The sequence below is a fragment of the Streptomyces sp. NPDC002790 genome (genome assembly GCF_040295505.1).
Taxonomy (GTDB): domain Bacteria; phylum Actinomycetota; class Actinomycetes; order Streptomycetales; family Streptomycetaceae; genus Streptomyces.
The window spans coordinates 1-54,134 of the sequence record NZ_JBEOVM010000040.1 but is presented as its reverse complement, the minus strand read 5'-3'; the positions used below and the strand labels follow the sequence as shown (position 1 = coordinate 54,134).

Sequence of the window (54,134 nt, the reverse complement as noted above, 5' to 3'; positions counted from 1 at the left end):
AGGCCAAGGCGCGCTGACGCACGTCCACCGACAGCCACACCGTCACTCCACACCCACGCCGTTCTTTGGCCATGCCCGCTACCGCCTTTCACTCATCCCGGAAGCGCGGGTGCCGCGGCCGCCAGGGCGCCCGGCAGGTGCCGGTCCCGCGCCATCGCGAGCGTCGTCCGGGACACGCCCAGGATCAGCGCCAGCAGCGACCCGAGCGCCGCCACCGCGGCCCCCGCCCGCACCACCGGCACGAGGCCGTCGCCGCCCGCCTCCCGTACGGCGTCGGCCAGCGGGGCCGAGGCCCGCGCGAGCCCGTCCACGCCGAGCACGGCGACGGCGGCGGCGTACACGACCAGGGTGATCCCGAGCGCCATCGGGATCGCCCGCGGAATGGTCCGCGCCGGATCCCGCACCTCCTCGCCGAGCGTCGCCACGCGCGCGTACCCGGCGAAGGCGAAGAACAGCAGCCCGGCGCCGCTCAACACGCCGCCCACGCCCTCGGAGAGCCTCGGGCCGAGCCGCCCGCCCTCGGCGCTCCCCGAGCCCGCACACGCCACCACGACGGCCGCCAGGACGGCGAGCACGACCGCGACGGCGATCCGCGTCAGCCAGGCCGACTTCTCCACCCCGAAGCAGTTCACGGCGGTCAGCGCCACGACCGCGGTGACTCCCACCGCGTGCGCCTGCCCCGGCCACACGTACGTCCCCACGGTCAGCGCCATCGCCGCGCACGAGGCCGACTTGCCGACGACGAACGCCCAGCCCGCCAGATACCCCCAGAAGGGCCCCAGCCGCTCCCGCCCGTACACGTACGTGCCTCCGGAAAGGGATGCACGGCCGCGAGCCGCGCCGACGACATCGCGTTGCAGTAGGCCACCACGGCAGCCACCGCGAGTGCGTACAACACCCCTGTGCCGGCCGCCCGCGCCGCGGGCCCGAGCGCGGCGAAGACACCCGCCCCGATCATCGATCCGAGACCGACGACGACGGCGTCCCGCACACCCAGCGCCCTGCGAAGTGGAGTTCCCGGCTGTGTCATGTGCCGCACACTAAAGGGCTCGTGCAACCACACGATGCCTACCTGTCGTCCTTCTGGGCAGCAGGGAGCCAGGGCGTCGACGCACACGGCGACCCGGCAAGAATGACGTAACAAGGCGCTACGGCAAGGCAGTACGCGCCACAGCACTACAGAGGGGCAGAACGCGGCATGGGCATCATCGGCTGGATCATCCTTGGACTGCTGGCCGGTGCCATCGCCAAGTTCCTGTTGCCCGGCAAGGATCCGGGCGGCCTGGTCGGCACGACCCTCATCGGGGTCGCGGGCTCCTTCATCGGCGGCTGGATATCGTCCCGTTGGCTGGACCGCCCCATATCCACGGACTTCTACGACGGCGCGACCTGGGTCGCCGCGATCGGCGGCGCCCTCGTCCTCCTGGTCGCCTACCGCATCTTCTTCGGCAACTCGCGCAGTCGCCGCTGAGCTGCAGCCGGCAGCAAGGAGGGGCGGCACCCGTCGGGTGCCGCCCCTTCGCTTACGTAGGCCGCTACAAAGCTTCCCTGTAGGCGGTCCAGTCCTACCGGTAGTTCACGAACTGCAGCGCGAAGTCGAAGTCCTTGCCCTTGAGCAGCTGCTGTACGGACTGCAGGTCGTCACGGCTCTTGGAGCTGACGCGCAGTTCGTCGCCCTGAACCAGCGCCTTGACGCCCTTCGGGCCCTCGTCGCGGACGGTCTTCGCGACCTTCTTGGCGTTCTCCTGGGAGATGCCCTCCTCGATAGAGGCGAAGATCTTGTACTCCTTGCCGGACAGCTGCGGCTCACCGGCGTCCAGCGACTTCAGCGAGATCCCACGCTTGACCAGCTTGGTCTGGAAGATGTCGAGGATGGCCTTGACCCGCTCCTCGCCATTGGCCTCCATCAGGATCTTCTCGCCGGACCAGGAGATCGAGGCGCCCACGTTCTTGAAGTCGTAGCGCTGTGCGATCTCCTTGGCGGCCTGGTTGAGTGCGTTGTCGACCTCCTGCCGCTCGACCTTCGAGACGATGTCGAAACTGGAGTCGGCCATGTCCTGTGGCTCCTTGTATCGGGGGTGGATCGGGTACTGGTCGGGTTCTGCTCGGGTCCCGACCGGGTTCTGCTCGGGCTGCGCGCCGGGGACGTCGCACCCAGAGCAGCCTAGCCACCGTGCCGCGTCCGGCCGCCGATCAATCGGGTGGCGAAGCACCCCTGTGCATCAGGTATTGTTTACGTCGTTGCCAGCGAGCACCGCCGCAAAGCGGGGCCCGGGGCAGCGAACCCAAGGCGGTGTGCCCGAGCGGCCAAAGGGAGCAGACTGTAAATCTGCCGGCTCAGCCTTCCCAGGTTCGAATCCTGGCGCCGCCACACTTTGGGGGAAGCCCCCTCTGAACTGCGTTTACGCAGTTCAGAGGGGGCTTCGTCGTGTTCGGGCGGTGATCTTTCCGATGGAATCGAAACCCGGTGACCTGCATCACATTGCGCGGACGTGTGAGGGATCTATGTGGTCCGCCCGCACGCCCTTGTGCGGCGGATGGGGCGCTCATAGGGTGAGCCGGCTTGTGGTGGCAAGAAGAGGCGGGACGTCATGCGCGTTGGGCTGGTGACCATGCCCTGGCACGCGATCGACCTGCCCTCCCTTCAGGTGGGTCTGCTGCACCAACTGCTGCGCGAGGCCCGCCCGGCCGACGAGGTGCGCGAGTTCCACGGCTCGCTGCGCTGGGCGGAGCTGCTGCTCGAGCGCTCGGGCGGTCGCCTGAGCCCCAGCGACTACGAGGCGATCGGCAGCGACTCGATCTTCCATGGGATCGGCGACTGGGTGTTCTCCGGAGTCCTCTACGACGACGAGGGCTGGGGAGCCGCACAACTGCGGTCGTATGCGCGCGAGCGCGGTGTGCCCGGCGACACCCTGGACACGGCCTTCGAGATGCGCCGCCATGCCGCCGAGTACATCGAGCGCTGCGCGACCGAGGTGCTGGCGCACGAGCCCGACGTCGTCGGATTCACGAGCACGTTCATGCAGAACGTGGCGTCCCTCGCCCTCGCCAGGGAGCTCAAGCGCCGTCACCCGAAGTTGACCGTCGTCTTCGGCGGCAGCAACTGCGAGGGCCCCATGGGTCACGCACTGCACCGCAACCACCCCTACGTGGACCATGTCGTGCGCGGCGAAGGGGAGTACGCCTTCCCGGCCCTCCTCGCCCACCTGGACTCGGGCACGCCCCCCGAGGACGTCCCGGGCCTCTGCTGGTGGGACGGCGGCGTCTCCCGGGCCAACACCGACCCCCAGCGCACGGTGGCTCCGGCCCACATACCGTCGCCCGATTACGACCAGTGGCAGACGGACATCGAGGCGTCGACGGTCCTCGAATACGTGTACCCCAAGCTGGTTGTGGAGGGAGCCCGCGGCTGCTGGTGGGGCGAGAAGCACCACTGCACCTTCTGCGGCCTCAACGGCAGCACCATGGCGTTTCGCGCCAAGCCCGGCGAGCGGCTGTGGGACGAGATCGAACACCTCGTGCGCCGCCATCGCATCCTCGACATCGTCACCGTCGACAACATCATCGACATGGCGTACTTCAAGGACTTCCTGCCGCTCGCCGCCGACAGCGGCTGGGACCTGCGGATCCACTACGAAGTGAAGTCCAACCTCAACCGGGAGCAGATCGCCCAACTCGGCGCCGCCGGCGTCGTGCTGATCCAGCCCGGCATCGAGAGTCTCAGCAACCGCGTCCTCGACCTGATGGACAAGGGCGTCACCGGCGCTCGCAACATCCGCACGCTGCGCGAGTTCGACAACCACGAGGTCACCTGCACCTGGAACTACCTCTACGGGTTCCCTGGCGAGACCGTGCGCGACTACGCGCGCGTGCTCGACCAGATGCCCGCCCTCGTGCACCTCCAGCCGCCGAGCGGCGCCTTCCGCATCCAACTGGAGCGCTTCAGCCCGCACTTCACCGACCCCACCCTGGGCTTCGGCAAGCGGCGCCCCGCTGACATGTACCAGCACGTGTACGAGCTCCCGGAGTCCGAACTCGCCGATCTGGTCTACCTGTTCGACACCGAGGACGCCGGTATCGGCGGCGACACGGAGGGCCGGCTGTTGCGGGCCGTGGCGCAATGGCGCGCCCAGCACGCCTCGTCGACCCTCGTCATGGAGCAGGCGGGCGAGGACGAGAACACACTCCTCGTACGCGACCGCCGCGAGGGCTGGCCGCGCCGCACCTACTGGTTCAACGGCTGGGAGGCGGCCGCTCTGCGCATCCTGGAGGAGGGCGCCGGCGAACCCGCCCTGCAGCGCAAACTCGCCGACGCGGGCCACGACGTACCGGCCGAGGAACTGGGGGAGTGGGTCGCGCAGGCCGTCACGTTCGGCCTCCTCTTCCGCGACACCGGCACCTACGTGTCCCTGCCGACCCGCACCGCGCCGATCCGCATCGCGAACGAACCCTCCGGTCCGACCGCCCCGGCGGCCTCCGGATGACCGCGCTCCCCGCCCTCGTCCCGCATCGCGTCATCGGCACCCGCGTCCGCGTGAGCGAGCCGCTGCCCCTGCCGCTGCCACTGCCCTGCGACGGTCGCGCCACCACTCGGGCAGTCCAGTTCCTCCGCGAGTGCCAGGCTGCGGGGCTGAGCACCCACTGGGAGGCGGTCGGCGTCCCGCGTCATACGTATGACGGATCCGGGGCTCCTGAGGGCGCGGCAGGTGTTACGTATGACGGCGCCGCCCCCACGGACCGTGTTACGTATAACCTCCGCACGCTGCACCACCTTCCGCCTCCGACCCAACAGGCCGATGAGCCAGGCGAGTTGGCGGCCTGGCGCGCCGAGCACACCTACGGAATGCTCTACCACCGCCGCGGTCCGGGATTCGTCACGATCATGGACCGACGAGAGCGCCCCGCCTCGGCGCGGTTCACGCTCGACCACCCCGATCTGCTCGCCGCGTTCGACACGCTGAGCGACGCCACACGGCTCGACACGCTCGCCCCCGCCCACCAAGAGGCGGCCCGCCACCTGGCCGAGGAAGGGCTCGCACTGATCGTGGACGGATGGGCGGTGGCGCTGCCGCCACGTATGCGCCGCTGGCCCGTGCCGTGCATGGGGATCTGACGCCGCGTCGCACTGCAAGAAACCCCCTCAGGGCCGTTCCTGAGGGGGTTTCACCGTGTGCCCGCGGCGATCACGACGCAGACTGAACCCATGCCGACCACATCCCGCCGCCGACACTGCCCCGAATGCCGCCGTGAGATCGCGGTCGTGGCAGGCCGTTACGCCCGCCACGATCCGCCCGGCACCCGCGCCGCGGGAGAGCTGGTCTCCTGCCCCGGCTCCCGCCGCCCCGCCCAGCTGGGCGCCGTCCAGGACGCGCTCGACGGGTACGTGGTCCCGCACGTGCCAGGCCAGATGCCGCTGTTCTGAGGCCCGTACAGCAGCCTCGCGGGAGTACGCGACTCAGTTGCCCGCGACCGACTTCACCGCCACCGTGACCGGCGTGGAGCCGGAGATCAGCTCCAGCGTCAGCCCCGCCGTGGCGGCCGTGTCCACCAGCTCCGCCAGGACGGCCGCCACGTCGTCGCGCGGCACCGGCCCGCGCCCGGTCGAGGCCTCCAGACGGACGAGCCCGGTCCCCGCGTCGTTCGTCAGCTGACCGGGCCGCAGGATCGTCCAGTCGAGCCCGGTACGGCGCCGTACGTTGTCGTCTGCCGCACCCTTGGCCCGCAGGTACACGTCGAAGACGTCGTCGCCCTGGTGCGCGGCGTCCGCCGCCATCGCCGACACCACGATGTAGCGGCGCACCTTGGCCCGCTCCGCGGCATCCGCGAACAGCACGGCGGCGTCCCGGTCCACGGTGTCCTTTCGGCCGACACCGCTGCCCGGACCCGCGCCTGCCGCGAAAATGGCCGCGTCCGCACCCTGCAGATGCGCCGCGACCTCCTCCACGGACGCCGACTCCAGGTCGCACAGGACGGGTTCCGCGCCGGCGGACCGCAGGGCGTCACCCTGCTCCGGCCTGCGGATGATCCCCGCTACTTCGTCCCCGCGCGCGGAGAGCAACCGCTCGAGCCGCAGCGCGATCTGACCATGACCCCCAGCGATGACAATGCGCATGTCTTCGACGGTACGCCCGGGACGGACGGTTCACCGTGCAACCATGCGCGACCGGGCCCCGTACGGGTGTTCAAGCGGGGCTCCCACCGCCGTACTTGGCCGCCCGCCCCTGCCGCGGCAGATCCAGGGCGACCACGGCGGCCGAGTCGCAGTACTCCCGCACCGCGCTGGTCCGCGCCACGACGCGCCCCCGGTGCACGACGATCCGGCTGTACGCGAGGGAGAGCGCCCCCGAGAGCCGTTCGCCCCGCACCGCGAGCAGCTCTGCCGGGAATCCCGCCTCCACGCGTACCTCCGGCAGGCCGAGCGCCGCCCTGGCCGTCGAACTCACCGCTTCGTAAGCGTCCTCCGGCCGCATCCCGTAGCGCGATGCCAACAAGTAGGCGGCCTCCAGTGGGTCGCCGCGCCCCACAGGGTTCGAGACGTCGCGCAGCGCCCCGCTGCCCGCCGCGATCGGCACCCCGGCCGCCCGCAGCAGCCGCACCGGCGCGACGGCCCGCCCGTCGACCCCCGCGCACCCTCCCTGCGGCAGGCACGTCACCGTCACCCCGGCGGCCGCGAGCCGGTCCACGGCGGGCCGTGCCGCTTCCTCCGGCAACCGGGAGAGCCCGCCCAGCGGTCCGACCGTGACGCCCGTGCGCAGCCCGCCCACCGCCGCCGCGAGCCGCGCGAGCCGCACTGGATCGGCTCCGTCCGTGTGCAGGTCGACCGGACACCCGTGTTCGGCGGCGACTTCAAGCACCGCCTCTACGTAGCCCGTTGGGTCGGGGTCCAGGTCGGGGCAACCGCCTACTACGGAGGCGCCCATTTTGACGGCGTCCCGCAACATGGCGAGACCGTCGGCCCCGGCGAGCCCGGTCAGCAGCCGGGGCATCGCCACCGTTCGCAGATCCGCGAGCCCCACCAGCGAACGCCGCGCCTGGAGCACCGCCTCCATGGAACCGAGCCCCTCCATGCCGCCGATCCGCACATGGGAGCGCAGGGCGGTGGCCCCGTGGCCGAGCTGCAGCAGGGTGCCCTCGGTGGCCCGGCGCTGGACGTCCTCGGGGGCGTACGGGACGGGGCCCTCGCAGTCGGCCGAAAGGGCCGTGTCGGCGTGCGCGTGCGGTTCGACGGGGGCGGGGAGCAGTAGGCAGCCGGTGAGGTCCAGGCGCGAGCCGCGCGCGGTGAGGCTGCCGGCCGTGCCGACCGCGTCGATGTGCCCGCCGTCGAGCCGCACGTCCACGGTCCGGCCGTCGGTGAGCCGGGCGCCGCTCAGCAACAGTCCGGAGCCCTCGGGCGCGCCGGGTGACGGTGGCTGTTGGGAGGGGCTGTCGGGCATCGCGCTCCTGGGGTTCGGCGAGGACGCGTGTCGCGTCACAAGATCACGCAAGGTGGGTCGAGCCTAGAACTGCGACAGAGGCGCTCCGAGGACCGCCGAAATAGTCGTACTGGTGGGGCCCGAGGGGCTCATGTGCCTGGCACGGAAACGCGGCATCGTTCCCGGCGGGTGGGGGCGTGAAACGGATTTGGGCGATCGGCGCGCGACCGTGTAATGTCTTCCTCGCTCGCCCCAATAGCTCAGTCGGTAGAGCGTCTCCATGGTAAGGAGAAGGTCTGCGGTTCGATTCCGCATTGGGGCTCTGGTGTACGCGTCCAACGCAGCGCATGCATCGCAGCGGTGTAGCTCAGTCGGTAGAGCAAGCGGCTCATAATCGCTGTGTCACCGGTTCAAGTCCGGTCACCGCTACTAACGGTAGCCGATTGCGGGGTCGGTCCTTCGATCGGCTACTCTTTTATGCGTTAAACCATCCGTCCCGTCCGTCAAGGAGCACTCACGTGGCTGCCACCGACGTCCGCCCGAAGATCACGCTGGCCTGCGTGGAGTGCAAGGAGCGGAACTACATCACCAAGAAGAACCGGCGTAACAACCCGGACCGTCTTGAGATGAACAAGCACTGCCCGCGTTGCAACGCGCACACCGCGCACCGCGAAACGCGATAAAACAGGCTCGTACACGAGGCCGTCCCCACTACGGGGGCGGCCTCGTGTCGTTTTGTGGATCAGGCAGATCGAGAACACATCCAGGAGGTGCCGAGCCGATGGCGCTCGACCAGTCCTTCGTGGGGCGGACCTATCCGCCCACCGACCCGTACGAGGTCGGCCGGGAGAAGATCCGTGAGTTCGCGGAGGCGGTGGGGGACACGAACCCCGCGTACGTCGACCGTGCCGCCGCCGAGGAACTCGGTCACCCCGATGTGATCGCCCCGCCGACCTTTGTGTTCGCGATCACTTTCAAGGCCGCGGGCGAGGTCATCCACGACCCGGAGCTGGGGCTCGACTACAGCCGCGTCGTGCACGGCGACCAGAAGTTCGCCTACACGCGCCCGGTGCGGGCCGGCGACAGGCTGACGATCACCTCGACCATCGAGGGCATCAAGTCGCTCGCGGGCAACGACATCATCGACGTACGGGGTGAGGTGCACGACGAGGCCGGTGAGCACGTCGTGACCGCCTGGACCAAGCTCGTCTCGCGCGCCGCTGAGGAGGCCTGATCGCCATGGCGACGAACATCAAGTACGCCGATGTCGAGGTCGGCACCGAGCTGCCCGCACAGTCCTTCCCTGTGACACGTGCCACGCTCGTGCAGTACGCGGGCGCCTCCGGCGACTTCAACCCGATCCACTGGAACGAGAAGTTCGCGGTCGCGGTCGGCCTGCCGGACGTGATCGCGCACGGCATGTTCACGATGGCCGAGGCGATCCGTGTCGTGACCGACTGGGCCGGCGACCCGGCCGCCGTCGTCGAGTACGGCGTCCGCTTCACCAAGCCGGTCGTGGTGCCGAACGACGACAAGGGTGCCGAGATCGAGGTCAGCGCCAAGGTCGCGGCCAAGCTCGACGACAACCGCGTACGGGTCGACCTGACCGCCATGAGCGCGGGGCAGAAGGTGCTCGGGATGTCGCGGGCGGTCGTTCAGCTCGCCTGATCGCCGTCTACGTAGCTGTGAGTAAGGGGCGTCTTCATGGGGAGGCGCCCCTTACGTGTGCCGGCTGCCCGCGCCGGTTGCGTGCGCCGGTCCACTGAGGGATTGACGTAGATAGTGATTGGCCACTAACTTGGCCGCATGGTCAGGATGAGTGCGGAAGAGCGGCGCGAGAGCGTCATCCGTGCGGCGATCACCGAGTTCTCGCGGGGTGGCTACAACGGCACCTCGACCGAGACGATCGCCAAACGGGTCGGCGTCTCCCAGCCGTACCTCTTCCGCCTCTTCCCGGGGAAGCAGGCCATCTTCTTCGCGGCTGCCCGGCGCTGCTGCCAGGACGTCACCGACGTGTTCCGCAAGGCGTACGACGGGGCGGCGGCCGAGGGGGAGGAGTCGATGCAGTGCATGGGTGAGGCGTACCAGTCGCTCATCTCGGACGACCCCGAAAAGCTGCACATGCAGATGCAGATGTACGTGGCCGTCTCCGCTGCCGAGGCGGCGGGTGACCACGAGTTCGGCGAGGCCCTGCGCGTCGAGTGGATGAAGATGTGGGACGTGGTCAGCGAGGCCACGGGTGCGGACGTGGGGGAGACGACCGGATTCCTCGCCTACGGAATGCTGATCAACGTCCTTGTCTCGATGGGCTTCCAGCCCGATCACCGGGTCTGGGCCGGATTCGACACCTCGGCGCAGCCGGGGCGGTAAGCCATCACCTGTGTCACGGGGGTGCGCACTTTTATGCCCGTGAAAGTTAGTAATCAATAACTAACCTAGGGATTCCAAGGGGAAGCAATGTCACAGCAGCCGGCCGAACAGAATCGCGGAGGGGCCGTGTGGGCCCTCCTCATCACCAGCGTCGCCGGATTCATGGCGGCCCTCGACAACCTCGTCGTCACCACGGCCCTGCCGTCCATCCGCGAGGATCTCGGCGGGGCCCTCGACGACCTGGAGTGGACGGTCAGCGCCTACACGCTGACCTTCGCCGTTCTACTGATGTTCGGCGCGGCGCTGGGGGACCGCTTCGGGCGCAGGCGGCTCTTCCTGGTCGGGCTCACGGTCTTCACCGTGGCCTCCGCCGCCGCGGCCATGGCACCCGGCATCGACTCGCTGATCGCGGCCCGCGCCGTGCAGGGCGTCGGCGCCGCGATCATGATGCCGCTCACCCTGACCCTGCTCACCGCGGCCGTCCCGGTGGCCAAGCGCGGTCTGGCGTACGGGATCTGGGGCGCGGTCAACGGGCTCGCGGTCGCCTCCGGTCCGCTCATCGGCGGCAGCCTCACCGAACACATCTCCTGGCACTGGATCTTCTGGCTGAACGTTCCGCTGGGCCTCGCCCTGCTGCCGCTCGCCCGGCTGCGCCTGAAGGAGTCCTACGGCTCCGGCTCCCGGCTCGACCTCCTGGGCACCCTGCTCGCCAGCGGCGGTCTGTTCGGCATCGTGTACGGCCTGGTGCGCGCGCCCGTCGTCGGATGGACCGACACCCTCGTGCTGACCGGCCTGTTCGCGGGGACGGCGCTGCTCGCCGGGTTCGTGCGCCACGGGATCCGCAATGAGAACTCCATGCTGCCCATGCGGCTCTTCCGCTCCCGGGCCTTCGCGGGGATCAACGCCGCGAGCCTGCTGATGTTCCTCGGGATGTTCGGCTCGATCTTCCTGCTCAGCCAGTTCCTGCAGGGCGTGCTCGGCTACTCGCCGACCGAGGCGGGCCTGCGGATGCTGCCCTGGACCGGCATGCCGATGCTCGTCGCACCGATCGCCGGGATCCTCTCGGACCGGATAGGCGGCCGTCCCGTCGTCGCGACGGGGCTGTTCCTCCAGGCCGTCGGGCTCGGCTGGTTCGCCGCCGTGGTCTCCGCCGACGTCTCGTACGCCGCCCAGCTGCCGGCCCTGATCGTCAGTGGCATCGGCATGGCTCTCTACTTCGCCCCGGCCGCCAACCTGGTCATGTCCAGCGTCCTGCCGCAGGAGCAGGGCATCGCCTCCGGCGCCAACAACGCGCTGCGCGAGGTCGGCGGTGCGCTCGGCATCGCGGTCATGTCGTCGGTCTTCTCGGCTCAGGGCGGCTACGACTCCGCACAGCACTTCGTGGACGGGATCGAGCCCGCGCTGTGGGTCGGCGCCGGGATCGTGGCCGTGGCCGGTGTCGCCGCCCTGTTCATCCCGCGAGCGGGGCGCGCCAAGCCCGTCGCGCAGGATCCTGAGCCTGCTCCGGCCCTGGAAAACGCCTGATCACTGGAGATCCAACCGGGAGGAACGCCATGCCGACCCTGCCCTGGACCACCCCGAACACCCCACCCGCGCGCGTGGAGGCCCATGTCTTCGCCTCCCGCTTCGAGACCCGGACCCTGTGGGGCTCCCTGAAGTTCTTCGCCCGTACGCCCACCATCTGGCGACAGGTGGGGCGGGCACCGGGCGTCTACGGAGCGACCCTGAAGGCGGCGCCCTTACGGCGCACCTTCTGGACCCTGTCCGTATGGGAGTCGCCCAAGGCCCTGCGGGACTTCGCGGTCACCGAGCCGCACGCGGCGATCTCCGCGGGACTGCGGGGGCAGATGAAGGATTCGACCTTCCTCACCTGGAAGGCGTCGACCGACGAGCTGCCGCTCCACTGGAAGGACGTCCTGTCGCGCTTCCAGTGAGCCCGGCCACGGCAGCGGCGGCCCCGTCGGAGCGGCGGGGCCGTTCTCGTACCCTTGAGCGCGTGCAGGAACTCCACGACGCCCCTCTCGCCCCCCTGACCACCTTCCGGCTCGGCGGGCCCGCCACCCGGCTGCTCACCGCGACCACCGACGCCGAGGTGGTCGACGCGGTGCGCGAGGCCGACGCCACCGGCACGCCGCTGCTGATCATCGGCGGCGGCAGCAACCTCGTCATCGGCGACAAGGGCTTCGCGGGCACCGCCCTGCGCATCGCCACCAAGGGCTTCGAACTCGACGGCACGCGGCTGGAACTGGCGGCCGGTGAGGTCTGGACCGACGCCGTAGAGCGGACCGTCGAAGCCGGACTCGCGGGTGTCGAGTGCCTCGCCGGGATCCCCGGCTCCGCGGGCGCGACGCCGATCCAGAACGTGGGGGCGTACGGCCAGGAGGTCTCCGCCACGATCACCGAGGTGATCGCCTACGACCGCACGACCGGCGAGACCGTCACGATCCCCAACGCCGAGTGCGCCTTCTCCTACCGGCACAGCCGCTTCAAGGCCGAACCCGACCGCTACGTAGTGCTGCGTGTGCGATTCGAGCTGGAGGACGCGGGCGGCCTCAGCGCTCCCCTGAAGTACCCGGAGACCGCGCGCACCCTCGGCGTCGAGGCGGGCGACCGGGTGTCGGCCGTCCTCGCGCGCGAGACCGTCCTGAAGCTGCGCGGCGGCAAGGGCATGGTGCTCGACCCGGAGGACCACGACACATGGTCGGCGGGCTCGTTCTTCACCAACCCGATCCTTACGGATACGGAGTTCGCGGCCTTCCACGCGCGCGTGGTCGAGCGTCTGGGGGCGAACGCGAAGGCCCCCGCGTTCCCCGCGGGGGAGGGTCTCACCAAGACATCGGCGGCCTGGCTCATCGACAAGGCGGGCTTCACCAAGGGCTACGGCACAGGACCGGCCCGCATCTCCACCAAGCACACGCTCGCCCTGACCAACCGCGGCGAGGCCACCACGGAGGACCTGCTCGCGCTCGCCCGCGAGGTCGTCGCCGGGGTCAGGGACGTCTTCGGCGTGACGCTGGTCAACGAGCCGGTGGCGGTCGGCGTCAGCCTCTGACGACGGCCGCCCCGGTCAGTACGCGACCCCGACCCCCTGCTTCACCGTGGCAGGGTCGTCCACCATCGCCAGCATCGCGTGCGCGACGTCCGCGCGGCCGGCGAAGCGACCCGCGCGCGGGAAGCCGCCGACGACCGTGCGGTACGAACCGGTGACCGGCTTGTCCTGGAGGCGGGGCGGCCGCACCGAGGTCCAGTCCGTGGCGCTGCGCGCCAACTCGCCCTCCATATTGGCCAGGTCCACGTAGACGGGCTTCAGGAGCCGGCCGATCATGCCGATCATCGCGCGGTCGACGAGCGGCGAGTCGGCGGGCTGCGGCCCCACCGGACCCGCGCTGACCACCACCAGCCGGCGCACCCCCTCCGCCTCCATCGCCTTCAGGACCGACCGTGTGAGCTCGGTGGCGATGCCCGCGTCCGCGCGCCTGCGGGCGCCCAGGCCGGACAGCACGGCGTCCCGGCCCGCGACCGCCGGACGCAGCGACTCGGGGTCCTTCAGGTCGGCGCGCACCACCTCCAGGCGCTCACCGGTCACCGTGAACCGCGCCGGATCGCGGACCACCGCCGTGACCTCGTGCCCGGCCTCCAGGGCCTGCCTGACGATCTCCTGTCCGATGCCGCCCGTCGCGCCGAAAACCGTGAGCTTCATGGCGTGCCTCCAGGTGTGCTCGCGTAGTGGGTGAGTGTTCACTCACCGCGATTCACCTTTAGAGTGAGTGAGTACTCACCCCGCGTCAAGCTTGGTTGGAGCCTGCATGGACCAGAAGCCGGCCCGTGTCCGCATCGTCGACGCGGCCCACGAACTCATGCTGAGCATCGGTCTCGCCCGGACGACCACCAAGGAGATCGCCAAAGCGGCGGGCTGCTCCGAAGCGGCGCTCTACAAGTATTTCGCCAACAAGGAGGAGCTCTTCGTGACGGTGCTGGGCGAGCGCCTCCCGAAGCTCGGTTCCCTGCTCGGCAGGCTCCTCAAGGAGGGGGCGGGGGACCCCGATCGCACGGTCGAGCAGAACCTCACCGACATCGCCCACGAAGCGGCGCTCTTCTACGAGCAGACGTTTCCGATGGCGGCGTCCCTGTACGCGGAGCCCAAGCTCAAGCGCCGCCACGAAGAGGTGATGCGGGAACTGGGCACAGGGCCGCACAAGCCGATCCAGGGACTGGACGCCTACTTGCGGGCCGAACGGAAGTCCGGACGCATCAGCGCCGCGGCCGATACGTACGCGGCCGCCTCGCTCCTGCTGGGCGCATGCTCACAGCGCGCCTTCGCCTACGACATGGCCCCGGACCGCAAGCCGCCGCAGCCGGTGGACGAGTTCGCGGCCCACATCGCGCGCACGCTCCTCAACGGGATCGCCTGAGCCCAGCGCCCGTCAGGCGGCCAGCCACTCCTCAATGCCACCCAGAAGCTTCTCCTTGACGTCGTACGGCGCCGCGGAGCCGCGCACCGACTGCCGGGCAAGGTCGGCCAGTTCGGCGTCGGAGAAGCCGTGGTGGCGGCGCACGATGTCGTACTGGGCGGCGAGCCGCGAGCCGAACAGGAGCGGGTCGTCCGCGCCCAGCGCCATCGGCACCCCCGCCTCGTACAGCGTGCGCAGCGGCACGTCCTCGGGCTTCTCGTAGACGCCGAGGGCGACGTTCGAGGCCGGGCACACCTCGCAGGTGACGCCCCGGTCCGCGAGCCGCTTCAGCAGCCGCGGATCCTCGGCGGCCCGCACGCCGTGGCCGACCCGCGTCGCGTCCAGGTCGTCGAGGCAGTCGCGCACGGACGAGGGCCCGGACAGCTCGCCCCCGTGCGGCGCGCTCAGCAGCCCGCCCTCCCGCGCGATGTTGAAGGCCCGGTCGAAGTCCCGCGCCATGCCCCGCCGTTCGTCGTTGGAGAGCCCGAAGCCGACGATGCCCCGGTCCGCGTACCGCACCGCGAGGCGCGCCAGCGTACGGGCGTCCAACGGATGCTTCATACGGTTCGCGGCGACCAGGACGCGCATCCCGAGCCCGGTCTCCCGCGCGGCGCTGTCCACGGCGTCGAGGATGATCTCCAGAGCCGGGATCAGGCCGCCGAGACGCGGCGCGTACGACGTCGGGTCGACCTGGATCTCCAGCCACCCGGACCCGTCCGCGATGTCCTCCTCCGCGGCCTCCCGCACGAGACGCTGAATGTCCTCGGGGGCCCGCAGGCAGGAACGCGCCGCATCGTAGAGCCGCTGGAAGCGGAACCAGCCGCGCTCGTCCGTCGCCCGCAGCTTCGGCGGCTCGGCCCCGGTCAGCGCCTCGGGGAGCCGCACTCCGTACTTGTCGGCGAGTTCCAGCAGGGTCGTGGGCCGCATCGACCCGGTGAAGTGCAGATGCAGGTGGGCCTTCGGCAACTGACGTACATCACGTCCTACACGCTCCATCCCAAGATCCTGCCGTACACACCGGTCGTACCGATAGCGCCTTTCCACCTTCGGGGGCTCGTCCGAACGAACAAGCGGGCCGCCTCCGTAGGGAGACGGCCCGCTTGCACACGCTTACGTAGAAGCTCAGTCGCGCGCCTCGGCGAGCAGCTTCTGGATGCGCGAGACGCCCTCGACGAGGTCCTCGTCACCGAGCGCGTACGAGAGCCGCAGGTAGCCCGGTGTACCGAAGGCCTCGCCCGGCACCACCGCGACCTCGGCCTCCTCCAGGATGAGCGCCGCCAGCTCGACGGAGCTCTGCGGACGCTTGCCGCGGATCTCCTTGCCGAGCAGCCCCTTCACCGACGGGTACGCGTAGAACGCGCCCTCGGGCTCCGGGCAGACGAAGCCGTCGATCTCGTTGAGCATCCGCACGATCGTCTTGCGACGACGGTCGAAGGCCTCACGCATCTTCTCCACGGCCGTCAGGTCGCCGGACACGGCGGCGAGCGCGGCCGCCTGCGCCACGTTGGAGACGTTCGACGTGGCGTGCGACTGAAGGTTCGTCGCGGCCTTCACGACGTCCTTCGGGCCGACGATCCACCCGACGCGCCAGCCGGTCATCGCGTACGTCTTCGCCACGCCGTTGACCACGATGCACTTGTCGCGCAGTTCCGGAAGCAGCGCGGGCAGCGACGTGAACTTCGCGTCTCCGTAGACGAGGTGCTCGTAGATCTCGTCCGTCATCACCCACAGGCCGTGCTCCACGGCCCAGCGGCCGATGGCCTCGGCGTCGGCCTCGCTGTACACGGCGCCCGTCGGGTTCGAGGGCGATACGAACAGGACGACCTTGGTGCGCTCGGTGCGCGCGGCCTCCAGCTGCTCCACGGAGACGCGGTAGCCGGTCGTCTCGTCGGCGACGACCTCCACCGGCACACCGCCCGCGAGGCGGATCGACTCCGGGTACGTGGTCCAGTACGGGGCCGGGACGATGACCTCGTCGCCCGGGTCGAGGATCGCGGCGAACGCCTCGTAGATGGCCTGCTTGCCGCCGTTCGTCACCAGGATCTGCGAGGCGTCGACCTCGTAGCCGGAGTCGCGCAGCGTCTTCGCGGCGATCGCGGCCTTCAGCTCGGGCAGACCGCCGGCCGGGGTGTAGCGGTGGAACTTCGGGTTCTTGCAGGCCTCGATGGCCGCCTCGACCACGTAGTCCGGCGTCGGGAAGTCGGGTTCACCGGCGCCGAAGCCGATCACCGGACGCCCGGCGGCCTTGAGGGCCTTGGCCTTGGCGTCGACGGCGAGGGTCGCGGACTCGGAGATCGAGCCGACCCGGGCCGACACCCGACGCTCGGTGGGAGAGGAACCTGCGGACGGAGAAGGAGTTGCAGCGCTCATGGCCCCATCGTTCCAGACCGGAATGGCGCGGGGCACACGGGTTTCGAAGAGCGGGAAACCACTCTTGATCCACTTGCGGATGTTGCTCGTTCGACGGGGGGCTCCGGAACACGTACACTCACTGCTCGTTGGCCTTCACCGGCCGCGCCTTCCGACTGCACTCCGTGCGTCCGGGCGGATGCGGTACGTTGGGGGAGACAAAGGGTCGTAGCTCAATTGGTAGAGCACTGGTCTCCAAAACCAGCGGTTGGGGGTTCAAGTCCCTCCGGCCCTGCTACACACTCCTTCGCCAGGATGTGTGCGCATGTACGTACTGCATTGCACCGCCGTGCGGCTCCACCGGGCGCGGCACGGCCACGACCCGGAATCAGGTGAGGACGAGTGACGGACGCCGTGGGCTCCATCGACAAACCTGATGCCCAGGACGAATCGCTGGGGTCCAAGAAGGCCCGCAAGGGCGGCAAGCGCGGAAAGAAGGGCCCCTTCGGCCGTCTCGCGCTCTTCTACCGCCAGATCGTCGCGGAACTCCGCAAGGTCGTCTGGCCGACTCGCAATCAGCTCTCGACGTACACCACAGTGGTGATTGTGTTCGTCGTCATCATGATCGGTCTTGTCACCGTGATTGACTATGGCTTCAACCACCTTGTCAAGTACGTATTCGGCTGAGCCGAAAAGCGGAGGGCGCCGAGTCCGGCGCCCCTTTCGCGCGTTCCACCCCTATGTATCCAGGAAGAAGCAGCCACAGTGTCTGACCCGAACCTGAACGAGGCGATCGAGCCGGTCGAGTCCGCTGAGGACGAGCTCGACATCGTCGAGGCGGCGGACGCCGAGGACCCGGACCAGGCAGAGGCTGCCGACATCGCCGCCGGCGAGCCCGCCGAGGAAGCCGCGGTCGAGACCGTGGTGGACACCGAGGCCGAGGCCGCCGAGGAAGCCCGGACGGAGGAGGCCCCGGCCGAGGCCGAGGACGCCGTCGAGGCTGAGGTCGAGGTCGTCGAGGAAGAGCCGGTCGACCCGGTCACCGCGCTCCGCGACGAGCTGCGTGGCCTGCCCGGCGAGTGGTACGTGATCCACACCTACGCGGGCTACGAGAAGCGCGTGAAGGCCAACCTGGAGCAGCGCGCCGTCTCGCTGAACGTCGAGGAGTTCATCTACCAGGCCGAGGTGCCCGAGGAAGAGATCGTCCAGATCAAGAACGGCGAGCGCAAGAACGTCCGGCAGAACAAGCTGCCCGGCTACGTGCTCGTCCGCATGGATCTGACGAACGAGTCCTGGGGCGTCGTCCGCAACACGCCTGGTGTCACCGGCTTCGTGGGCAACGCCTACGACCCGTACCCGCTGACCCTGGACGAGATCGTCAAGATGCTCGCCCCGGAGGCCGAGGAGAAGGCCGCCCGCGAGGCGGCCGAGTCCGAGGGCAAGCCGGCGCCGCAGCGCAAGGTCGAGGTTCAGGTCCTGGACTTCGAGGTCGGCGACTCGGTCACCGTCACCGACGGCCCGTTCGCGACGCTGCAGGCGACGATCAACGAGATCAACGCCGACTCGAAGAAGGTCAAGGGCCTTGTCGAGATCTTCGGTCGCGAGACCCCGGTCGAGCTGAGCTTCGACCAGATCCAGAAGAACTAGCCCTTTCGGCGCCTTCTGGGCACACGCTTCCGAACAGGTCAGATGGGCTGCAAAGCCTGTCTGACCTGCTCGGTTTTTAGCCGCGCATGGATACCCGTTATCGTTGTGCGGTATGCCTCCATCCGGATGATCTGGACGATCATCGATCAGCCTTGATCAGGATGGCGGCTGAACACTCTCACTAAGACCCGGAGAGAGAGCACATGCCTCCCAAGAAGAAGAAGGTCACGGGGCTCATCAAGCTCCAGATCCAGGCCGGCGCCGCCAACCCGGCCCCGCCTGTCGGCCCCGCGCTGGGCCAGCACGGCGTGAACATCATGGAGTTCTGCAAGGCCTACAACGCCGCGACCGAGTCGCAGCGCGGTTGGGTCATCCCGGTGGAGATCACGGTCTACGAAGACCGTTCGTTCACCTTCATCACCAAGACCCCGCCGGCCGCGAAGATGATCCTCAAGGCCGCTGGTGTCGAGAAGGGCTCCGGCGAGCCGCACAAGACCAAGGTCGCCAAGATCACCGAGGCGCAGGTCCGCGAGATCGCCACCACCAAGATGCCCGACCTCAACGCCAATGACATGGACGCCGCGTCCAAGATCATTGCCGGCACCGCCCGCTCCATGGGCGTCACGGTCGAGGGCTGACCTCCACCTCGCAGATCCATCCGTGGCAGGGCCTGCTCGGCCCGCACCACGCCTCCTCTAGAACTCAGGAGAAGCAAGTGAGCAAGCGCAGCAAGTCTCTCCGCGCTGCGGACGCCAAGATCGACGGGGCCAAGTCCTACGCCCCGCTCGAGGCCGTCCGTCTCGCCAAGGAGACCTCCACGTCGAAGTTCGACGGCACCGTCGAGGTCGCCTTCCGCCTGGGCGTTGACCCGCGCAAGGCCGACCAGATGGTCCGTGGCACCGTGAACCTCCCGCACGGCACCGGTAAGACCGCCCGGGTCCTGGTCTTCGCGACCGGTGACCGTGCTGCGGCCGCGGAAGCCGCCGGCGCCGACATCGTCGGCTCCGACGAACTGATCGCCGAGATCGCCAAGGGCAACCGCCTGAACGAGTTCGACGCCGTCGTCGCCACCCCGGACCTCATGGGCAAGGTCGGCCGTCTCGGCCGCGTGCTCGGCCCGCGTGGCCTCATGCCGAACCCGAAGACCGGCACGGTGACCCCGGACGTGGTCAAGGCCGTGAACGAGATCAAGGGCGGCAAGATCGAGTTCCGCGTCGACAAGCACGCGAACCTGCACTTCATCATCGGCAAGGTGTCCTTCGACGACACCAAGCTGGTGGAGAACTACGGCGCGGCCCTGGACGAGATCCTTCGTCTGAAGCCGTCCGCCGCCAAGGGTCGCTACATCAAGCGGGCCGCCATCAGCACCACGATGGGCCCCGGCATTCAGCTCGACTCCAACCGCACCCGGAACCTCCTCGTCGAGGAGGACCCGGCCGCGGTCTGAGCCCTTCAAGGCTCGCTGTAGTCGCTACGGGCCCCGCACCTTTCGAGGTGCGGGGCCCGTTCCGCTTTTCCGGTCCGCCGGGTGCCGTGGCTGCGCTAGCTTCGCGGTGACCGACTCTGGGGGAGTGGATGCTGCGGTACGCGCGCGTGGTGGCCCTGGCCGCCGTGGGCACCCTGCTGACCGCCTGCGGCGGGGCACAGGAGCACGGGGCCGGCGAGACGCGCGCGGCGCGCGAGGCGCTGCGCGCGGCCCGGCAGCAGGTCGCCGCGGCGGGCTCGGCGCGCGTCGACGCGACGATGACCACCGGCAAGCGGCTGACCTCGCGCAGCACGGGCGCGCTCGGCTGGGCGGACGGCGTCGAGGGCACCCTGACCGTACGGGTCACGGGAGGCGAACTGGCCGCCTCCACGCGCGCGTTGGGCGGTGACCCGTCCCAGACGCGCTTCCTTCCGGACGCCCAGTACACGCGCATGAGCGACCGGTTCGCCGAACTCAAGGGCGGCCGGCACTGGATCCGCCGCCCGTACGACACCCGCGGTGACCTCACCCCGGCCGACACGCTCAAGGCCCTCACCGGCGCCGCGGACGTCCACAGGGTCGGGCAGGAGGCCGTACGCGGCACACGGGCCACCCATTACCGGGGGACCGCGGGCCGCCGGCACATCGACGTATGGCTCGATGCCCGGCATCGCCTGGTGCGGCGTACCCAGCACGTGGGCGATGTCATGGTGACCGTCCACTACCGCGACTACGGGGCCCCGGCCGCGGCCGAACGCCCGGCCGCACACGACACCGTCGACTTCGCCGACGTCACGGGCGCCGGATGAAGCTGTGGCCGAGCTGTCCGAGGCGTCCGCTATCGTGCGGGCAGATCAAGACGCACCAAGGGGTGGGATTCAAGATGACTGTTTCCGTACGACGTGTGGTCGGCGCGGCCGCCGCCACCGCGCTGCTGTGTTCGGCCGTCGCCGCCTGTGGTGGCGGGGACGACAAGGGCAGCGAGAAGAAGGCCTCCGGGACGGGTTCCCAGTCGGTCGCGCAGGCCGTCACGGCCGCGTACAAGAAGACCTCCGCGGCCAAGTCCGCCAAGGTCGACATGACCATGAAGATGCCGGCGGCGGCCCAGGGCGGCGGCGACATGAAGATGTCCGGCACCATGGGCTGGGACCCGACCGTCATGGATATGACGATGTCGGGCTCCGCGTTCGCGGCCGGCGGCGCCGACGCGCCCAAGAACATCCGCATGCTCATGAAGGACAACGTGATGTACATGGACATGGGCGCGGCCGCGGCCAAGTCCATGGACGGCAAGCGCTGGATGAAGATGGACCTCGCCGCCGTGGCGAAGGAGTCCGGCGACGAGAAGCTGGCGAGCCAGATGACCGGCAGCCTGGACAACATGAACCAGGACCCGGCCAAGCAGATCGCGGTCCTGCTCGACTCGCCGAACCTGAAGCACCTCGGCTCGGCCACGGTGGACGGCGCCGAGACGGAGCACTACAAGGGCAAGCTGACGGTCGACGAGATGCTGGGGAAGAACGACTCGCTGAAGGTTCTCAGCAAGTCCGAGCGCGACCAGCTGCTCAAGAGCGTCAAGAAGGCCGGTATCAAGAACTACGACACCGAGCTGTGGATCAACAAGGACGACCTGCCGGTCCGGCTCGACGTCACGATGGACAGCTCGCAGGGCGCCGTCCAGATGTCGGAGAAGTTCTCCGACTACGGCGCCGCGGTGAAGGCCTCCACGCCGCCCGCGAGCCAGACCTTCGACATGATGCAGATGCTCAAGGAGCTCGGCGGCGCGTCCGGCGCCGGCGGCGCCACCGGGTCTGCTTCCCCGGGTGTTGACAGCGGCGTCTGAGCGGATTTGCTCGACACGCCCCGCTTCACGTAATCTTCCACAGAAGCCAAAGACCGCTGGTCGTTGCCGTCCGCTCATAAGAGGGGGCGGTGGCCGAAGGATCCGCTGAAACTGCGGACGACCCGCGCAGGTGTTCGTGGAAGTGCTCCCTCATGGATTCGTCCGTGATGGTCGAGCTCACGCCCCGTGCGCCTGCGCCGGGGCGTTTCGCTTTCCCAGCCTCCTTGCGAGCGGTCCTCATCACCCGGAAGGAGGCCGACGCTCTATGCCGACGCCCGACAAGGCTGCCGCGGTAGCCGAGCTCACGGACAAGTTCCGCAGCTCGAACGCCGCTGTGCTGACCGAGTACCGGGGTCTCACCGTGGCCCAGCTCAAGCAGCTGCGCCGTTCGCTCGGTGAGAACTCCGAGTACGCCGTGGTGAAGAACACGCTGACCAAGATCGCGGCCAACGAGGCCGGGATCAACGCGCTGGACGACCTCTTCGCGGGTCCGACGGCGGTTGCCTTCGTCACCGGTGACCCGGTGGAGTCGGCGAAGGGTCTTCGTGACTTCGCCAAGGACAACCCGAACCTCGTCATCAAGGGCGGTGTCCTTGACGGCAAGGTGCTGTCCGCCGACGAGATCAAGAAGCTTGCGGACCTCGAGTCCCGCGAGGTTCTGCTCTCCAAGCTGGCCGGTGCCTTCAAGGCGAAGCAGTCGCAGGCTGCCTCCGTCTTCAACGCGCTGCCGACGAAGCTCGTCCGCACCGTGGACGCGCTCCGTGCCAAGCAGGACGAGCAGGGCGGTGCCGAGTAATTCGGCTCGCTTTCTGATCCCCGCCGCCTGAGACGGCGGCAGGGATCGCAGCGGGCCGAACTTCTACGAAGTGATGCCGAAAGGCATACGCCCGCCTCACCCAGTACATCCGGCACCTGCCGATTTAGTGGAAGGACCGCCATCATGGCGAAGCTCACCCAGGACGAGCTGCTTGCGCAGTTCGAGGAGATGACCCTCATCGAGCTCTCCGAGTTCGTGAAGGCCTTCGAGGACAAGTTCGACGTCGAGGCTGCCGCTGCCGCCCCCGTCGTCGTCGCCGGTGCCGCTGGTGGCGCCGCCGCCGAGGCCGTCGAGGAGCAGGACGAGTTCGACGTCATCCTCACCGGCGCCGGTGACAAGAAGATCCAGGTCATCAAGGTCGTGCGCGAGCTGACCTCCCTGGGCCTCAAGGAGGCCAAGGACCTCGTCGACGGCACCCCGAAGCCGGTCCTCGAGAAGGTCGCCAAGGACGCCGCGGCGAAGGCCAAGGAGCAGCTCGAGGCTGCCGGCGCGGCCGTCGAGGTCAAGTAAGACCTCTTCGAGTCTGTCGACTCCTCTCCGGTGAAACTGCTCCCTTGGGAGCTGTAACGCCGAGGTACCGAAGGGCGATCACCCAACTGGGTGGTCGCCCTTCGGCGTTGTCCGGATCGCAGGCCGAGGGTGCCTTGCGCTGTCGGACGCGCAGAGTATGGTGATCTTCGTTGTGCCTGACGCCACCCTTGTTCGGTCAAGAGGGGGCCTTGACGAACAGCACGCAGCGCGCAATTCTCAGGACGCGTCGTCACAACGATCCGGATCCGAGGCATGGATCGACGGCGAAGAGGGCAGTAAGAATGTGCGCTCAGCGCACAGGGAACGCCGCAGACGGTGAACGGTTGAGGACAACGAGGGTCTCAAAAAACCCGCACTGGACATCAGTGGGCCTTCTGGCTACACTGTCCCTTTGCGCTGCCTGTTAGCTGCTCCCTGCCCGTCACCAGGGGCATGCCCTCGCCTCAGCACTGTGGATTGAACCGGCTCTGATCTGGCCATACGCCAGGTCAGGGGCTCTGTCCCGTTGTATGGCTTGGGACCGGTACGCGCGTAGTGAGTCCGAGCCCTCGGAAGGACCCCCTCTTGGCCGCCTCGCGCAACGCCTCGATCGCGAATACGAACAACGGCGCCAGCACCGCCCCGCTGCGCATCTCCTTTGCAAAGATCAAGGAGCCTCTCGAGGTTCCGAACCTGCTCGCGCTGCAGACCGAGAGCTTTGACTGGCTGCTCGGCAATTCTGCTTGGCAGACTCGGGTCGAGGAGGCTCTGGAGTCGGGTCGCGACGTCCCCACGAAGTCCGGTCTGGAGGAGATCTTCGAGGAGATCTCCCCGATCGAGGACTTCTCCGGGTCGATGTCGCTGACCTTCCGCGACCACCGCTTCGAACCGCCGAAGAACTCGATCGACGAGTGCAAGGACCGCGACTTCACGTACGCCGCCCCGCTCTTCGTCACCGCCGAGTTCACCAACAACGAGACCGGCGAGATCAAGTCCCAGACGGTCTTCATGGGCGACTTCCCGCTCATGACCGACAAGGGCACCTTCGTCATCAACGGCACAGAGCGTGTCGTTGTCTCCCAGCTGGTCCGCTCGCCGGGTGTCTACTTCGACTCCTCCATCGACAAGACGTCCGACAAGGACATCTTCTCCACCAAGATCATCCCTTCCCGGGGTGCCTGGCTGGAGATGGAGATCGACAAGCGCGACATGGTCGGTGTGCGCATCGACCGCAAGCGCAAGCAGTCCGTCACCGTTCTCCTGAAGGCTCTCGGTTGGACGACCGAGCAGATCCTCGAGGAGTTCGGCGAGTACGAGTCCATGCGCGCCACCCTGGAGAAGGACCACACCCAGGGCCAGGACGACGCACTGCTCGACATCTACCGCAAGCTCCGTCCGGGCGAGCCGCCCACGCGTGAGGCCGCGCAGACGCTGCTCGAGAACCTCTACTTCAACCCGAAGCGCTACGACCTCGCGAAGGTCGGCCGCTACAAGGTGAACAAGAAGCTCGGTGCCGAGGAGCCGCTGAACGCCGGCGTGCTCACGACCGACGACATCATCGCCTCCATCAAGTACCTCGTGAAGCTCCACGCGGGCGAGACCGAGACGGTGGGCGAGTCGGGCCGGGAGATCGTCGTCGAGACCGACGACATCGACCACTTCGGCAACCGCCGTATCCGTAACGTCGGAGAGCTGATCCAGAACCAGGTCCGTACGGGTCTCGCCCGTATGGAGCGCGTCGTGCGCGAGCGCATGACGACCCAGGACGTCGAGGCGATCACGCCGCAGACCCTGATCAACATTCGCCCGGTCGTGGCGTCGATCAAGGAGTTCTTCGGTACCTCGCAGCTGTCCCAGTTCATGGACCAGAACAACCCGCTGTCGGGGCTGACGCACAAGCGTCGTCTGAACGCCCTCGGCCCGGGTGGTCTGTCCCGTGAGCGGGCGGGCTTCGAGGTCCGAGACGTGCACCCGTCCCACTACGGCCGCATGTGCCCCATCGAGACCCCTGAAGGCCCGAACATCGGCCTGATCGGTTCGCTCGCCTCGTACGGACGGATCAACCCGTTCGGTTTCATCGAGACGCCGTACCGCAAGGTCACCGAGGGTGTCGTCGGCGACGACGTCGACTACCTGACGGCCGACGAGGAGGACCGCTTCGTCATCGCGCAGGCCAACGCGCCGCTGACGGAGGAGCTCACCTTCGCCGAGGCCCGCGTCCTGGTCCGCCGTCGTGGCGGAGAGGTCGACTACGTCCCCGGTGACGAGGTCGACTACATGGACGTCTCGCCGCGCCAGATGGTGTCGGTCGCGACCGCGATGATCCCGTTCCTCGAGCACGACGACGCCAACCGTGCCCTCATGGGCGCGAACATGATGCGTCAGGCCGTGCCGCTCATCAAGTCCGAGGCGCCGCTCGTCGGCACCGGCATGGAGTACCGCTGCGCCACCGACGCCGGCGACGTGCTCAAGGCCGACAAGGACGGTGTGGTCCAGGAGGTCTCCGCGGACTACATCACCACCGCCAACGACGACGGCACGTACAGCACGTACCGCCTGCACAAGTTCTCCCGCTCGAACCAGGGCACTTCTGTCAACCAGAAGGTCGTCGTGGACGAGGGCGCGCGGATCGTCACCGGCCAGGTCCTGGCCGACGGTCCCGCGACCGAAGAGGGCGAGATGGCCCTCGGTAAGAACCTGCTCGTGGCGTTCATGCCGTGGGAGGGTCACAACTACGAGGACGCGATCATCCTGTCGCAGCGCCTCGTGCAGGACGACGTCCTCTCCTCGATCCACATCGAGGAGCACGAGGTCGACGCCCGTGACACCAAGCTCGGCCCGGAGGAGATCACCCGGGACATCCCGAACGTCTCCGAGGAGGTCCTCGCCGACCTCGACGAGCGCGGCATCATCCGGATCGGTGCCGAGGTCGTCGCCGGCGACATCCTCGTCGGCAAGGTCACGCCCAAGGGCGAGACCGAGCTGACGCCGGAGGAGCGCCTGCTCCGCGCGATCTTCGGTGAGAAGGCGCGCGAAGTGCGCGACACCTCGCTGAAGGTGCCGCACGGTGAGATCGGCAAGGTCATCGGCGTCCGCGTCTTCGACCGTGAAGAGGGCGACGAGCTGCCGCCGGGCGTGAACCAGCTGGTTCGTGTCTACGTGGCCCAGAAGCGCAAGATCACCGATGGTGACAAGCTCGCCGGCCGTCACGGCAACAAGGGCGTCATCTCGAAGATCAACCCGATCGAGGACATGCCGTTCCTGGAGGACGGCACCCCGGTCGACATCATCCTGAACCCCCTGGGTGTGCCGTCCCGAATGAACCCGGGTCAGGTCCTGGAGATCCACCTCGGCTGGCTCGCCAGCCAGGGCTGGGATGTCTCCGGTCTGAGCGACCAGTGGGCCCAGAGCCTGCAGGCGATCGGCGCCGACCAGGTCGAGCCGCGTACGAACGTCGCGACCCCGGTCTTCGACGGCGCGCGTGAGGACGAGCTCGCGGGTCTGCTCGAGAACGCCCGGCCGAACCGCGACGGCGACCGCATGGTCCTTCCGTCCGGCAAGGCGCGGCTGTTCGACGGCCGCTCCGGCGAGCCGTTCCCGGACCCGGTCTCGGTCGGGTACATGTACATCCTCAAGCTGCACCACCTGGTCGACGACAAGCTGCACGCCCGGTCGACCGGCCCGTACTCGATGATCACCCAGCAGCCGCTGGGCGGTAAGGCTCAGTTCGGTGGCCAGCGCTTCGGTGAGATGGAGGTGTGGGCGCTGGAGGCATATGGCGCCGCTTACGCCCTCCAGGAGCTGCTGACGATCAAGTCCGACGACGTCACCGGCCGCGTGAAGGTCTACGAGGCCATCGTCAAGGGCGAGAACATCCCCGAGCCCGGCATTCCCGAGTCCTTCAAGGTGCTCATCAAGGAAATGCAATCTCTGTGCCTCAACGTGGAGGTGCTGTCCTCGGACGGCATGTCCATCGAGATGCGCGACACCGACGAGGACGTCTTCCGCGCAGCGGAGGAGCTCGGCATCGACCTGTCCCGGCGCGAGCCGAGCAGCGTCGAAGAGGTCTGACGGGAGTCCGGTAGGGGCCCGTTTCCGGGCCCCTACCGACCCCTCGACCCCCGTTTCAGACCACAGACTTACAACCCTGAGAGGGATTGACGCATAGTGCTCGACGTCAACTTCTTCGATGAGCTCCGGATCGGTCTGGCCACCGCTGACGACATCCGTCAGTGGAGCCACGGCGAGGTCAAGAAGCCCGAGACCATCAACTACCGCACGCTCAAGCCGGAAAAGGACGGGCTCTTCTGCGAGAAGATCTTCGGTCCGACCCGGGACTGGGAGTGCTACTGCGGTAAGTACAAGCGCGTCCGCTTCAAGGGCATCATCTGCGAGCGCTGCGGCGTGGAGGTCACGCGCGCCAAGGTGCGTCGTGAGCGGATGGGGCACATCGAGCTGGCCGCTCCTGTCACCCACATCTGGTACTTCAAGGGCGTCCCGTCGCGCCTTGGCTACCTGCTCGACCTCGCCCCGAAGGACCTCGAGAAGGTCATCTACTTCGCGGCGTACATGATCACGTTCGTCGACGAAGAGCGCCGTACCCGCGACCTGCCCTCCCTCGAGGCGCACGTCCAGGTCGAGCGTCAGCAGATCGAGAACCGTCGCGACTCCGACCTGGAGACCCGCGCCAAGAAGCTCGAGACCGACCTGGCCGAGCTCGAGGCCGAGGGTGCCAAGGCCGACGTGCGCCGCAAGGTGCGCGAGGGTGCCGAGCGCGAGATGAAGCAGCTGCGCGACCGTGCGCAGCGCGAGATCGACCGTCTGGACGAGGTCTGGTCGCGCTTCAAGAACCTCAAGGTCCAGGACCTCGAGGGCGACGAGCTGCTCTACCGCGAGCTGCGTGACCGCTTCGGCACGTACTTCGACGGTTCGATGGGTGCCGCGGCGCTGCAGAAGCGCCTCGAGACCTTCGACCTCGAGGAGGAGGCCGAGCGTCTCCGCGAGATCATCCGTACCGGCAAGGGCCAGAAGAAGACCCGTGCGCTCAAGCGCCTCAAGGTCGTCTCCGCGTTCCTGCAGACGAGCAACAGCCCCAAGGGCATGGTGCTCGACTGCGTGCCGGTCATCCCGCCGGACCTGCGTCCGATGGTGCAGCTGGACGGTGGCCGCTTCGCGACCTCCGACCTGAACGACCTGTACCGCCGCGTCATCAACCGCAACAACCGCCTGAAGCGCCTTCTCGACCTCGGTGCGCCCGAGATCATCGTGAACAACGAGAAGCGCATGCTCCAGGAGGCCGTGGACGCCCTCTTCGACAACGGTCGTCGTGGTCGCCCGGTGACCGGTCCCGGTAACCGCCCGCTGAAGTCCCTGAGCGACATGCTCAAGGGCAAGCAGGGTCGTTTCCGTCAGAACCTTCTCGGTAAGCGTGTGGACTACTCCGCGCGTTCCGTGATCGTCGTCGGTCCGCAGCTGAAGCTGCACCAGTGTGGTCTTCCGAAGGCCATGGCGCTGGAGCTCTTCAAGCCGTTCGTGATGAAGCGTCTGGTCGACCTGAACCACGCGCAGAACATCAAGTCGGCGAAGCGCATGGTCGAGCGCGGTCGCACGGTCGTGTACGACGTCCTGGAAGAGGTCATCGCCGAGCACCCGGTTCTCCTGAACCGTGCGCCGACGCTGCACCGCCTCGGCATCCAGGCCTTCGAGCCGCAGCTGGTCGAGGGCAAGGCCATTCAGATCCACCCGCTCGTCTGCACCGCGTTCAACGCGGACTTCGACGGTGACCAGATGGCCGTGCACCTGCCGCTCTCCGCGGAGGCGCAGGCCGAGGCCCGCATCCTCATGCTGTCCTCGAACAACATCCTGAAGCCCGCCGACGGCCGTCCGGTGACGATGCCGACCCAGGACATGGTCCTCGGTCTGTTCTTCCTCACCACCGACGGTGAGCTCCGTGACGTCAAGGGCGAGGGCCGCGCGTTCGGCTCCACGGCCGAGGCGACCATGGCGTTCGACGCCGGCGAGCTTGCGCTCCAGTCGGCCGTGGACATCCGCTTCCCGGTGGGCACCATGCCGCCGCGCGGCTGGACCCCGCCGCCCGTCGAGGATGGCGAGCCCGAGTACCAGCCGGGCGACAGCTTCCGGCTGCGGACGACCCTGGGCCGCGCGCTCTTCAACGAGCTGCTGCCCGAGGACTACCCGTTCGTCGACTACTCGGTGGGCAAGAAGCAGCTCGGCGAGATCGTCAACGATCTGGCGGAGCGCTACCCCAAGGTCATCGTGGCGGCGACGCTCGACAACCTGAAGGCGGCCGGCTTCTTCTGGGGCACCCGCTCCGGCGTCACCGTGGCCATCTCCGACGTCGTCGTTCCCGAGGCGAAGAAGGAGATCGTCAAGGGCTACGAGGCGCAGGACGAGAAGGTCCAGAAGCAGTACGAGCGCGGTCTCATCACGAAGGAAGAGCGCACTCAGGAGCTCATCGCGATCTGGACCAAGGCGACCAATGAGGTCTCCGAGGCGATGAACGCGAACTTCCCGAAGACCAACCCCATCTTCATGATGGTCGACTCGGGTGCCCGAGGAAACATGATGCAGATGCGTCAGATCGCGGGTATGCGTGGTCTGGTGTCGAACGCCAAGAACGAGACGATCCCGCGTCCGATCAAGGCCTCCTTCCGTGAGGGCCTGTCGGTGCTGGAGTACTTCATCTCGACTCACGGTGCTCGTAAGGGTCTGGCGGACACCGCCCTGCGTACCGCCGACTCGGGTTACCTGACCCGTCGTCTGGTGGACGTCTCGCAGGACGTCATCATTCGCGAGGAGGACTGCGGCACCGACCGCGGCCTCAAGCTCCAGATCGCGGAGCGTGGCGCCGATGGTGTGCTGCGCAAGACCGAGGACGTCGAGACCAGCGTCTATGCCCGCATGCTCGCCGAGGACATCGTCGTCGACGGCAAGGTCATCGCGCCGGCCAACGTCGACCTGGGTGACGTGCTCATCGACGCCCTCGTCGCCCACGGCGTCGAGATCGTCAAGACCCGCTCGGTGCTCACCTGTGAGTCCGCGGTCGGCACCTGTGCCTTCTGCTACGGCCGCTCGCTGGCCACTGGCAAGCTGGTCGACATCGGTGAGGCGGTCGGCATCATCGCCGCCCAGTCCATCGGTGAGCCCGGTACCCAGCTGACGATGCGTACCTTCCACACCGGTGGTGTGGCCGGTGACGACATCACCCAGGGTCTGCCCCGTGTCGTCGAGCTCTTCGAGGCTCGTACGCCGAAGGGTGTCGCCCCGATCTCGGAGTCCGCAGGCCGGGTCCGGATCGAGGAGACCGAGAAGACCAAGAAGCTCGTGGTCACGCCGGACGACGGCAGCGACGAGATCCCCTTCCCGATCTCCAAGCGCGCCCGTCTGCTGGTGGGCGAGGGCGATCACGTCGAGGTGGGCCAGAAGCTCACCGTGGGTGCCACCAACCCGCACGACGTGCTCCGGATCCTCGGTCAGCGTGCGGTCCAGGTGCACCTGGTCGGCGAGGTCCAGAAGGTCTACAACTCGCAGGGTGTGTCGATCCACGACAAGCACATCGAGATCATCATCCGGCAGATGCTGCGCCGCGTGACGATCATCGAGTCCGGCGACGCCGAGCTGCTGCCCGGCGAGCTGGTCGAGCGCTCGAAGTTCGAGGGCGAGAACCGTCGTGTGGTCACCGAGGGCGGTCACCCCGCCTCCGGCCGTCCGCAGCTGATGGGTATCACCAAGGCCTCGCTGGCGACGGAATCCTGGCTGTCGGCCGCCTCCTTCCAGGAGACGACCCGAGTCCTGACGGATGCGGCGATCAACGCCAAGTCCGACAGCCTCATCGGTCTCAAGGAGAACGTCATCATCGGTAAGCTCATCCCGGCCGGTACGGGTCTGTCCCGCTACCGCAACATCCGGGTGGAGCCCACCGAGGAGGCCAAGGCCGCGATGTACTCGGCCGTCGGCTACGACGACATCGACTACTCGCCGTTCGGCACCGGCTCCGGCCAGGCCGTTCCGCTGGAGGACTACGACTACGGTCCGTACAACCAGTAGGCGAGCAGCTGCTCGAAACCGCAGGGCGGTCACCCCGGGAAGAACCGGGGTGGCCGCCCTGCGGCGTATTGGCGCATGATGGGCATCACAACATGTTCGGGTCCCGGGGGAGTGGTCTCGTGTCGAATCCGTCCTGGCAGCCGGTCCCGTGGCCGGGCCAGCAGGGTCATCAGCCGTCGATGCTGGCCGCGCACGCGGACCGGGAGCGCGCCGTCGATGTGCTGCGCGCGGGGTTCGCGGAGGGGCGGCTGCAGCAGAGCGAGTACGAGCGGCGGATCGAGCGGGCCTATCAGGCGCGCACCGTGGGGGAGCTGACCACGCTCGTCGCCGATCTGCCGCAGGGGCCGGCGCCCCAGCAACAGCAGCAGATGATGGTGGGCGTGCCCCGGACGTTCCTGCCGCCGCCGATGCTGCCCCCGCCGACCAACGGCAAGGCGATCGGGGCGCTGGTCTGCGGTGTGGGCACGTTCTTCAGTGCGGGCGTCTCGGCGGTTCCCGCGGTGATCCTGGGCCACATGGCGCGCAAGGAGATCCGGGAGCGGGGCGAGTCCGGCGACGGGATGGCGGTCGGCGGGCTGGTGCTTGGGTGGCTCGCCGTGGCGTTCTGGGCCCTGCTCATCGTGGCGATCGTCGTCTCCGCGGCCTAGCTGCGGATCGTAGGACGTCCGGCGTGTCCTGGCTCCGGGGTATTTGTTTTGACCACAGCGTATGAGATAGGTACGCTCAGACCTTGTGCCTGGGGTGTGCCTGGGCTCGCGTGCGTGTCATCAGCCGCACGGCGAGTCCGATCAAGGCCACCGCAATCTGCCGTTTTCCCACTTTCGTGGGGGTCTGCAGTATTCGACACACCCGACCGCGTGGGTCGGGAAAGTTCCAGGTTAGCTTTACTACTCGGCACACAGAAACCGGAGAAGTAGTGCCTACGATCCAGCAGCTGGTCCGGAAGGGCCGGCAGGACAAGGTCGAGAAGAACAAGACGCCCGCGCTTGAGGGTTCGCCCCAGCGCCGTGGCGTCTGCACGCGTGTGTTCACGACCACCCCGAAGAAGCCGAACTCGGCCCTCCGTAAGGTCGCGCGTGTGCGCCTGACCAGCGGCATTGAGGTCACGGCCTACATTCCGGGTGAGGGACACAACCTGCAGGAGCACTCCATCGTGCTCGTGCGCGGCGGCCGTGTGAAGGACCTGCCCGGTGTTCGTTACAAGATCATCCGCGGTTCGCTTGACACCCAGGGTGTCAAGAACCGCAAGCAGGCCCGCAGCCGCTACGGCGCCAAGAAGGAGAAGTAGAAATGCCTCGTAAGGGCCCCGCCCCGAAGCGCCCGGTCATCATCGACCCGGTCTACGGTTCTCCTCTGGTGACCTCCCTCATCAACAAGGTGCTGATGAACGGCAAGCGCTCCACCGCCGAGCGCATCGTGTACGGCGCCATGGAGGGCCTGCGCGAGAAGACCAGCAACGACCCGGTCATCACCCTGAAGCGCGCGCTTGAGAACATCAAGCCGACCCTCGAGGTCAAGTCCCGCCGTGTCGGTGGCGCGACCTACCAGGTGCCGATCGAGGTCAAGCCCGGCCGCGCCAACACCCTCGCGCTCCGCTGGCTCGTCGGCTACTCGCGCGCCCGTCGCGAGAAGACGATGACCGAGCGTCTGACGAACGAGCTGCTCGACGCCTCGAACGGCCTCGGTGCTGCCGTCAAGAAGCGCGAGGACACGCACAAGATGGCCGAGTCCAACAAGGCCTTCGCGCACTACCGCTGGTAGTCGCAACCCACATCGAGACCGAGAGAAGACTGAAGCCTTATGGCTACCACTTCACTTGACCTGGCCAAGGTCCGGAACATCGGCATCATGGCCCACATCGACGCGGGCAAGACGACCACCACCGAGCGGATCCTCTTCTACACCGGCGTCTCGTACAAGATCGGTGAGGTCCACGACGGCGCTGCCACGATGGACTGGATGGAGCAGGAGCAGGAGCGTGGCATCACGATCACGTCCGCTGCCACCACCTGTCACTGGCCGCTCGAGGACAACGACTACACGATCAACATCATCGACACCCCGGGGCACGTCGACTTCACCGTTGAGGTGGAGCGCTCCCTGCGTGTGCTCGATGGTGCCGTGACGGTGTTCGACGGTGTCGCCGGTGTCGAGCCGCAGTCCGAGACGGTGTGGCGTCAGGCCGACCGTTACGGCGTGCCGCGCATCTGCTTCGTCAACAAGCTGGACCGTACCGGCGCCGAGTTCCACCGCTGCGTGGACATGATCTCGGACCGCCTGGGCGCCCAGCCGATCGTCATGCAGCTCCCCATCGGGGCCGAGGCCGACTTCCAGGGTGTTGTCGACCTCGTCACGATGAAGGGGTTCGTCTGGTCGGCCGAGGCCGCCAAGGGCGAGGCCTACGACATCGTCGAGATCCCCGACACGCACAAGGAGGCTGCGGACGAGTACCGCGGCAAGCTCCTTGAGGCCGTCGCGGAGAACGACGAAGAGATCATGGAGCTGTACCTGGAGGGCCAGGAGCCGTCCGAGGAGCAGCTGTACGCCGCGATCCGTCGTATCACCATCGCGTCCGGCAAGTCCGACGGAACCACGGTCACCCCGGTGTTCTGTGGCACCGCGTTCAAGAACAAGGGCGTTCAGCCCCTGCTCGACGCGGTCGTGCGTTACCTGCCGACTCCCCTTGACGTCGACTCCATCGAGGGTCACGACGTGAAGGACCCGGAGAAGGTCATCACGCGCAAGCCGTCCGAGGACGAGCCGCTGTCGGCCCTCGCGTTCAAGATCGCGAGCGACCCGCACCTGGGCAAGCTCACCTTCATCCGGGTTTACTCGGGTCGCCTGGAGGCCGGCACCGCGGTGCTGAACTCCGTCAAGGGCAAGAAGGAGCGCATCGGCAAGATCTACCGCATGCACGCGAACAAGCGTGAGGAGATCGCGTCGGTGGGCGCCGGTGACATCGTCGCCGTCATGGGCCTGAAGCAGACCACCACCGGTGAGACGCTGTCCGACGACAAGAACCCGGTCATCCTGGAGTCCATGGACTTCCCGGCGCCGGTCATTCAGGTCGCCATCGAGCCCAAGTCCAAGGGTGACCAGGAGAAGCTGGGTGTTGCCATCCAGCGTCTCGCGGAGGAGGACCCCTCCTTCCAGGTGCACTCGGACGAGGAGACCGGCCAGACCATCATCGGTGGTATGGGCGAGCTCCACCTGGACGTCCTCGTCGACCGTATGCGTCGCGAGTTCCGGGTCGAGGCCAACGTCGGCAAGCCGCAGGTCGCCTACCGCGAGACCATTCGCAAGTCGGTCGACAAGGTCGACTTCACGCACAAGAAGCAGACTGGTGGTACCGGCCAGTTCGCCAAGGTGCAGATCTCGATCGAGCCGATCGAGGGTGGCGACGCGAGCTACGAGTTCGTGAACAAGGTCACCGGTGGTCGTATCCCGAAGGAGTACATCCCTTCGGTCGACGCCGGCTGCCAGGAGGCCATGCAGTTCGGCATCCTCGCCGGTTACGAGATGACCGGTGTCCGCATCACGCTGCTCGACGGCGCCTTCCACGAGGTCGACTCCTCCGAGCTCGCCTTCAAGATCGCCGGTTCGCAGGCGTTCAAGGAGGCCGCGCGCAGGGCCGGTCCTTGCCTTCTCGAGCCGATGATGGCCGTCGAGGTCATCACGCCCGAGGACTACATGGGCGATGTCATCGGTGACGTCAACTCCCGCCGTGGCCAGATCCAGGCCATGGAGGAGCGGATGGGCGCCCGCGTCGTCAAGGGCCTGGTACCGCTGTCGGAGATGTTCGGCTACGTCGGCGACCTCCGCAGCAAGACGTCGGGTCGCGCGAGCTACTCGATGCAGTTCGACTCCTACGCCGAGGTTCCGCGGAACGTCGCCGAGGAGATCATCGCGAAGGCCAAGGGCGAGTAACTCACTCGAGTTCACGCTTTAGGCTTGACTCCGGAGCTCTTGGGGCATTTCCCGGCAACAGCCACGAAATGCCCCGGGGCCCTGGCTTTCCAGCAAAGATCACCTGGCGCCGATGAAGCAAGGCGTACAGAACCACTCCGCAGGAGGATTCAGTGGCGAAGGCAAAGTTCGAGCGGACTAAGCCGCACGTCAACATCGGCACCATCGGTCACATTGACCACGGTAAGACGACCCTCACGGCCGCCATTACCAAGGTGCTGCACGACGCGTACCCGGAACTGAACGAGGCCTCGGCCTTCGACCAGATCGACAAGGCTCCCGAGGAGCGCCAGCGCGGTATCACGATCTCGATCGCGCACGTCGAGTACCAGACCGAGGCGCGTCACTACGCCCACGTCGACTGCCCGGGTCACGCGGACTACATCAAGAACATGATCACGGGTGCCGCGCAGATGGACGGCGCCATCCTCGTGGTCGCCGCCACCGACGGCCCGATGCCGCAGACCAAGGAGCACGTGCTCCTGGCCCGCCAGGTCGGCGTTCCGTACATCGTCGTCGCCCTGAACAAGGCCGACATGGTGGACGACGAGGAGATCCTGGAGCTCGTCGAGCTCGAGGTCCGTGAGCTCCTCTCCGAGTACGAGTTCCCGGGCGACGACCTGCCGGTCGTCAAGGTCTCGGCGCTCAAGGCGCTCGAGGGCGACAAGGAGTGGGGTGAGTCCGTCCTCAACCTGATGAAGGCCGTCGACGAGTCCATCCCCGCCCCCGAGCGTGACGTCGACAAGCCGTTCCTGATGCCGATCGAGGACGTCTTCACGATCACCGGTCGTGGCACCGTCGTCACCGGTCGTATCGAGCGTGGCATCCTCAAGGTCAACGAGACCGTCGACATCATCGGCATCAAGCAGGACAAGACCACCACCACGGTCACCGGCATCGAGATGTTCCGCAAGCTGCTCGACGAGGGCCAGGCCGGTGAGAACGTCGGTCTGCTCCTCCGTGGCATCAAGCGCGAGGACGTCGAGCGCGGCCAGGTCATCATCAAGCCCGGTTCGGTCACGCCGCACACCGAGTTCGAGGCCCAGGCCTACATCCTGTCCAAGGACGAGGGTGGCCGCCACACGCCGTTCTTCAACAACTACCGTCCGCAGTTCTACTTCCGTACGACGGACGTGACGGGCGTTGTGACCCTCCCCGAGGGCACCGAGATGGTCATGCCGGGCGACAACACCGAGATGTCCGTCTCGCTGATCCAGCCCGTGGCCATGGAAGAGGGCCTGAAGTTCGCCATCCGTGAGGGTGGCCGGACCGTGGGCGCCGGCCAGGTCACCAAGATCAACAAGTAAGTCTCACTTACCTGTTGGGCTTGATGCCTGGTAGCTGATAGAGCACCTGAGAGGGCCCGTACGACTTCGGTCGTACGGGCCCTTTCTGCTGTCCGGCCCCGTTCTCCGTCGGTCAGGCGCGCGCCTGCGTCGGCCGCCACAGCCAGGGCCGGGCATCGGGGGAGAGGCCCGCGGCGGCCGGCCCGAGGGAGGTCAGGGCCAGGGCCGGGCCGTCCAGGGTGGCCGGCGCCGCGCTCGGGCGGATGATGCGGCCCGCGTGGTGCAGCCGGACGTTGCCTTCGGTGTCACGGCCGAGGAGGTACGCGCCCGCCGCCGCCACCGGCCCGTAGCCGGGGAAGTCGACGCGCGGGCCGCCCGTGGCCAGCAGCTCGGCGGACGCGGGCGGACGGTAGTAGAGCCGGTCGCCGGACGCGGCGACGGCGTCGGCGGGGGCGGAGGTGGGCAGGCCGGACAGCGGCGCGGGGCCCCGGGTCGTCCAGTGGTGGACGGTGTCACGGCCAGCGGCGTAGACGTGCACCTCGCCGTCCTCGCCGTCCTCGCCGACGACCGCCGTGAGCCCGTCCTGGACCGGGCCGCCGCCGAGCTCGCGCCAGGGGGACCAGGCCCCGGACCTGTCGCGCACGCGGGTGCTGATGCCCTGCCCCGCATCGCGTACGAAGAGGTGGACGCGGCCGTCCGGAGCGGCGACGGCCACCGGGACGCCGATGCGGCGGCCGCGGTCGGGATCGCTCTCCGGGTTGCCGAGGCCCTTCCACGCCCGCCGTTCCAGAGCCACGATCTCGCGTACGTCGGAGCCGTCCCGGACGGACGCGAGGCGCAGGCCGAGGACGAGGTGGCCGCCGCCGGGGAGCGCGACCGCCGTGAGGGCCGGGGCGAGCGGGCCGCCGCCGAGGTCGGCCGGATCCCCGAATTCGCCGTCCTTCTCGGTGTACCGGACGGCGCGCAGCCCCAGCACGCCGTACGCGGTGAGCCGCCCGTCGGTGTTCGGGGCGAGGGCGAGCCGGGGCCCCGGGTAGCGGTAGTGGGTGGCGCGGACCCAGCCCTTGCGGTTGGTGAGGGGGCGGTCACCGCCGACGTTGTAGTCGCCGCAGCCGGAAGGGTTGCCGCAGTTCCAGTCGGGGGCGGCGCCGTACGGGACGAGCTGGGCGGCCTTCTCCTTCAGGACCCGCGGCGGCAGGTTCTTCGGCCAGTGGTTGTTGTAGTAGCCGCGGAACGCGGTCGCGGCGAAGGCGGGCGGCCCGCCCTTGGCGCGCTGCGCCCAGCGGATCAGCGCGGCCCAGCTGAAGCAGGCGACGGCCGTGTGGTCGGCGTGGTCGGAGTAGCCGGGCTGCTCACTGTCGCGTATCCGCGTGAGCCGGTCGCTGTGCTGGATGTCGGGGTCCGGGTCCAGGGTGTGCACGAGGGTGGGGCGGTACCGCTCGAAGAGCGCCACGAGCACGTCGGTCAGGGACTCGCGGTCGTACGTCTGGACGGCGTGCAGCGGGGAGCCGGCGGGGACCAGGGTGCGCAGGATCAGGCCCGGTTCGCGCCAGAGCGCGGGGACGCCCATATGGCCCTCCGGGGTGTGCATCGCGAGGTTGAGGTGCACCAACTCGACGCTGTGGCCCCGGTGTTGGAGCGAGTCGACCTCGACCTGGAAGCCGCCGGGAAGCTGGACGGAGGTCGTGGTCCAGCGGGTGAAGACGGGCAGGCCGAGCTGGGTCGCGTACGCCTGGCGCAGGCCCTGGTGGCGGGCCGAGGAGTATGCCGCCTTGTCGGGGGCCGGGTCGCGGTCGGCCGGCGTCTTGTTGCGGCCGTCGGCCTCGCCCGCAGTGACGTACACGCAGACGACCGGGGTGCCCGCGTCGAGGGCGTGCCGGGTGTCCGGGTTCATGAAGTACAGGTCGTCGTCGGGGTGGGCGAGGACCTGGAGCAGCAGGGCGCGCTCGGACTGTGCGGCGGCGCGGCCGGTGGCGGGGGAGGGGACGGTGCTGCCGGGCGGCGGCGCGGGGGCGGCGCGGGAGCAGGCGGCGAGGGCGCCCGCGGCGGCGAGCGCGGCGGCGCCGGCGAGGGTGCTCCGGCGGCCGGGGCCGCGCCCAACGGGTATGTGGGGATGGGGAGTTGCAGGTCTTTCCTGCACGGTGGCGCTCACTCCGTTCGCTGCCGAGGCAGCGTTCGGGGGTGGTGCGCTCGCCTCTGTTCAGGTGGTTCACCTCAACAGAGGGGCAACGGGACGCAAGGGTTCCGGTGATCTCGGTCTCCGGGCGAGGAGACCTTGGGTGCGGGACACGGGCACCCCTGGTTTGACCTTCGTCACCGAGGGGGTACTCTCTTGGGCTCGATTGGCCCTGGACATGCCCTGTGTGGCAGACTGTCGGGGTTGCTCGGTTGAGTGCCGATGCTGCGCGCCTCCCGTCGGGAGGACCGGAAGCGAGTCCCAGCGTACTCGTCGGCTGTATCTACCCCTCGGGGTAGCAATCGGCCGGACGTACGGGAATCTTTCGGGAAGCGTCAGTGCGGTTCCTCGACCAGGCGCTCGGTGGGTTTCTTCCCCCGTGTACGTGCGGTCTCGGCCGCAGACCCCTTAGCAGGGAAATCCTTCGGAGATTTCTGTGAGCGGGACTGCGACACGCCCGACCGCGTGGGGCGGAGGCAGTGTGAAACAGGACCCCCGGGTTCCAGGGCGTTACGAGAGACAGGACTACTAAGTAGCCATGGCGGGACAGAAGATCCGCATCCGGCTCAAGGCCTACGACCACGAGGTCATCGACTCCTCGGCGAAGAAGATCGTCGAGACGGTGACACGCACTGGTGCGTCGGTCGCGGGCCCGGTGCCGCTGCCTACCGAGAAGAACGTGTACTGCGTCATCAAGTCGCCGCACAAGTACAAGGATTCTCGCGAGCACTTCGAGATGCGCACGCACAAGCGCCTCATCGACATCCTCGACCCGACTCCGAAGACCGTTGACTCCCTGATGCGACTCGACCTTCCGGCCGGCGTCGACATCGAGATCAAGCTCTGAGGGCCGGTGATCTGAAGATGACTAAGCAGATCAAGGGCATCCTGGGCGAGAAGCTCGGCATGACGCAGGTGTGGGACGAGAACAACCGTGTTGTTCCGGTCACCGTCGTCAAGGCCGGTCCGAACGTGATCACCCAGGTTCGCACCAACGACGTCGACGGTTACGACTCCGTCCAGCTCGCCTTCGGCGAGATTGACCCGCGCAAGGTGAACAAGCCCCTCAAGGGCCACTTCGCCAAGGCCGATGTCACCCCCCGTCGCCACCTCGTCGAGATCCGTACCGCTGATTCCAGCGAGTACACCCTCGGCCAGGAGATCACCGCTGAGGTGTTCGATGGTGGCGTCAAGGTCGACGTGACCGGCCAGAGCAAGGGCAAGGGCTTCGCCGGCGGCATGAAGCGCCACAACTTCCGTGGTGGCAAGGCATCGCACGGTGCCCACCGCGTGCACCGCAAGCCGGGTTCCATCGGCGGCTGCGCCACCCCCGGCCGTGTGTTCAAGGGCACCCGCATGGCGGGCCGCATGGGCAACGAGCGGGTCACCACCCAGAACCTGACCGTCCACGCCGTTGACGCGGAGAAGGGTCTGCTGCTCATCAAGGGCGCGGTTCCTGGTCCGAACGGCGGCCTCGTCCTGGTCCGTACCGCGACCAAGGGGGCCTGAGGTAACGATGAGCACTGTTGACATCCTTTCGCCGGCGGGCGACAAGGCCGGGACCGTCGAGCTCCCTTCGGAGATCTTCGACGTTGAGAAGATCAGCATTCCGCTGATCCACCAGGTCGTCGTCGCACAGCTGGCCGCTGCCCGTCAGGGCACGCACAAGACCAAGCGCCGCGGTGAAGTCCGCGGTGGTGGCAAGAAGCCGTACCGCCAGAAGGGCACCGGCCGCGCCCGCCAGGGTTCGACCCGTGCGCCGCAGTTCGCCGGCGGTGGCATCGTCCACGGCCCGCAGCCGCGTGACTACTCGCAGCGGACCCCGAAGAAGATGAAGGCCGCGGCCCTGCGCCACGCCCTCACCGACCGGGCCCGCAACGCTCGCATCCACGTCGTCTCCGGCGTGGTCGAGGGCGAGGCCTCCACGAAGGCCGCCAAGACGCTGTTCGGCAAGATCTCGGAGCGCAAGCACGTGCTCCTGGTCGTCGACCGCGCCGACGAGGCCGCGTGGCTCTCCGCCCGCAACCTGCCCCAGGTCCACATCCTGGAGCCGGGCCAGCTGAACACGTACGACGTTCTCGTCTCGGACGACGTGGTCTTCACCAAGGCCGCTTTCGAGTCCTTCGTGTCTGGCCCCAAGGCCGCTGACACCGAAGGGAGCGAGGCCTGATGGCTACGCGTCACCCGAGCATTGCCTCCAAGGCTGCGAAGGCCGCCAAGGCCGCGCGCGTCGCCAAGGCGAAGCGCATCGCGACCGAGGGCAAGGTCGCCGTTGAGCCCACCCCGCTGAGCAAGTCCTTCTCGGACCCGCGCGACGTCCTCGTCAAGCCGGTTGTCTCCGAGAAGTCGTACGCGCTTCTCGACGAGGGCAAGTACACGTTCGTCGTGGCCCCCGGCGCCAACAAGACCCAGATCAAGCAGGCCGTCGAGGCGGTCTTCTCGGTCAAGGTCACCGGCGTCAACACGATCAACCGTCAGGGCAAGCGGAAGCGTACGCGCAGCGGGTTCGGCAAGCGTGCCGACACCAAGCGCGCCATCGTGACCCTCGCTGAGGGCGACCGTATCGACATCTTCGGCCAGGCCTCCTAACGGAGACCCTGGTCCGAATATCGGACGAGGACTGAGAAATGGGAATCCGCAAGTACAAGCCGACGACGCCGGGCCGCCGTGGCTCCTCCGTCGCCGACTTCGTCGAGGTAACGCGGTCCACGCCGGAGAAGTCGCTGGTCCGCCCGCTGCACAGCAAGGGCGGCCGTAACAACGCCGGTCGGATCACCGTTCGCCACCAGGGTGGTGGACACAAGCGCGCCTTCCGCGTGATCGACTTCCGTCGTCACGACAAGGACGGCGTGCCGGCGAAGGTCGCTCACATCGAGTACGACCCGAACCGCACTGCGCGCATCGCGCTTCTGCACTACGCGGACGGCGAGAAGCGTTACATCCTGGCCCCGCGCGGTCTCGCGCAGGGTGCCCGGGTGGAGAACGGCCCCACGGCCGACATCAAGCCCGGTAACAACCTGGCGCTCCGCAACATCCCGGTCGGTACCACGATCCACGCGATCGAGCTCCGTCCCGGTGGTGGCGCCAAGTTCGCCCGTTCCGCGGGTGCCTCCGTGCAGCTCCTTGCGAAGGAGGGCTCGATGGCCCACCTTCGTATGCCCTCCGGCGAGATTCGCCTGGTCGACGTGCGCTGCCGCGCCACCGTCGGCGAGGTCGGCAACGCCGAGCAGAGCAACATCAACTGGGGCAAGGCCGGCCGCATGCGCTGGAAGGGCGTCCGCCCGACCGTGCGTGGTGTCGTGATGAACCCGGTCGACCACCCGCACGGTGGTGGTGAAGGCAAGACCTCCGGTGGTCGTCACCCGGTCTCGCCGTGGGGTCAGAAGGAGGGTCGTACTCGTGATCGCAGCAAGGCGAGCAACAAGTACATCGTCCGCCGCCGCAAGTCGAACAAGAAGCGCTAGGAGCGGGTTTAGATGCCGCGCAGTCTCAAGAAGGGACCCTTCGTCGACGGCCACCTCGTAAAGAAGGTGGACGTACAGAACGAAGCCGGTTCCAAGAACGTCATCAAGACCTGGTCCCGCCGCTCGATGATCATTCCCAGCATGCTGGGTCACACGATCGCGGTGCACAACGGCAAGACCCACATCCCGGTGTTCGTCACCGAGTCGATGGTCGGCCACAAGCTCGGCGAGTTCTCGCCGACGCGCACCTTCCGGGGTCACGTCAAGGACGACCGGAAGTCGAAGCGCCGCTAAGGCGGGGTGGAATCGACTATGACTAACACCGAAGGGACAACCATGGAAGCCAGGGCCCAGGCGCGGTACATCCGCGTCACGCCCATGAAGGCCCGCCGCGTGGTGGACCTCATCCGTGGCATGGACGCCACGGAGGCTCAGGCGGTCCTGCGATTCGCCCCGCAGGCCGCGAGCCAGCCGGTGGGCAAGGTGCTCGACAGCGCCATCGCCAACGCCGCGCACAACTACGACCACCCTGACGCCTCTTCGCTGGTCATCAGCGAGGCGTACGTGGACGAGGGCCCGACCCTGAAGCGGTTCCGTCCGCGTGCTCAGGGCCGTGCCTACCGGATCCGTAAGCGGACCAGCCACATCACCGTGGTCGTCAGCAGCAAGGAAGGAACCCGGTAATGGGCCAGAAGGTAAACCCGCACGGGTTCCGGCTCGGTGTCACGACCGACTTCAAGTCGCGTTGGTACGCCGACAAGCTGTACAAGGACTACGTCAAGGAAGACGTCGCCATCCGTCGGATGATGACGTCCGGCATGGAGCGCGCCGGCATCTCGAAGGTTGAGATCGAGCGCACCCGTGACCGCGTGCGGGTGGACATCCACACCGCGCGTCCCGGCATCGTCATCGGCCGCCGTGGCGCCGAGGCCGACCGCATCCGCGGTGACCTCGAGAAGCTCACGGGCAAGCAGGTCCAGCTGAACATCCTCGAGGTCAAGAGCCCCGAGACGGACGCTCAGCTGGTTGCTCAGGCCGTTGCCGAGCAGCTGTCCTCCCGTGTCTCCTTCCGTCGCGCCATGCGTAAGAGCATGCAGGGCACGATGAAGGCCGGCGCCAAGGGCATCAAGATCCAGTGTGGCGGTCGTCTCGGCGGTGCCGAGATGTCCCGTTCGGAGTTCTACCGCGAGGGCCGCGTGCCCCTGCACACGCTCCGCGCCAACGTGGACTACGGCTTCTTCGAGGCCAAGACGACCTTCGGCCGCATCGGCGTGAAGGTCTGGATCTACAAGGGCGACGTCAAGAACATCGCCGAGGTTCGCGCCGAGAACGCCGCGGCCCGCGCCGGTAACCGTCCGGCCCGTGGCGGTAACGACCGCCCGGCCCGTGGTGGTGGCCGTGGCGGCGAGCGTGGCGGTCGCGGGCGCAAGCCGCAGCAGCAGTCCGCGCCGGCAGCCGAGGCCCCCAAGGCCGACGCTCCCGCCGCTGCCGCTCCGGCTGCTGAGAGCACCGGAACGGAGGCCTGACCGAAATGCTGATCCCCCGTAGGGTCAAGCACCGCAAGCAGCACCACCCGAAGCGCAGCGGTATGTCCAAGGGTGGCACGCAGGTTGCGTTCGGCGAGTACGGCATCCAGGCGCTCACGCCGGCGTACGTGACGAACCGTCAGATCGAGGCCGCTCGTATCGCCATGACGCGTCACATCAAGCGTGGCGGCAAGGTCTGGATCAACATTTACCCGGACCGCCCCCTCACCAAGAAGCCTGCCGAGACCCGCATGGGTTCCGGTAAGGGTTCGCCGGAGTGGTGGGTCGCCAACGTCAAGCCCGGACGCGTGATGTTCGAGCTGTCGTACCCCAACGAGAAGACCGCGCGTGAGGCCCTGACTCGTGCAGCGCACAAGCTGCCGATGAAGTGCAAGATCGTTAAGCGCGAGGCAGGTGAAGCGTGATGTCGGCCGGAACCAAGGCGTCTGAGCTGCGCGAGCTGGGCAACGAGGAGCTCCTCAACAAGCTCCGCGAGGCCAAGGAAGAGCTGTTCAACCTCCGCTTCCAGGCGGCGACGGGTCAGCTCGAGAACCACGGCCGGCTCAAGGCCGTCCGCAAGGACATCGCGCGGATCTACACCCTCATGCGCGAGCGCGAGCTGGGCATCGAGACGGTGGAGAGCGCCTGATGAGCGAGAAGACTGTGACTGAAGAGACTGCCGCCCGCGGCTTCCGCAAGACCCGTGAGGGTCTTGTCGTCAGCGACAAGATGGACAAGACCGTCGTCGTCGCTGTCGAGGACCGCGTCAAGCACGCGCTGTACGGCAAGGTCATCCGCCGTACGAACAAGCTCAAGGCGCACGACGAGCAGAACGCTGCCGGCGTCGGCGACCGCGTCCTCCTGATGGAGACGCGTCCGCTGTCGGCGAGCAAGCGCTGGCGCATCGTCGAGATCCTCGAGAAGGCCAAGTAATTCTCTGAGGCATCCCTCAGAGTTCGTTCCGCCAGGCTCGGCAGGGGCCATCTCGTAAGAGAGAAGCCCCTGCCGGGAACCGGCAGACAAACAGGAGATAGACGTGATCCAGCAGGAGTCGCGACTGCGCGTCGCCGACAACACGGGTGCGAAGGAAATTCTCACCATCCGTGTTCTCGGTGGCTCAGGTCGCCGCTACGCGGGCATCGGTGACGTCATCGTCGCCACCGTCAAGGACGCGATCCCCGGTGGCAACGTGAAGAAGGGTGACGTCATCAAGGCGGTCATCGTTCGCACCGTGAAGGAGCGCCGCCGTCCGGACGGCTCGTACATCCGCTTCGACGAGAACGCCGCCGTCATTCTGAAGAACGACGGCGACCCTCGCGGCACCCGTATCTTCGGCCCGGTGGGCCGTGAGCTGCGCGAGAAGAAGTTCATGAAGATCATCTCGCTCGCGCCGGAGGTGCTGTAAGCATGAAGATCAAGAAGGGCGACCTGGTTCAGGTCATCACCGGTAAGGACCGTGGCAAGCAGGGCAAGGTCATCGCGGCCTTCCCCCGCGAGGACCGCGTCCTGGTCGAGGGTGTCAACCGGGTCAAGAAGCACACGAAGGCCGGCCCGACCGCCAGCGGTTCGCAGGCCGGTGGCATCGTGACCACCGAGGCCCCCGTCCACGTCTCCAACGTCCAGCTGGTCGTGGAGAAGGACGGCAACAAGGTTGTCACGCGTGTCGGTTTCCGCTTCGACGATGACGGCAACAAGATCCGCGTTGCCAAGCGGACGGGTGAGGACATCTGATGACGACCACCACCACTCCGCGTCTGAAGACGAAGTACCGCGAGGAGATCACGGCGAAGCTGCAGGACGAGTTCTCGTACGAGAACGTCATGCAGATTCCCGGTCTCGTGAAGGTCGTCGTGAACATGGGTGTCGGCGACGCCGCCCGTGACTCGAAGCTCATGGACGGTGCCGTCCGTGACCTGACGACGATCACCGGCCAGAAGCCGGCCATCACCAAGGCTCGCAAGTCCATCGCGCAGTTCAAGCTGCGTGAGGGCCAGCCGATCGGTGCCCACGTCACGCTCCGTGGCGACCGCATGTGGGAGTTCCTGGACCGCACCCTGTCGCTCGCGCTGCCGCGCATCCGCGACTTCCGTGGTCTGTCCCCCAAGCAGTTCGACGGCCGTGGCAACTACACCTTCGGTCTCACGGAGCAGGTCATGTTCCACGAGATCGACCAGGACAAGATCGACCGCGTCCGGGGTATGGACATCACCGTGGTGACCACGGCGACCAACGACGCCGAAGGCCGTGCCCTTCTCCGTCACCTCGGCTTCCCCTTCAAGGAGGCGTAAGCGAGATGGCGAAGAAGGCTCTGATTGCCAAGGCTGCTCGTAAGCCGAAGTTCGGTGTTCGTGGCTACACGCGCTGCCAGCGCTGCGGCCGCCCGCACTCCGTGTACCGCAAGTTCGGCCTCTGCCGCGTGTGCCTTCGTGAGATGGCTCACCGTGGCGAGCTGCCGGGCGTGACCAAGAGCTCCTGGTAGTCCCTTAATTCGGACTGCCCGGATCTCTCGGTAAGTAAAGGGTCGGCAGAGCCCGCTCCCCGCATGGCTTAGGCTTGTGGGGTTGGGCTCTGCTGCCCTACCGACTTACTACGCCGTAGGTCCCCGCGCCGCACCCGTCCCGCCCCTGTGTGGGGAGAGGGATGGCGCATACAGGAAACCCCGGCGAGAGAGGCCGAAGGCCAATTCATGACCATGACTGATCCGATCGCAGACATGCTTACGCGTCTGCGGAACGCGAACTCGGCGTACCACGACTCCGTGGCTATGCCGCACAGCAAGATCAAGTCGCACATCGCCGAGATCCTCCAGCAGGAGGGTTTCATCACCGGCTGGAAGGTCGAGGACGCCGAGGTCGGCAAGTCCCTCGTCCTGGAGCTGAAGTTCGGCCCGAACCGTGAGCGTTCGATCGCCGGCATCAAGCGCATCTCCAAGCCGGGTCTGCGTGTTTACGCGAAGTCCACCAACCTGCCGAAGGTTCTCGGTGGCCTGGGCGTGGCGATCATCTCCACGTCCCACGGTCTCCTGACCGGCCAGCAGGCAGGCAAGAAGGGCGTGGGTGGGGAAGTCCTCGCCTACGTCTGGTAGCGGAAGGAATCGGAGGAAACAGCTATGTCGCGTATTGGCAAGCTCCCCATCACGGTTCCCGCCGGCGTGGACGTCACCATCGACGGCCAGACGGTCGCGGTGAAGGGCCCCAAGGGTTCCCTGAGCCACACCGTTGCGGCGCCGATCGAGATCGCCAAGGGTGAGGACGGCGTTCTGGCCGTCACCCGCCCGAACGACGAGCGTCAGAACAAGGCCCTGCACGGCCTGTCCCGCACGCTGGTGGCGAACATGATCACCGGCGTGACCACGGGTTACGTGAAGAAGCTCGAAATCAGCGGTGTCGGTTACCGCGTCCTGGCGAAGGGCTCCAACCTGGAGTTCTCGCTCGGCTACAGCCACCCGATCCTGATCGAGGCGCCCGAGGGCATCTCCTTCAAGGTCGAATCGGCGACCAAGTTCTCGGTCGAGGGCATCGACAAGCAGAAGGTCGGCGAGGTTGCGGCCAACATCCGCAAGCTGCGCAAGCCCGACCCGTACAAGGCCAAGGGCGTCAAGTACGAAGGCGAAGTCATCCGCCGCAAGGTCGGAAAGGCGGGTAAGTAAGCCATGGCATACGGTCAGAAGATCGCTAAGGGCGACGCTTACAAGCGTGCGGCCATCAAGCGCCGCCACATCCGTATCCGCAAGAACATGTCGGGTACGGCGGAGCGTCCGCGCCTGGTCGTGACGCGCTCGAACCGGAACATCGTGGCCCAGGTCATCGACGACGTTAAGGGTCACACCCTCGCGTCGGCGTCGACCCTGGACACGTCGATCCGCGGCGGCGAGGGCGACAAGTCCGCGCAGGCCAAGTCGGTCGGCGCCCTGGTCGCCGAGCGCGCCAAGGCCGCCGGTGTCGAGGCTGTCGTGTTCGACCGTGGTGGTAACCAGTACGCCGGGCGCATTGCCGCCCTGGCGGACGCCGCCCGCGAAGCCGGACTCAAGTTCTGAGTCTTGCCCGTTCGCGCAGCGATTCATTGATGCTGCGTAGCTAGCGGATACAGAGAGAGGTAATTCCAATGGCTGGACCCCAGCGCCGCGGTGGCGGTGCCGGTGGCGGCGAGCGGCGGGACCGGAAGGGCCGTGACGGCGGCGCTGCTGAGAAGACCGCGTACGTTGAGCGCGTTGTCGCGATCAACCGTGTCGCCAAGGTTGTGAAGGGTGGTCGTCGCTTCAGCTTCACTGCGCTCGTCGTAGTGGGCGACGGTGACGGCACCGTGGGTGTCGGTTACGGCAAGGCCAAGGAGGTGCCGGCCGCCATCGCCAAGGGTGTTGAGGAGGCCAAGAAGCACTTCTTCAAGGTCCCCCGTATCCAGGGCACCATCCCGCACCCGATCACGGGCGAGAAGGCTGCGGGCGTCGTCCTGCTCAAGCCGGCTTCCCCCGGTACCGGTGTTATCGCCGGTGGCCCGGTGCGTGCCGTGCTCGAGTGCGCGGGCGTGCACGACATCCTGTCGAAGTCGCTCGGTTCGTCGAACGCGATCAACATCGTGCACGCGACCGTGGAGGCCCTCCGGGGTCTGCAGCGTCCCGAGGAGATCGCGGCCCGCCGTGGTCTGCCCCTCGAGGACGTCGCTCCCGCGGCCCTGCTGCGTGCGCGTGCCGGGGCTGGTGCGGCGTAATGGCACAGCTCAAGATCACGCAGACGAAGTCGTACATCGGCAGCAAGCAGAACCACCGTGACACCCTGCGTTCCCTTGGTCTCAAGGGGATCAACACGCAGGTCGTCAAGGAGGACCGCCCCGAGTTCCGCGGCATGGTTCAGACCGTGCGCCACCTCGTGACGGTTGAGGAGGTCTGATCATGGGTGAGCAGAACCCGCTCAAGATCCACAACCTCCGTCCGGCCCCGGGCGCCAAGACCGCCAAGACCCGTGTTGGTCGTGGTGAGGCGTCGAAGGGTAAGACGGCCGGTCGTGGTACCAAGGGCACCAAGGCCCGTTACCAGGTTCCGGAGCGCTTCGAGGGTGGCCAGATGCCCCTCCACATGCGTCTTCCGAAGCTCAAGGGCTTCAAGAACCCCTTCAAGGTCGAGTTCCAGGTCGTGAACCTGGACAAGCTCGCCTCGCTGTACCCCGAGGGTGGCGAAGTCACCGTCGAGGGTCTGGTGGAAAAGGGTGCTGTCCGTAAGAACAGCCTCGTCAAGGTCCTGGGCCAGGGCGAGATCACCGTGGCGCTGCAGGTGACGGTCGACTCCGTCTCCGGCTCCGCCAAGGAGAAGATCACCGCCGCCGGCGGTACGGTCACCGAGCTCGTCTGAGGCAATCAGGCGTCTTGATGACGTGAACGTCCCTACCGGGGATGCCCCATCTTTGGGGCATCCCCGGTTGGTCGTTCCTAGGGGAGCAGTTACGCCGGTAAGGTGGCGTCCGTTGTTAAGTTCCGGGCCTCGTGTGCCCCCGGCACCAAACCCGGTCCTTGGCCGTTAGACCGTTTACGTATTTGTCGAATCCTCAAGACCGTCACCTCTACGCATGCGCGCGGGGGTCGCAGGAGGCACCGTGCTCACCGCGTTCGCCCGGGCGTTCAAGACGCCCGACCTGCGCAAGAAGCTGCTCTTCACGCTGGGCATCGTCGTGATCTACCGGCTCGGCGCTCATGTGCCGATCCCAGGGGTGGATTACCAGAACGTCCAGACGTGTATGAACCAGGCCAATTCCAGCTCGGGCCTCTTCGGCCTGGTCAACATGTTCAGCGGTGGCGCGCTGTTGCAGATCACGGTCTTCGCGCTCGGCATCATGCCGTACATCACCGCGAGCATCATTCTGCAGCTGCTCACCGTGGTGATCCCGCGCCTCGAAGCCCTCAAGAAGGAGGGCCAGGCCGGCACGGCGAAGATCACGCAGTACACCCGGTACCTGACGGTGGCGCTCGCCATCCTCCAGGGCACCGGCCTCGTCGCCACCGCCCGCACCGGCGCGCTCTTCCAGGGCTGCCCCGTCGCCAGCGAGATCGTGCCGGACCAGTCGATCTTCATCACGATCACGATGGTCATCACGATGACCGCCGGTACCTGCGTGATGATGTGGCTCGGCGAAATGATCACCGACAAGGGCATCGGCAACGGTATGTCGATCCTGATGTTCATCTCGATCGCCGCGACGTTCCCGTCCGCGCTGTGGGCCATCAAGAAGCAGGGCTCGCTGGCCGACGGCTGGATCGAGTTCGGCACCGTCATCCTCGTCGGCCTCGTCATGGTCGCCCTGGTGGTCTTCGTCGAGCAGGCCCAGCGGCGTATCCCCGTGCAGTACGCGAAGCGCATGATCGGGCGCCGTTCCTACGGTGGTACGTCCACGTACATCCCGCTCAAGGTGAACCAGGCCGGTGTGATCCCGGTCATCTTCGCGTCGTCGCTGCTCTACATTCCGGCACTGGTCGCTCAGTTCGCCGGGGGTGATTCGCAATGGAAGGTCTGGATCGACGACCACCTGACCAAGGGAAATCACCCGATTTACATCGTCACGTACTTCCTCCTGATCGTGTTCTTCGCCTTCTTCTACGTGGCGATCTCGTTCAACCCCGAGGAAGTCGCCGACAACATGAAGAAGTATGGTGGCTTCATCCCGGGCATCCGGGCTGGCCGACCGACCGCTGAGTACCTTTCGTACGTGCTCAACCGGATCACCTGGCCGGGTTCGCTGTATTTGGGCCTGATCGCTCTCGTGCCGACGATGGCGTTGGTTGGTTTCGGGGCAAACCAGAACTTCCCGTTCGGTGGCACGAGCATCCTGATCATCGTGGGTGTCGGCCTGGAGACGGTGAAGCAGATCGAGAGCCAGCTCCAGCAGCGCAATTACGAAGGGTTCCTCCGCTGATGCGTATCGTCCTCGTCGGGCCGCCCGGTGCTGGCAAGGGAACGCAGGCCGCGTTCCTGGCCAAGAACCTGTCGATTCCGCACATCTCCACGGGCGACCTCTTCCGTGCCAACATCAGCCAGGGCACGGAGCTGGGCAAGCAGGCCAAGTCCTACATGGACGCCGGTCAGCTGGTTCCGGACGAGGTCACCATCGGGATGGCGAAGGACCGCATGGAGCAGCCGGATGCCGTGAACGGCTTCCTGCTCGATGGTTTCCCGCGCAACGTCTCGCAGGCCGAGGCGCTCGACGTCGCCCTCAAGGCCGACGACGTCACGCTGGACGCGGTCCTGGATCTGGAGGTCCCCGAGGACGAGGTGGTCAAGCGCATCGCGGGCCGCCGCATCTGCCGTAACGACTCAGCACACGTCTTCCATGTCGAGTACAAGCAGCCGGAGACCGAGGGGGTCTGCGACACCTGCGGCGGCGAGCTGTACCAGCGCGACGACGACAAGGAAGAGACGGTGCGCAACCGGCTCGAGGTCTACCACACGCAGACCGAGCCGATCATCGACTACTACCGGGAGCAGGGGCTCGTCGCGACGATCTCCGCGCTCGGCAAGGTCGATGACGTCACGGCGCGGGCCATGGAGGCCCTGAAGCGCTGAGCGCTTGAAGTACGTACCACGTGCCTGAGGCCGCGGTTCCCCGTCGGGGGGATCGCGGCCTTAGTGTTGGTGGGGACTGGATGTACGTAACCCTCGTACCGGATGACGGAGAGCGCAGGCCCCCATGGTGCAGATCAAGACCCCCGACCAGATTCGCAAGATGCGCGAGGCGGGGCTTGTCGTCGCGGCGATCCACGCGGCGACCCGTGAGGCGGCCGTGCCGGGCGCGACCACCAGGGATCTGGACGAGGTCGCCCGCAAGGTGCTCGCCGAGCACGGGGCGAAGTCGAACTTCCTCGGGTACGGGGGGTTCCCCGCGACCATCTGCACCTCGAAGAACGAGGTCGTGGTGCACGGCATCCCGAGCGGCGAGGTCGTCCTGGAGGACGGCGACATCATCTCGATCGACTGCGGCGCGATCGTCGACGGGTGGCACGGTGATGCCGCGTACACCGCCTTCGTCGGGTCCGGGCACTCCGCGGAGCTGATCGAGCTGTCGCGGGTGACGGAGGAGTCGATGTGGGCCGGGCTTGCGGCCATGAAGCAGGGCAACCGCCTGGTCGACATCTCCCGTGCCATCGAGTCGTACATCCGCCGGCAGCCCAAGCCGGGGGGCGGCAAGTACGGGATCGTCGAGGACTACGGCGGGCACGGCATCGGGACCGAGATGCACATGGACCCGCACCTCCTGAACTACGTCGAGCGTCGCCGCGGCAAGGGCCCGAAGCTGGTGCCCGGCTTCTGCCTCGCCATCGAGCCGATGGTCTCCCTCGGTACGCCGAGGACGGAGACGCTGTCCGACGACTGGACCGTCATCACGACCGACGGCACCTGGTCCTCGCACTGGGAACACTCCGTTGCCCTCACGGAGGACGGCCCCCTCGTCCTGACCGCCCCCGACGGCGGCAAGGCAAAGCTGGCGGAACTCGGCGTGACGGCGGCGCCGGATCCGCTGGGGTGAACCCGGTGTGACAAGGCGCGGCGGGGCTTAAGGATCTTGGTCGTGGGGGAGAATCACGGGATTCGTCTTTCCCGGGGTACTGACGTAGACTGACTCGTCGGCCTTCGTGTATGCGCATGTCTCCATGCGGACACGGAAGTCGATCAAGGTAGTCGATTCGAAGGGCGAAGCGTGGCCAAGAAGCAAGGTGCCATCGAGATCGAGGGCACTGTCGTCGAGTCTCTGCCGAACGCCATGTTCAAGGTCGAGCTCCAGAACGGCCACCAGGTCCTGGCACACATCAGCGGCAAGATGCGCATGCACTACATCCGTATCCTCCCTGACGACCGGGTCGTGGTGGAGCTGTCTCCGTACGACCTCACGCGTGGCCGGATCGTCTACCGGTACAAGTAGATCTTGCCCTAGTCCCGCCTCGGCGGGCCGCCGGCAACTGACCCGGAGAACCTCACCCATGAAGGTCAAGCCGAGCGTCAAGAAGATCTGCGACAAGTGCAGGGTGATCCGCCGTCACGGTCGGGTCATGGTGATCTGCGACAACCCGCGCCACAAGCAGCGCCAGGGCTGACGCAGACCCGTTCAACTGCAGTTCGATCGCAGAGTTCGCGCGACGCAGCACATCGAGTACATACGCAGGGCCCGCCGGCGGTGATTCAGTCACCGTGGCGACACCCTCGGTCGGAGGCCGAGGACTCAGTTCGTACCAACTCTTCGGACGAAGAGGACGGCGACTGGGAGTGGTTCTGCTACAGACCTCCGAAGAATCAACAGGAGCCATGAATGGCACGCGTTGAAGGTGTTGACCTCCCGCGCGAGAAGCGCATTGAGGTCGCCCTCACCTACGTGTTCGGCATCGGCCGCACGCGCGCCCAGGAGACCCTGGACGCGATTGGTGTCGACCGCAACATCCGCGTTCGTGAGATCAGCGAGGAAGACCTCGTAAAGATCCGCGAGTACGTGGACCAGAACTTCCAGACCGAGGGTGACCTCCGTCGCGAGATCCAGGCCGACATCCGCCGCAAGGTCGAGATCGGCTGCTACCAGGGTCTGCGTCACCGTCGCGGCCTGCCGGTGCACGGCCAGCGCACCAGCACGAACGCGCGTACCCGCAAGGGCCCGCGTCGCGCCATCGCCGGTAAGAAGAAGCCGGGCAAGAAGTAGTCCTCAGCGGACGCTCATCAGCGGTCTTCGCTGTAGGACCGACCACCTCCCTGTAGGAGAACGACATGCCCCCCAAGGGTCGTCAGGGCGCTGCCAAGAAGGTGCGCCGCAAGGAAAAGAAGAACGTCGCTCACGGCCACGCGCACATCAAGAGCACGTTCAACAACACGATCGTGTCCATCACGGACCCGACCGGCAACGTGATCTCGTGGGCCTCCGCCGGCCACGTCGGCTTCAAGGGCTCTCGCAAGTCCACGCCGTTCGCCGCGCAGATGGCCGCCGAGTCGGCTGCCCGTCGCGCGCAGGAGCACGGCATGCGCAAGGTCGACGTCTTCGTCAAGGGCCCGGGTTCCGGTCGTGAGACCGCCATCCGTTCGCTCCAGGCGACCGGCCTCGAGGTCGGCTCGATCCAGGACGTGACGCCGACGCCGCACAACGGCTGCCGTCCGCCGAAGCGCCGCCGCGTCTGACGCACGTCGCTTGACTTGAGGTTTACGGGCGGTACGGCTCTTCGGGGCGGTATCGCCCGTACCCTTGGCAGTACTCAAGGGCATCAAATAGTGGGTGCCCATGACTGAAGGATTCCTTTCATGCTGATCGCTCAGCGTCCCTCGTTGACCGAAGAGGTCGTCGACGAATTCCGCTCCCGGTTCGTGATCGAGCCGCTGGAGCCGGGCTTCGGCTACACCCTCGGCAACTCCCTCCGCCGCACCCTCCTCTCGTCGATCCCCGGCGCTGCTGTCACCAGCATCCGTATCGACGGTGTCCTGCACGAGTTCACCACCGTGCCGGGCGTCAAGGAGGACGTCACCGACCTCATCCTGAACATCAAGCAGCTGGTCGTCTCCTCGGAGCACGATGAGCCGGTCGTGATGTACCTGCGCAAGCAGGGCCCGGGTCTGGTCACCGCCGCCGACATCGCGCCCCCGGCCGGTGTCGAGGTGCACAACCCCGACCTCGTCCTCGCCACGCTCAACGGCAAGGGCAAGCTGGAGATGGAGCTGACCGTCGAGCGCGGTCGCGGTTACGTCTCCGCGGTGCAGAACAAGCAGGTCGGTCAGGAGATCGGGCGCATCCCGGTCGACTCGATCTACTCGCCGGTTCTCAAGGTCACGTACAA

At 67.4% G+C, this 54,134-nt stretch carries 63 protein-coding genes, 4 tRNA genes and 1 pseudogene; 60 read left to right on the top strand and 8 right to left on the bottom strand.

The features are described from left to right. Positions 1-107 precede the first annotated feature (107 nt). Positions 108-1,030 (bottom strand): annotated as a pseudogene (locus ABT004_RS19720) (APC family permease); the annotation flags it as partial. Positions 1,031-1,198: 168 nt separating this feature from the next. On the opposite strand from ABT004_RS19720, the gene ABT004_RS19715 reads away from it, so the two are divergent. After that, complete coding sequence (locus ABT004_RS19715) at positions 1,199-1,471, top strand: GlsB/YeaQ/YmgE family stress response membrane protein (protein ID WP_351338362.1); 273 nt, start codon at positions 1,199-1,201, stop codon at positions 1,469-1,471. A 94-nt stretch (positions 1,472-1,565) separates the two neighbouring features. Here the strand turns inward: ABT004_RS19715 and ABT004_RS19710 are convergent, their stop codons facing one another. Next, positions 1,566-2,054 (bottom strand): YajQ family cyclic di-GMP-binding protein, encoded by a 489-nt coding sequence (locus ABT004_RS19710; protein WP_351338360.1) that lies wholly within the window; start codon positions 2,052-2,054, stop codon positions 1,566-1,568. A gap of 235 nt (positions 2,055-2,289) precedes the next feature. On the opposite strand from ABT004_RS19710, the gene ABT004_RS19705 reads away from it, so the two are divergent. The 4 genes from ABT004_RS19705 to ABT004_RS19690 all read left to right on the top strand — a co-directional run bounded on the left by ABT004_RS19705 (position 2,290) and on the right by ABT004_RS19690 (position 5,422). Continuing rightward, a tRNA-Tyr gene (locus ABT004_RS19705) sits at positions 2,290-2,371 on the top strand. Positions 2,372-2,591: 220 nt separating this feature from the next. Then, positions 2,592-4,484, top strand: a complete 1,893-nt coding sequence (locus ABT004_RS19700) for a RiPP maturation radical SAM C-methyltransferase (protein ID WP_351338358.1) — start codon at positions 2,592-2,594, stop codon at positions 4,482-4,484. After that, on the top strand, positions 4,481-5,113 hold the full coding sequence (locus ABT004_RS19695; RefSeq protein WP_351338356.1) for a DUF5825 family protein: 633 nt from the start codon (positions 4,481-4,483) through the stop codon (positions 5,111-5,113). Before ABT004_RS19700 ends, ABT004_RS19695 begins: the two co-directional genes overlap by 4 nt. A gap of 90 nt (positions 5,114-5,203) precedes the next feature. Next, the gene (locus ABT004_RS19690) at positions 5,204-5,422 is read left to right on the top strand and encodes a hypothetical protein (RefSeq protein WP_351338354.1); all 219 of its coding nucleotides are present in this window, start codon (positions 5,204-5,206) and stop codon (positions 5,420-5,422) included. Between the two features lie 33 nt (positions 5,423-5,455). Here the strand turns inward: ABT004_RS19690 and ABT004_RS19685 are convergent, their stop codons facing one another. Both ABT004_RS19685 and ABT004_RS19680 read right to left on the bottom strand, forming a co-directional pair. Beyond that, positions 5,456-6,112 carry an SDR family oxidoreductase gene (locus ABT004_RS19685; RefSeq protein WP_351338351.1) on the bottom strand — a complete coding sequence of 219 codons (657 nt, stop codon included), beginning with the start codon at positions 6,110-6,112 and terminating at the stop codon, positions 5,456-5,458. A gap of 70 nt (positions 6,113-6,182) precedes the next feature. After that, complete coding sequence (locus ABT004_RS19680) at positions 6,183-7,433, bottom strand: amidohydrolase family protein (protein WP_351338348.1); 1,251 nt, start codon at positions 7,431-7,433, stop codon at positions 6,183-6,185. 228 nt (positions 7,434-7,661) lie between these two features. Between ABT004_RS19680 and ABT004_RS19675 the strand changes: the two genes are divergently transcribed. The 9 genes from ABT004_RS19675 (at position 7,662) to ABT004_RS19635 (ending at position 12,834) form a co-directional block, all read left to right on the top strand. Beyond that, positions 7,662-7,734: transfer RNA gene (locus ABT004_RS19675), tRNA-Thr, on the top strand. A 34-nt stretch (positions 7,735-7,768) separates the two neighbouring features. Continuing rightward, positions 7,769-7,841 (top strand) — tRNA-Met (locus tag ABT004_RS19670). Between the two features lie 89 nt (positions 7,842-7,930). Beyond that, the gene (gene rpmG, locus ABT004_RS19665) at positions 7,931-8,095 is read left to right on the top strand and encodes a 50S ribosomal protein L33 (protein ID WP_351338345.1); all 165 of its coding nucleotides are present in this window, start codon (positions 7,931-7,933) and stop codon (positions 8,093-8,095) included. A 98-nt stretch (positions 8,096-8,193) separates the two neighbouring features. After that, a complete protein-coding gene (locus ABT004_RS19660; protein WP_351338344.1) occupies positions 8,194-8,646 on the top strand; it encodes an FAS1-like dehydratase domain-containing protein in 453 nt (150 codons plus the stop codon). A gap of 5 nt (positions 8,647-8,651) precedes the next feature. Then, complete coding sequence (locus tag ABT004_RS19655; RefSeq protein ID WP_351338342.1) at positions 8,652-9,080, top strand: MaoC family dehydratase; 429 nt, start codon at positions 8,652-8,654, stop codon at positions 9,078-9,080. A gap of 138 nt (positions 9,081-9,218) precedes the next feature. Then, positions 9,219-9,782: a TetR/AcrR family transcriptional regulator gene (locus ABT004_RS19650; RefSeq protein ID WP_351338339.1), complete on the top strand. Its 564-nt coding sequence runs from the start codon at positions 9,219-9,221 to the stop codon at positions 9,780-9,782. 87 nt (positions 9,783-9,869) lie between these two features. After that, the gene (locus ABT004_RS19645; RefSeq protein ID WP_351338336.1) at positions 9,870-11,306 is read left to right on the top strand and encodes an MFS transporter; all 1,437 of its coding nucleotides are present in this window, start codon (positions 9,870-9,872) and stop codon (positions 11,304-11,306) included. Between the two features lie 29 nt (positions 11,307-11,335). Continuing rightward, positions 11,336-11,716, top strand: a complete 381-nt coding sequence (locus tag ABT004_RS19640) for a DUF3291 domain-containing protein (RefSeq protein WP_351338334.1) — start codon at positions 11,336-11,338, stop codon at positions 11,714-11,716. Then, positions 11,713-12,834 (top strand): UDP-N-acetylmuramate dehydrogenase, encoded by a 1,122-nt coding sequence (locus tag ABT004_RS19635; protein ID WP_351338332.1) that lies wholly within the window; start codon positions 11,713-11,715, stop codon positions 12,832-12,834. Before ABT004_RS19640 ends, ABT004_RS19635 begins: the two co-directional genes overlap by 4 nt. A 15-nt stretch (positions 12,835-12,849) precedes the next feature. Here ABT004_RS19635 and ABT004_RS19630 read toward each other — a convergent pair whose 3' ends face one another. Continuing rightward, complete coding sequence (locus tag ABT004_RS19630; RefSeq protein WP_351338329.1) at positions 12,850-13,482, bottom strand: NAD(P)-dependent oxidoreductase; 633 nt, start codon at positions 13,480-13,482, stop codon at positions 12,850-12,852. A gap of 106 nt (positions 13,483-13,588) precedes the next feature. On the opposite strand from ABT004_RS19630, the gene ABT004_RS19625 reads away from it, so the two are divergent. Then, the gene (locus tag ABT004_RS19625; RefSeq protein WP_351338326.1) at positions 13,589-14,194 is read left to right on the top strand and encodes a TetR/AcrR family transcriptional regulator; all 606 of its coding nucleotides are present in this window, start codon (positions 13,589-13,591) and stop codon (positions 14,192-14,194) included. A 12-nt stretch (positions 14,195-14,206) separates the two neighbouring features. Here the strand turns inward: ABT004_RS19625 and ABT004_RS19620 are convergent, their stop codons facing one another. Together ABT004_RS19620 and ABT004_RS19615 are read right to left on the bottom strand one after the other, a co-directional pair. Then, positions 14,207-15,229, bottom strand: coding sequence for an adenosine deaminase (locus ABT004_RS19620; protein WP_351338324.1), 1,023 nt, complete (start codon positions 15,227-15,229; stop codon positions 14,207-14,209). Between the two features lie 126 nt (positions 15,230-15,355). Continuing rightward, positions 15,356-16,603, bottom strand: a complete 1,248-nt coding sequence (locus tag ABT004_RS19615; protein WP_351338321.1) for a pyridoxal phosphate-dependent aminotransferase — start codon at positions 16,601-16,603, stop codon at positions 15,356-15,358. A 201-nt stretch (positions 16,604-16,804) separates the two neighbouring features. Here ABT004_RS19615 and ABT004_RS19610 point away from each other — a divergent pair. The 16 genes from ABT004_RS19610 (at position 16,805) to tuf (ending at position 36,204) form a co-directional block, all read left to right on the top strand. Next, a tRNA-Trp gene (locus ABT004_RS19610) sits at positions 16,805-16,877 on the top strand. A 107-nt stretch (positions 16,878-16,984) separates the two neighbouring features. Then, positions 16,985-17,269 (top strand): preprotein translocase subunit SecE, encoded by a 285-nt coding sequence (secE, locus tag ABT004_RS19605; protein ID WP_351338318.1) that lies wholly within the window; start codon positions 16,985-16,987, stop codon positions 17,267-17,269. Between the two features lie 78 nt (positions 17,270-17,347). Beyond that, a complete protein-coding gene (nusG, locus tag ABT004_RS19600) occupies positions 17,348-18,229 on the top strand; it encodes a transcription termination/antitermination protein NusG (RefSeq protein ID WP_351338316.1) in 882 nt (293 codons plus the stop codon). 203 nt (positions 18,230-18,432) lie between these two features. Further along, entirely contained in the window at positions 18,433-18,867 is a 435-nt protein-coding gene (gene rplK / locus ABT004_RS19595) for a 50S ribosomal protein L11 (protein ID WP_351338313.1), read from the top strand. Between the two features lie 77 nt (positions 18,868-18,944). Beyond that, positions 18,945-19,676 (top strand): 50S ribosomal protein L1, encoded by a 732-nt coding sequence (gene rplA / locus ABT004_RS19590; RefSeq protein ID WP_351338310.1) that lies wholly within the window; start codon positions 18,945-18,947, stop codon positions 19,674-19,676. A gap of 128 nt (positions 19,677-19,804) precedes the next feature. Next, positions 19,805-20,503, top strand: coding sequence for an SCO4651 family lipoprotein (locus tag ABT004_RS19585; protein WP_351338308.1), 699 nt, complete (start codon positions 19,805-19,807; stop codon positions 20,501-20,503). Positions 20,504-20,577: 74 nt separating this feature from the next. Continuing rightward, entirely contained in the window at positions 20,578-21,537 is a 960-nt protein-coding gene (locus ABT004_RS19580) for an SCO4651 family lipoprotein (protein WP_351338306.1), read from the top strand. A 265-nt stretch (positions 21,538-21,802) separates the two neighbouring features. Beyond that, entirely contained in the window at positions 21,803-22,333 is a 531-nt protein-coding gene (gene rplJ, locus ABT004_RS19575) for a 50S ribosomal protein L10 (RefSeq protein WP_351338303.1), read from the top strand. Between the two features lie 144 nt (positions 22,334-22,477). Next, the gene (rplL, locus tag ABT004_RS19570) at positions 22,478-22,864 is read left to right on the top strand and encodes a 50S ribosomal protein L7/L12 (RefSeq protein ID WP_266713052.1); all 387 of its coding nucleotides are present in this window, start codon (positions 22,478-22,480) and stop codon (positions 22,862-22,864) included. 585 nt (positions 22,865-23,449) lie between these two features. Continuing rightward, the gene (gene rpoB / locus ABT004_RS19565; RefSeq protein WP_351338300.1) at positions 23,450-26,935 is read left to right on the top strand and encodes a DNA-directed RNA polymerase subunit beta; all 3,486 of its coding nucleotides are present in this window, start codon (positions 23,450-23,452) and stop codon (positions 26,933-26,935) included. Positions 26,936-27,031: 96 nt separating this feature from the next. Then, positions 27,032-30,931 (top strand): DNA-directed RNA polymerase subunit beta', encoded by a 3,900-nt coding sequence (locus ABT004_RS19560; protein ID WP_351338298.1) that lies wholly within the window; start codon positions 27,032-27,034, stop codon positions 30,929-30,931. Between the two features lie 119 nt (positions 30,932-31,050). Next, complete coding sequence (locus ABT004_RS19555) at positions 31,051-31,578, top strand: DUF1707 and DUF4190 domain-containing protein (RefSeq protein ID WP_351338295.1); 528 nt, start codon at positions 31,051-31,053, stop codon at positions 31,576-31,578. Between the two features lie 269 nt (positions 31,579-31,847). After that, entirely contained in the window at positions 31,848-32,219 is a 372-nt protein-coding gene (rpsL, locus tag ABT004_RS19550) for a 30S ribosomal protein S12 (RefSeq protein ID WP_003948652.1), read from the top strand. Positions 32,220-32,221: 2 nt separating this feature from the next. Continuing rightward, the gene (gene rpsG / locus ABT004_RS19545) at positions 32,222-32,692 is read left to right on the top strand and encodes a 30S ribosomal protein S7 (RefSeq protein WP_351338293.1); all 471 of its coding nucleotides are present in this window, start codon (positions 32,222-32,224) and stop codon (positions 32,690-32,692) included. Positions 32,693-32,731: 39 nt separating this feature from the next. After that, on the top strand, positions 32,732-34,858 hold the full coding sequence (gene fusA, locus ABT004_RS19540; protein WP_351338290.1) for an elongation factor G: 2,127 nt from the start codon (positions 32,732-32,734) through the stop codon (positions 34,856-34,858). A 152-nt stretch (positions 34,859-35,010) separates the two neighbouring features. Further along, a complete protein-coding gene (tuf, locus tag ABT004_RS19535) occupies positions 35,011-36,204 on the top strand; it encodes an elongation factor Tu (RefSeq protein WP_351338287.1) in 1,194 nt (397 codons plus the stop codon). A gap of 112 nt (positions 36,205-36,316) precedes the next feature. On the opposite strand, the gene ABT004_RS19530 is transcribed toward tuf, so the two are convergent. Further along, the gene (locus ABT004_RS19530) at positions 36,317-38,323 is read right to left on the bottom strand and encodes a PIG-L family deacetylase (RefSeq protein WP_351338285.1); all 2,007 of its coding nucleotides are present in this window, start codon (positions 38,321-38,323) and stop codon (positions 36,317-36,319) included. 574 nt (positions 38,324-38,897) lie between these two features. Here ABT004_RS19530 and rpsJ point away from each other — a divergent pair. The 29 genes from rpsJ to ABT004_RS19385 form a co-directional block, all read left to right on the top strand. Next, positions 38,898-39,206, top strand: coding sequence for a 30S ribosomal protein S10 (gene rpsJ, locus ABT004_RS19525; RefSeq protein ID WP_003948644.1), 309 nt, complete (start codon positions 38,898-38,900; stop codon positions 39,204-39,206). Positions 39,207-39,223: 17 nt separating this feature from the next. Beyond that, positions 39,224-39,868 carry a 50S ribosomal protein L3 gene (gene rplC / locus ABT004_RS19520; protein WP_351338283.1) on the top strand — a complete coding sequence of 215 codons (645 nt, stop codon included), beginning with the start codon at positions 39,224-39,226 and terminating at the stop codon, positions 39,866-39,868. Positions 39,869-39,875: 7 nt separating this feature from the next. Beyond that, positions 39,876-40,529 carry a 50S ribosomal protein L4 gene (gene rplD, locus ABT004_RS19515; protein ID WP_351338280.1) on the top strand — a complete coding sequence of 218 codons (654 nt, stop codon included), beginning with the start codon at positions 39,876-39,878 and terminating at the stop codon, positions 40,527-40,529. Next, positions 40,529-40,948 carry a 50S ribosomal protein L23 gene (rplW, locus tag ABT004_RS19510; RefSeq protein ID WP_351338277.1) on the top strand — a complete coding sequence of 140 codons (420 nt, stop codon included), beginning with the start codon at positions 40,529-40,531 and terminating at the stop codon, positions 40,946-40,948. The genes rplD and rplW overlap by 1 nt, the downstream gene beginning before the upstream one ends. A gap of 38 nt (positions 40,949-40,986) precedes the next feature. Continuing rightward, on the top strand, positions 40,987-41,823 hold the full coding sequence (gene rplB / locus ABT004_RS19505) for a 50S ribosomal protein L2 (RefSeq protein WP_351338274.1): 837 nt from the start codon (positions 40,987-40,989) through the stop codon (positions 41,821-41,823). A 12-nt stretch (positions 41,824-41,835) separates the two neighbouring features. Continuing rightward, a complete protein-coding gene (gene rpsS / locus ABT004_RS19500; RefSeq protein ID WP_266713077.1) occupies positions 41,836-42,117 on the top strand; it encodes a 30S ribosomal protein S19 in 282 nt (93 codons plus the stop codon). 42 nt (positions 42,118-42,159) lie between these two features. After that, positions 42,160-42,507, top strand: a complete 348-nt coding sequence (gene rplV / locus ABT004_RS19495) for a 50S ribosomal protein L22 (protein ID WP_266713079.1) — start codon at positions 42,160-42,162, stop codon at positions 42,505-42,507. Further along, positions 42,507-43,349, top strand: a complete 843-nt coding sequence (gene rpsC, locus ABT004_RS19490) for a 30S ribosomal protein S3 (protein ID WP_266713081.1) — start codon at positions 42,507-42,509, stop codon at positions 43,347-43,349. Before rplV ends, rpsC begins: the two co-directional genes overlap by 1 nt. A 5-nt stretch (positions 43,350-43,354) precedes the next feature. Next, positions 43,355-43,774, top strand: a complete 420-nt coding sequence (gene rplP, locus ABT004_RS19485; protein WP_018528356.1) for a 50S ribosomal protein L16 — start codon at positions 43,355-43,357, stop codon at positions 43,772-43,774. Continuing rightward, on the top strand, positions 43,774-43,998 hold the full coding sequence (gene rpmC / locus ABT004_RS19480; RefSeq protein WP_010036720.1) for a 50S ribosomal protein L29: 225 nt from the start codon (positions 43,774-43,776) through the stop codon (positions 43,996-43,998). The genes rplP and rpmC overlap by 1 nt, the downstream gene beginning before the upstream one ends. Next, entirely contained in the window at positions 43,998-44,282 is a 285-nt protein-coding gene (gene rpsQ / locus ABT004_RS19475) for a 30S ribosomal protein S17 (protein WP_266713085.1), read from the top strand. The genes rpmC and rpsQ overlap by 1 nt, the downstream gene beginning before the upstream one ends. 103 nt (positions 44,283-44,385) lie before the next feature. Then, on the top strand, positions 44,386-44,754 hold the full coding sequence (gene rplN, locus ABT004_RS19470) for a 50S ribosomal protein L14 (protein WP_351338268.1): 369 nt from the start codon (positions 44,386-44,388) through the stop codon (positions 44,752-44,754). Between the two features lie 2 nt (positions 44,755-44,756). After that, complete coding sequence (rplX, locus tag ABT004_RS19465; protein WP_351338266.1) at positions 44,757-45,080, top strand: 50S ribosomal protein L24; 324 nt, start codon at positions 44,757-44,759, stop codon at positions 45,078-45,080. Next, complete coding sequence (gene rplE, locus ABT004_RS19460; protein ID WP_351338263.1) at positions 45,080-45,637, top strand: 50S ribosomal protein L5; 558 nt, start codon at positions 45,080-45,082, stop codon at positions 45,635-45,637. The genes rplX and rplE overlap by 1 nt, the downstream gene beginning before the upstream one ends. A 5-nt stretch (positions 45,638-45,642) precedes the next feature. Further along, positions 45,643-45,828, top strand: coding sequence for a type Z 30S ribosomal protein S14 (locus tag ABT004_RS19455; protein ID WP_003948630.1), 186 nt, complete (start codon positions 45,643-45,645; stop codon positions 45,826-45,828). Positions 45,829-46,035: 207 nt separating this feature from the next. Further along, positions 46,036-46,434, top strand: coding sequence for a 30S ribosomal protein S8 (gene rpsH / locus ABT004_RS19450; RefSeq protein WP_266713091.1), 399 nt, complete (start codon positions 46,036-46,038; stop codon positions 46,432-46,434). Positions 46,435-46,458: 24 nt separating this feature from the next. After that, positions 46,459-46,998 carry a 50S ribosomal protein L6 gene (gene rplF, locus ABT004_RS19445; RefSeq protein ID WP_266713093.1) on the top strand — a complete coding sequence of 180 codons (540 nt, stop codon included), beginning with the start codon at positions 46,459-46,461 and terminating at the stop codon, positions 46,996-46,998. 3 nt (positions 46,999-47,001) lie between these two features. Then, positions 47,002-47,385 (top strand): 50S ribosomal protein L18, encoded by a 384-nt coding sequence (gene rplR, locus ABT004_RS19440; RefSeq protein ID WP_326020847.1) that lies wholly within the window; start codon positions 47,002-47,004, stop codon positions 47,383-47,385. Between the two features lie 68 nt (positions 47,386-47,453). After that, entirely contained in the window at positions 47,454-48,056 is a 603-nt protein-coding gene (rpsE, locus tag ABT004_RS19435) for a 30S ribosomal protein S5 (RefSeq protein WP_351338259.1), read from the top strand. Next, positions 48,056-48,235 carry a 50S ribosomal protein L30 gene (gene rpmD / locus ABT004_RS19430; RefSeq protein ID WP_326020845.1) on the top strand — a complete coding sequence of 60 codons (180 nt, stop codon included), beginning with the start codon at positions 48,056-48,058 and terminating at the stop codon, positions 48,233-48,235. The genes rpsE and rpmD overlap by 1 nt, the downstream gene beginning before the upstream one ends. Positions 48,236-48,237: 2 nt before the next feature. Then, positions 48,238-48,693, top strand: coding sequence for a 50S ribosomal protein L15 (rplO, locus tag ABT004_RS19425; RefSeq protein ID WP_266713101.1), 456 nt, complete (start codon positions 48,238-48,240; stop codon positions 48,691-48,693). Positions 48,694-48,934: 241 nt separating this feature from the next. Then, positions 48,935-50,248, top strand: a complete 1,314-nt coding sequence (secY, locus tag ABT004_RS19420; RefSeq protein WP_351338255.1) for a preprotein translocase subunit SecY — start codon at positions 48,935-48,937, stop codon at positions 50,246-50,248. After that, positions 50,248-50,895, top strand: a complete 648-nt coding sequence (locus ABT004_RS19415; protein ID WP_351338252.1) for an adenylate kinase — start codon at positions 50,248-50,250, stop codon at positions 50,893-50,895. Before secY ends, ABT004_RS19415 begins: the two co-directional genes overlap by 1 nt. Before the next feature lie 124 nt (positions 50,896-51,019). Beyond that, a complete protein-coding gene (gene map, locus ABT004_RS19410) occupies positions 51,020-51,856 on the top strand; it encodes a type I methionyl aminopeptidase (RefSeq protein WP_351338249.1) in 837 nt (278 codons plus the stop codon). Between the two features lie 171 nt (positions 51,857-52,027). Next, on the top strand, positions 52,028-52,249 hold the full coding sequence (gene infA, locus ABT004_RS19405) for a translation initiation factor IF-1 (protein WP_003948620.1): 222 nt from the start codon (positions 52,028-52,030) through the stop codon (positions 52,247-52,249). A gap of 58 nt (positions 52,250-52,307) precedes the next feature. Next, positions 52,308-52,421 carry a 50S ribosomal protein L36 gene (gene rpmJ, locus ABT004_RS19400; protein WP_003974245.1) on the top strand — a complete coding sequence of 38 codons (114 nt, stop codon included), beginning with the start codon at positions 52,308-52,310 and terminating at the stop codon, positions 52,419-52,421. A gap of 212 nt (positions 52,422-52,633) precedes the next feature. Then, entirely contained in the window at positions 52,634-53,014 is a 381-nt protein-coding gene (rpsM, locus tag ABT004_RS19395; RefSeq protein WP_351338246.1) for a 30S ribosomal protein S13, read from the top strand. A 65-nt stretch (positions 53,015-53,079) separates the two neighbouring features. Next, positions 53,080-53,484: a 30S ribosomal protein S11 gene (rpsK, locus tag ABT004_RS19390; protein ID WP_003948617.1), complete on the top strand. Its 405-nt coding sequence runs from the start codon at positions 53,080-53,082 to the stop codon at positions 53,482-53,484. Between the two features lie 120 nt (positions 53,485-53,604). After that, on the top strand, positions 53,605-54,134 hold a 530-nt coding region (locus ABT004_RS19385), incomplete at its 3' end, for a DNA-directed RNA polymerase subunit alpha (RefSeq protein ID WP_351338244.1).

What these genes read in the sequence shown, in the direction of transcription:
- ABT004_RS19715 (WP_351338362.1), top strand. Translation starts at nt 1,199, where the DNA reads ATGGGCATCATCGGCTGGATCATCCTTGGACTGCTGGCCGGTGCCATC.
- ABT004_RS19710 (WP_351338360.1), bottom strand. Translation starts at nt 2,054, where the DNA reads ATGGCCGACTCCAGTTTCGACATCGTCTCGAAGGTCGAGCGGCAGGAG.
- ABT004_RS19700 (WP_351338358.1), top strand. Translation starts at nt 2,592, where the DNA reads ATGCGCGTTGGGCTGGTGACCATGCCCTGGCACGCGATCGACCTGCCC.
- ABT004_RS19695 (WP_351338356.1), top strand. Translation starts at nt 4,481, where the DNA reads ATGACCGCGCTCCCCGCCCTCGTCCCGCATCGCGTCATCGGCACCCGC.
- ABT004_RS19690 (WP_351338354.1), top strand. Translation starts at nt 5,204, where the DNA reads ATGCCGACCACATCCCGCCGCCGACACTGCCCCGAATGCCGCCGTGAG.
- ABT004_RS19685 (WP_351338351.1), bottom strand. Translation starts at nt 6,112, where the DNA reads ATGCGCATTGTCATCGCTGGGGGTCATGGTCAGATCGCGCTGCGGCTC.
- ABT004_RS19680 (WP_351338348.1), bottom strand. Translation starts at nt 7,433, where the DNA reads ATGCCCGACAGCCCCTCCCAACAGCCACCGTCACCCGGCGCGCCCGAG.
- ABT004_RS19660 (WP_351338344.1), top strand. Translation starts at nt 8,194, where the DNA reads ATGGCGCTCGACCAGTCCTTCGTGGGGCGGACCTATCCGCCCACCGAC.
- ABT004_RS19655 (WP_351338342.1), top strand. Translation starts at nt 8,652, where the DNA reads ATGGCGACGAACATCAAGTACGCCGATGTCGAGGTCGGCACCGAGCTG.
- ABT004_RS19650 (WP_351338339.1), top strand. Translation starts at nt 9,219, where the DNA reads ATGGTCAGGATGAGTGCGGAAGAGCGGCGCGAGAGCGTCATCCGTGCG.
- ABT004_RS19645 (WP_351338336.1), top strand. Translation starts at nt 9,870, where the DNA reads ATGTCACAGCAGCCGGCCGAACAGAATCGCGGAGGGGCCGTGTGGGCC.
- ABT004_RS19640 (WP_351338334.1), top strand. Translation starts at nt 11,336, where the DNA reads ATGCCGACCCTGCCCTGGACCACCCCGAACACCCCACCCGCGCGCGTG.
- ABT004_RS19630 (WP_351338329.1), bottom strand. Translation starts at nt 13,482, where the DNA reads ATGAAGCTCACGGTTTTCGGCGCGACGGGCGGCATCGGACAGGAGATC.
- ABT004_RS19625 (WP_351338326.1), top strand. Translation starts at nt 13,589, where the DNA reads ATGGACCAGAAGCCGGCCCGTGTCCGCATCGTCGACGCGGCCCACGAA.
- ABT004_RS19620 (WP_351338324.1), bottom strand. Translation starts at nt 15,229, where the DNA reads ATGGAGCGTGTAGGACGTGATGTACGTCAGTTGCCGAAGGCCCACCTG.
- ABT004_RS19615 (WP_351338321.1), bottom strand. Translation starts at nt 16,603, where the DNA reads ATGAGCGCTGCAACTCCTTCTCCGTCCGCAGGTTCCTCTCCCACCGAG.
- rplK (WP_351338313.1), top strand. Translation starts at nt 18,433, where the DNA reads ATGCCTCCCAAGAAGAAGAAGGTCACGGGGCTCATCAAGCTCCAGATC.
- ABT004_RS19585 (WP_351338308.1), top strand. Translation starts at nt 19,805, where the DNA reads ATGCTGCGGTACGCGCGCGTGGTGGCCCTGGCCGCCGTGGGCACCCTG.
- ABT004_RS19580 (WP_351338306.1), top strand. Translation starts at nt 20,578, where the DNA reads ATGACTGTTTCCGTACGACGTGTGGTCGGCGCGGCCGCCGCCACCGCG.
- rplJ (WP_351338303.1), top strand. Translation starts at nt 21,803, where the DNA reads ATGCCGACGCCCGACAAGGCTGCCGCGGTAGCCGAGCTCACGGACAAG.
- rplL (WP_266713052.1), top strand. Translation starts at nt 22,478, where the DNA reads ATGGCGAAGCTCACCCAGGACGAGCTGCTTGCGCAGTTCGAGGAGATG.
- rpsG (WP_351338293.1), top strand. Translation starts at nt 32,222, where the DNA reads ATGCCTCGTAAGGGCCCCGCCCCGAAGCGCCCGGTCATCATCGACCCG.
- fusA (WP_351338290.1), top strand. Translation starts at nt 32,732, where the DNA reads ATGGCTACCACTTCACTTGACCTGGCCAAGGTCCGGAACATCGGCATC.
- rpsJ (WP_003948644.1), top strand. Translation starts at nt 38,898, where the DNA reads ATGGCGGGACAGAAGATCCGCATCCGGCTCAAGGCCTACGACCACGAG.
- rplC (WP_351338283.1), top strand. Translation starts at nt 39,224, where the DNA reads ATGACTAAGCAGATCAAGGGCATCCTGGGCGAGAAGCTCGGCATGACG.
- rplD (WP_351338280.1), top strand. Translation starts at nt 39,876, where the DNA reads ATGAGCACTGTTGACATCCTTTCGCCGGCGGGCGACAAGGCCGGGACC.
- rplW (WP_351338277.1), top strand. Translation starts at nt 40,529, where the DNA reads ATGGCTACGCGTCACCCGAGCATTGCCTCCAAGGCTGCGAAGGCCGCC.
- rplB (WP_351338274.1), top strand. Translation starts at nt 40,987, where the DNA reads ATGGGAATCCGCAAGTACAAGCCGACGACGCCGGGCCGCCGTGGCTCC.
- rpsS (WP_266713077.1), top strand. Translation starts at nt 41,836, where the DNA reads ATGCCGCGCAGTCTCAAGAAGGGACCCTTCGTCGACGGCCACCTCGTA.
- rplV (WP_266713079.1), top strand. Translation starts at nt 42,160, where the DNA reads ATGGAAGCCAGGGCCCAGGCGCGGTACATCCGCGTCACGCCCATGAAG.
- rpsC (WP_266713081.1), top strand. Translation starts at nt 42,507, where the DNA reads ATGGGCCAGAAGGTAAACCCGCACGGGTTCCGGCTCGGTGTCACGACC.
- rplP (WP_018528356.1), top strand. Translation starts at nt 43,355, where the DNA reads ATGCTGATCCCCCGTAGGGTCAAGCACCGCAAGCAGCACCACCCGAAG.
- rpmC (WP_010036720.1), top strand. Translation starts at nt 43,774, where the DNA reads ATGTCGGCCGGAACCAAGGCGTCTGAGCTGCGCGAGCTGGGCAACGAG.
- rpsQ (WP_266713085.1), top strand. Translation starts at nt 43,998, where the DNA reads ATGAGCGAGAAGACTGTGACTGAAGAGACTGCCGCCCGCGGCTTCCGC.
- rplX (WP_351338266.1), top strand. Translation starts at nt 44,757, where the DNA reads ATGAAGATCAAGAAGGGCGACCTGGTTCAGGTCATCACCGGTAAGGAC.
- rplE (WP_351338263.1), top strand. Translation starts at nt 45,080, where the DNA reads ATGACGACCACCACCACTCCGCGTCTGAAGACGAAGTACCGCGAGGAG.
- ABT004_RS19455 (WP_003948630.1), top strand. Translation starts at nt 45,643, where the DNA reads ATGGCGAAGAAGGCTCTGATTGCCAAGGCTGCTCGTAAGCCGAAGTTC.
- rpsH (WP_266713091.1), top strand. Translation starts at nt 46,036, where the DNA reads ATGACCATGACTGATCCGATCGCAGACATGCTTACGCGTCTGCGGAAC.
- rplF (WP_266713093.1), top strand. Translation starts at nt 46,459, where the DNA reads ATGTCGCGTATTGGCAAGCTCCCCATCACGGTTCCCGCCGGCGTGGAC.
- rplR (WP_326020847.1), top strand. Translation starts at nt 47,002, where the DNA reads ATGGCATACGGTCAGAAGATCGCTAAGGGCGACGCTTACAAGCGTGCG.
- rpsE (WP_351338259.1), top strand. Translation starts at nt 47,454, where the DNA reads ATGGCTGGACCCCAGCGCCGCGGTGGCGGTGCCGGTGGCGGCGAGCGG.
- rpmD (WP_326020845.1), top strand. Translation starts at nt 48,056, where the DNA reads ATGGCACAGCTCAAGATCACGCAGACGAAGTCGTACATCGGCAGCAAG.
- rplO (WP_266713101.1), top strand. Translation starts at nt 48,238, where the DNA reads ATGGGTGAGCAGAACCCGCTCAAGATCCACAACCTCCGTCCGGCCCCG.
- ABT004_RS19415 (WP_351338252.1), top strand. Translation starts at nt 50,248, where the DNA reads ATGCGTATCGTCCTCGTCGGGCCGCCCGGTGCTGGCAAGGGAACGCAG.
- map (WP_351338249.1), top strand. Translation starts at nt 51,020, where the DNA reads ATGGTGCAGATCAAGACCCCCGACCAGATTCGCAAGATGCGCGAGGCG.
- rpmJ (WP_003974245.1), top strand. Translation starts at nt 52,308, where the DNA reads ATGAAGGTCAAGCCGAGCGTCAAGAAGATCTGCGACAAGTGCAGGGTG.
- rpsM (WP_351338246.1), top strand. Translation starts at nt 52,634, where the DNA reads ATGGCACGCGTTGAAGGTGTTGACCTCCCGCGCGAGAAGCGCATTGAG.
- rpsK (WP_003948617.1), top strand. Translation starts at nt 53,080, where the DNA reads ATGCCCCCCAAGGGTCGTCAGGGCGCTGCCAAGAAGGTGCGCCGCAAG.